This is a genomic window from Paenirhodobacter sp. (assembly GCF_050177655.1).
In the GTDB taxonomy this organism is placed as follows: domain Bacteria; phylum Pseudomonadota; class Alphaproteobacteria; order Rhodobacterales; family Rhodobacteraceae; genus Rhodobacter.
Genome location: NZ_JBFXGV010000030.1, coordinates 1 through 40,766, shown reverse-complemented (window position 1 = coordinate 40,766; position 40,766 = coordinate 1). Strand labels below are relative to the sequence as shown.

The 40,766-nt window shown below is 70.0% G+C and carries 40 protein-coding genes and 1 riboswitch; of the genes, 9 read left to right on the top strand and 31 right to left on the bottom strand.

Going from position 1 to position 40,766, the window contains the following annotated elements; translation table 11 throughout:
- The 3 genes from AB7U46_RS11650 to AB7U46_RS11640 all read right to left on the bottom strand — a co-directional run.
- On the bottom strand, positions 1–1,873 hold a 1,873-nt coding region (locus tag AB7U46_RS11650), incomplete at its 3' end, for a cobaltochelatase subunit CobN (RefSeq protein ID WP_428337144.1).
- Between the two features lie 3 nt (positions 1,874–1,876).
- Complete coding sequence (cobW, locus tag AB7U46_RS11645) at positions 1,877–2,911, bottom strand: cobalamin biosynthesis protein CobW (protein ID WP_428337143.1); 1,035 nt, start codon at positions 2,909–2,911, stop codon at positions 1,877–1,879.
- A 15-nt stretch (positions 2,912–2,926) separates the two neighbouring features.
- Positions 2,927–3,313 carry a DUF1636 family protein gene (locus tag AB7U46_RS11640; protein WP_428337142.1) on the bottom strand — a complete coding sequence of 129 codons (387 nt, stop codon included), beginning with the start codon at positions 3,311–3,313 and terminating at the stop codon, positions 2,927–2,929.
- Between the two features lie 93 nt (positions 3,314–3,406).
- Positions 3,407–3,617: riboswitch (cobalamin riboswitch) on the bottom strand.
- 42 nt (positions 3,618–3,659) lie between these two features.
- Here AB7U46_RS11640 and cobO point away from each other — a divergent pair.
- The gene (gene cobO, locus AB7U46_RS11635; RefSeq protein WP_428337141.1) at positions 3,660–4,292 is read left to right on the top strand and encodes a cob(I)yrinic acid a,c-diamide adenosyltransferase; all 633 of its coding nucleotides are present in this window, start codon (positions 3,660–3,662) and stop codon (positions 4,290–4,292) included.
- Here the strand turns inward: cobO and AB7U46_RS11630 are convergent.
- On the bottom strand, positions 4,289–5,392 hold the full coding sequence (locus AB7U46_RS11630) for a DUF4062 domain-containing protein (RefSeq protein WP_428337140.1): 1,104 nt from the start codon (positions 5,390–5,392) through the stop codon (positions 4,289–4,291). The two genes, cobO and AB7U46_RS11630, sit on opposite strands and share 4 nt — an antisense overlap.
- Positions 5,393–5,468: 76 nt before the next feature.
- On the opposite strand from AB7U46_RS11630, the gene AB7U46_RS11625 reads away from it, so the two are divergent.
- On the top strand, positions 5,469–6,917 hold the full coding sequence (locus AB7U46_RS11625; protein WP_428337139.1) for a cobyric acid synthase: 1,449 nt from the start codon (positions 5,469–5,471) through the stop codon (positions 6,915–6,917).
- Between the two features lie 18 nt (positions 6,918–6,935).
- Here AB7U46_RS11625 and AB7U46_RS11620 read toward each other — a convergent pair whose 3' ends face one another.
- The gene (locus AB7U46_RS11620; RefSeq protein WP_428337138.1) at positions 6,936–7,673 is read right to left on the bottom strand and encodes an SDR family oxidoreductase; all 738 of its coding nucleotides are present in this window, start codon (positions 7,671–7,673) and stop codon (positions 6,936–6,938) included.
- Between the two features lie 100 nt (positions 7,674–7,773).
- Between AB7U46_RS11620 and AB7U46_RS11615 the strand changes: the two genes are divergently transcribed.
- Complete coding sequence (locus AB7U46_RS11615; protein ID WP_428337137.1) at positions 7,774–8,679, top strand: LysR family transcriptional regulator; 906 nt, start codon at positions 7,774–7,776, stop codon at positions 8,677–8,679.
- Positions 8,680–8,685: 6 nt separating this feature from the next.
- Here AB7U46_RS11615 and AB7U46_RS11610 read toward each other — a convergent pair whose 3' ends face one another.
- From AB7U46_RS11610 to AB7U46_RS11545, 14 genes are all read right to left on the bottom strand, one after another.
- Positions 8,686–10,215 (bottom strand): amidase, encoded by a 1,530-nt coding sequence (locus AB7U46_RS11610; RefSeq protein WP_428337136.1) that lies wholly within the window; start codon positions 10,213–10,215, stop codon positions 8,686–8,688.
- Between the two features lie 171 nt (positions 10,216–10,386).
- Entirely contained in the window at positions 10,387–11,385 is a 999-nt protein-coding gene (locus tag AB7U46_RS11605) for an acetamidase/formamidase family protein (RefSeq protein ID WP_428337135.1), read from the bottom strand.
- Between the two features lie 49 nt (positions 11,386–11,434).
- Positions 11,435–12,148, bottom strand: a complete 714-nt coding sequence (locus tag AB7U46_RS11600; protein ID WP_428337134.1) for an ABC transporter ATP-binding protein — start codon at positions 12,146–12,148, stop codon at positions 11,435–11,437.
- Positions 12,141–12,857, bottom strand: a complete 717-nt coding sequence (locus AB7U46_RS11595; RefSeq protein WP_428337133.1) for an ABC transporter ATP-binding protein — start codon at positions 12,855–12,857, stop codon at positions 12,141–12,143. The genes AB7U46_RS11600 and AB7U46_RS11595 overlap by 8 nt, the downstream gene beginning before the upstream one ends.
- A 2-nt stretch (positions 12,858–12,859) precedes the next feature.
- On the bottom strand, positions 12,860–13,927 hold the full coding sequence (locus AB7U46_RS11590) for an ABC transporter permease subunit (RefSeq protein WP_428337132.1): 1,068 nt from the start codon (positions 13,925–13,927) through the stop codon (positions 12,860–12,862).
- A 1-nt stretch (position 13,928) separates the two neighbouring features.
- On the bottom strand, positions 13,929–14,801 hold the full coding sequence (locus AB7U46_RS11585) for an ABC transporter permease subunit (RefSeq protein ID WP_428337131.1): 873 nt from the start codon (positions 14,799–14,801) through the stop codon (positions 13,929–13,931).
- Positions 14,802–14,883: 82 nt separating this feature from the next.
- The gene (locus tag AB7U46_RS11580; RefSeq protein WP_428337130.1) at positions 14,884–16,122 is read right to left on the bottom strand and encodes an urea ABC transporter substrate-binding protein; all 1,239 of its coding nucleotides are present in this window, start codon (positions 16,120–16,122) and stop codon (positions 14,884–14,886) included.
- 37 nt (positions 16,123–16,159) lie between these two features.
- The gene (locus AB7U46_RS11575; RefSeq protein ID WP_428337129.1) at positions 16,160–16,825 is read right to left on the bottom strand and encodes an ANTAR domain-containing response regulator; all 666 of its coding nucleotides are present in this window, start codon (positions 16,823–16,825) and stop codon (positions 16,160–16,162) included.
- Entirely contained in the window at positions 16,822–17,982 is a 1,161-nt protein-coding gene (locus AB7U46_RS11570) for a transporter substrate-binding domain-containing protein (RefSeq protein WP_428337128.1), read from the bottom strand. Before AB7U46_RS11570 ends, AB7U46_RS11575 begins: the two co-directional genes overlap by 4 nt.
- Before the next feature lie 200 nt (positions 17,983–18,182).
- Positions 18,183–19,145 carry an FAD:protein FMN transferase gene (locus AB7U46_RS11565; RefSeq protein WP_428337127.1) on the bottom strand — a complete coding sequence of 321 codons (963 nt, stop codon included), beginning with the start codon at positions 19,143–19,145 and terminating at the stop codon, positions 18,183–18,185.
- Positions 19,126–21,330: a PepSY domain-containing protein gene (locus AB7U46_RS11560; protein ID WP_428337126.1), complete on the bottom strand. Its 2,205-nt coding sequence runs from the start codon at positions 21,328–21,330 to the stop codon at positions 19,126–19,128. Before AB7U46_RS11560 ends, AB7U46_RS11565 begins: the two co-directional genes overlap by 20 nt.
- Before the next feature lie 15 nt (positions 21,331–21,345).
- Entirely contained in the window at positions 21,346–21,819 is a 474-nt protein-coding gene (locus AB7U46_RS11555; RefSeq protein WP_428337125.1) for a DUF2271 domain-containing protein, read from the bottom strand.
- 21 nt (positions 21,820–21,840) lie between these two features.
- Positions 21,841–22,215: a hypothetical protein gene (locus AB7U46_RS11550; protein WP_428337124.1), complete on the bottom strand. Its 375-nt coding sequence runs from the start codon at positions 22,213–22,215 to the stop codon at positions 21,841–21,843.
- Positions 22,216–22,375: 160 nt separating this feature from the next.
- Positions 22,376–22,696, bottom strand: a complete 321-nt coding sequence (locus AB7U46_RS11545) for a PepSY domain-containing protein (RefSeq protein ID WP_428337123.1) — start codon at positions 22,694–22,696, stop codon at positions 22,376–22,378.
- A 128-nt stretch (positions 22,697–22,824) separates the two neighbouring features.
- Here AB7U46_RS11545 and AB7U46_RS11540 point away from each other — a divergent pair, with 128 nt between their 5' ends.
- From AB7U46_RS11540 to AB7U46_RS11530, 3 genes are read left to right on the top strand one after another with little or no spacing between them, the layout of a single operon-like run.
- The gene (locus tag AB7U46_RS11540; protein ID WP_428337122.1) at positions 22,825–23,484 is read left to right on the top strand and encodes a response regulator transcription factor; all 660 of its coding nucleotides are present in this window, start codon (positions 22,825–22,827) and stop codon (positions 23,482–23,484) included.
- Positions 23,481–24,818, top strand: a complete 1,338-nt coding sequence (locus AB7U46_RS11535) for an ATP-binding protein (protein ID WP_428337121.1) — start codon at positions 23,481–23,483, stop codon at positions 24,816–24,818. The genes AB7U46_RS11540 and AB7U46_RS11535 overlap by 4 nt, the downstream gene beginning before the upstream one ends.
- A 32-nt stretch (positions 24,819–24,850) precedes the next feature.
- Positions 24,851–25,561, top strand: a complete 711-nt coding sequence (locus AB7U46_RS11530) for a VIT1/CCC1 transporter family protein (RefSeq protein ID WP_428337120.1) — start codon at positions 24,851–24,853, stop codon at positions 25,559–25,561.
- Positions 25,562–25,584: 23 nt separating this feature from the next.
- Here AB7U46_RS11530 and AB7U46_RS11525 read toward each other — a convergent pair whose 3' ends face one another.
- From AB7U46_RS11525 to AB7U46_RS11485, 9 genes are all read right to left on the bottom strand, one after another.
- Positions 25,585–26,226 (bottom strand): NrsF family protein, encoded by a 642-nt coding sequence (locus AB7U46_RS11525; RefSeq protein WP_428337119.1) that lies wholly within the window; start codon positions 26,224–26,226, stop codon positions 25,585–25,587.
- A gap of 4 nt (positions 26,227–26,230) precedes the next feature.
- Positions 26,231–26,764, bottom strand: coding sequence for a sigma factor (locus AB7U46_RS11520; RefSeq protein ID WP_428337118.1), 534 nt, complete (start codon positions 26,762–26,764; stop codon positions 26,231–26,233).
- 103 nt (positions 26,765–26,867) lie between these two features.
- Positions 26,868–27,299 (bottom strand): DoxX family protein, encoded by a 432-nt coding sequence (locus tag AB7U46_RS11515; RefSeq protein ID WP_428337117.1) that lies wholly within the window; start codon positions 27,297–27,299, stop codon positions 26,868–26,870.
- On the bottom strand, positions 27,296–28,030 hold the full coding sequence (locus tag AB7U46_RS11510; RefSeq protein WP_428337116.1) for a DNA-binding domain-containing protein: 735 nt from the start codon (positions 28,028–28,030) through the stop codon (positions 27,296–27,298). Before AB7U46_RS11510 ends, AB7U46_RS11515 begins: the two co-directional genes overlap by 4 nt.
- Positions 28,014–28,862: a DUF692 domain-containing protein gene (locus AB7U46_RS11505; RefSeq protein ID WP_428337115.1), complete on the bottom strand. Its 849-nt coding sequence runs from the start codon at positions 28,860–28,862 to the stop codon at positions 28,014–28,016. Before AB7U46_RS11505 ends, AB7U46_RS11510 begins: the two co-directional genes overlap by 17 nt.
- Before the next feature lie 65 nt (positions 28,863–28,927).
- Complete coding sequence (locus AB7U46_RS11500) at positions 28,928–29,173, bottom strand: DUF2282 domain-containing protein (RefSeq protein ID WP_428337145.1); 246 nt, start codon at positions 29,171–29,173, stop codon at positions 28,928–28,930.
- A 254-nt stretch (positions 29,174–29,427) separates the two neighbouring features.
- A complete protein-coding gene (locus AB7U46_RS11495) occupies positions 29,428–32,547 on the bottom strand; it encodes an efflux RND transporter permease subunit (RefSeq protein ID WP_428337114.1) in 3,120 nt (1,039 codons plus the stop codon).
- Between the two features lies 1 nt (position 32,548).
- Positions 32,549–33,709 (bottom strand): efflux RND transporter periplasmic adaptor subunit, encoded by a 1,161-nt coding sequence (locus AB7U46_RS11490; protein WP_428337113.1) that lies wholly within the window; start codon positions 33,707–33,709, stop codon positions 32,549–32,551.
- A 35-nt stretch (positions 33,710–33,744) separates the two neighbouring features.
- The gene (locus tag AB7U46_RS11485) at positions 33,745–35,139 is read right to left on the bottom strand and encodes an efflux transporter outer membrane subunit (RefSeq protein ID WP_428337112.1); all 1,395 of its coding nucleotides are present in this window, start codon (positions 35,137–35,139) and stop codon (positions 33,745–33,747) included.
- Positions 35,140–35,363: 224 nt separating this feature from the next.
- On the opposite strand from AB7U46_RS11485, the gene AB7U46_RS11480 reads away from it, so the two are divergent.
- On the top strand, positions 35,364–35,978 hold the full coding sequence (locus AB7U46_RS11480) for a TetR family transcriptional regulator (RefSeq protein WP_428337111.1): 615 nt from the start codon (positions 35,364–35,366) through the stop codon (positions 35,976–35,978).
- A gap of 80 nt (positions 35,979–36,058) precedes the next feature.
- Here the strand turns inward: AB7U46_RS11480 and AB7U46_RS11475 are convergent, their stop codons facing one another.
- Positions 36,059–37,639, bottom strand: coding sequence for an alpha/beta fold hydrolase (locus tag AB7U46_RS11475; RefSeq protein WP_428337110.1), 1,581 nt, complete (start codon positions 37,637–37,639; stop codon positions 36,059–36,061).
- A gap of 296 nt (positions 37,640–37,935) precedes the next feature.
- On the opposite strand from AB7U46_RS11475, the gene AB7U46_RS11470 reads away from it, so the two are divergent.
- A complete protein-coding gene (locus AB7U46_RS11470) occupies positions 37,936–38,460 on the top strand; it encodes a LuxR C-terminal-related transcriptional regulator (protein WP_428337109.1) in 525 nt (174 codons plus the stop codon).
- 77 nt (positions 38,461–38,537) lie between these two features.
- Here the strand turns inward: AB7U46_RS11470 and AB7U46_RS11465 are convergent, their stop codons facing one another.
- Positions 38,538–39,374, bottom strand: coding sequence for an alpha/beta fold hydrolase (locus AB7U46_RS11465; protein WP_428337108.1), 837 nt, complete (start codon positions 39,372–39,374; stop codon positions 38,538–38,540).
- A gap of 202 nt (positions 39,375–39,576) precedes the next feature.
- Between AB7U46_RS11465 and AB7U46_RS11460 the strand changes: the two genes are divergently transcribed.
- Positions 39,577–40,557, top strand: a complete 981-nt coding sequence (locus AB7U46_RS11460) for a GlxA family transcriptional regulator (protein ID WP_428337107.1) — start codon at positions 39,577–39,579, stop codon at positions 40,555–40,557.
- A gap of 25 nt (positions 40,558–40,582) precedes the next feature.
- Here the strand turns inward: AB7U46_RS11460 and AB7U46_RS11455 are convergent.
- Positions 40,583–40,766: hypothetical protein (locus AB7U46_RS11455; protein ID WP_428337106.1), on the bottom strand; the 184-nt coding region annotated here is incomplete at its 5' end.

Here is a 40,766-nt window from a genome sequence, read left to right as displayed (position 1 = left end):
CGCGCCGCGCCGGGTCAAGCCCCTCGGCGCCGGAATATTCGTCGAGCAGCTGCTCGAGCGGGCGCAACTCCTCGGGCAGGTCGCTTTGCGCAAGCGGCGGCGGCAGATGGCCAAGCGTCACCGCGCCGATCCGCCGCTTTGCCTGCGCGGCCTCGCCCGGGTCGTTCACCACGAAAGGATAGATCACCGGCAGCGCGCCGATCAGCGCCTCGGGCCAGCAGGCATCGGAGAGCGCGACGGCCTTGCCCGGCAGCCATTCGAGCGTGCCATGCGCGCCGACATGGACGAGCGCATCGGCCTGCCCGCGCAGCCAGAGGTAAAAGGCGACATAGCCGTGACGCGGGGTGCGCGAGAGGTCGTGATAGCTGTCCTCGCGACCGGCGCGATCGCCCCGCTCGGGCTGCAGCGCGACGAGCGCCGCGCCCGCGCGCAGCGCGCGGAAGGCAAAGGCGCCGTCCTGCACCGCGGGGTCGTCCTCGGGCGCGCCCCAGGCCGCGGCGAGATCGTCGCGCAGGGCTTGCGGCAGTCGCGCGAGGGCCGCGCGATACGCGGCGAGCGGCCAGCGGATCGTCGCGGCCAGAAGCCGCGGGGCGAGCCCGGTCAGCGCTTCGACCGCATGGCCGCGCTGCGCGAGATCGGCGAGCATCGCCTCGGTCGAGGCGAGCGCATCGAGCCCCACCGCATGGGCGGCGAGGTCGTCGCGGCCGGGATAGGTCGAGAGCACGAAGGCCGGCTGCAGCGCCTCGGCCGGGATCGCGGCGAGCCGGTGCCAGGCCGCGACGCGATCGGCGATCGCGGCGATGCGCGCGGGATCGGGCGCATGCACGAGGCGGGAAAATTGCAGATCGGGGTCGCGCGGCGCGGCCTGCTTGAAGCTCGCCACGCCCGCGAAGATCCGCCCGTCGACCTCGGGGAGCACGACATGCATCGCGAGATCGGCGGGCGAGAGGCCCCGCGTGCCCACCTCCCAGGCGGCGCGCGGCGCGGTGGCGAGCGCGACCTGGAACACCGGGCAGCCCGCCGCCTCGAGCGGGCCGGGCGCGCCATCGGCGCCGCGGGCGGAAAAGGCGGTGGCGTTGACGATCGCCGCCGGGCGCAGCCGTGCGATCCGGGCGCCGAGCCAGCTTGCGACGCCGGGCGCCTTCAGCGAGGGGGCGAAAACGCCGAACGCGGCGAAGCCCTGATCCTCGAGCGCGGCGATCAGCGCATCGACCGGGGCGAGATCGGCCGCCGCGAGATAGGCGCGGTAGAAGGTGACGAGCACGAGCGGGCGTTCGGGCGCGGCCTCGGGCGGGGGCACCACCCCGGCGCCCGGGCGGTAGAAGCCCGCCTCGGGCAGGGTCTTTTCCCCGGCGACCGGCGCGGCGTAAAGCCCGGCGGCCAGCGCGAGCTGCGCCAGCGCCGCCTGCGCCGCGACCGCGCCCCCCGCATCGCACAGCGCCTGCAACCGGCGCAGCGTCGAGACCGGCAGCGTCGAGGCGGCATCGAGGCGCGGATCCGCGCGCCCGTCGGCGGGCAGCACGGCGAGCGCGATGCCGCGCCGGCGCGCCAGATCCTGCAGGCTCGCCAGCCCATAGGGCCAGTAGCTCTCGCCGCCGATCAGCCGCACGAGGATGCCCTTCGCCTGTGCCGCCACCGTCTCGAGATAGACATCGACCGAAAGCGGATGGCGCAGCGCCGCGAGATTGGCGAGCCGCAGCGCAGGCAGCGCGCCCCCCGCTCCGGCGTCCTGCGCGCGATGCCAGCCCGCCGCGAAAGCGCCGAGATCGCTGTCGGAAAAGGACAGCGCCACGAGATCCGCGGGCGTCTGCCCGAGATCCTGCGGCACGTCGCTCTCCTCGAGCCCGTGGCCTTCGCGGAAGACGAGATGCACCGCTCAGACCCCGAGCACGGTGCGGATCGCCGCGGCGTCGACGTCGCCCTTTTCGGCGATCGCGACGAGCGCGCCCTGCCGCGGCCCCACGCCCCAGGGGCGGTCGTATTGCATCCGCACCCGCGCCCCGACCGCCTGCACCAGAAGCCGCATCGGCTTGCCGCGCACCGCGACATGGCCCTTCACCCGCAGGATGCCGAGATCGCGCGCGAGCCGTTCGACCGCCGCACCGAGCGCCGCGGGATCGTCGATCTCGGGCAGCGCGATCGCCACCGAGTCGAAATCGTCGTGGTCGTGATCGCCCGCCCCGTCGTGATGCGAGGGCCGCGCCGAAAGATCGTCCTCCGCCGCCGCCGAAAGCCCGAGCACGACGCGCGGATCGACCGCGCCCTCGGTCACCGCAAGCACCGGCACGCCGCGCGGGTTCTCCGCGCCGATCACCGCGCGCGCCGCGGCCAGCCCCTCCGCCCCGGCGAGATCGGCCTTGGTCAGAAGCACGATGTCGGCACAGGCGATCTGATCCTCGAAAACCTCGGACAGCGGGGTCTCGTGCTCGACCGCCGCATCGCCCGCCTGCTCGGCCGCCACCGCCGCGGGATCGGGCGCGAAAAGCCCCGCCGCCACCGCCTCGGCATCGGCGAGCGCGATCACCCCGTCGACCGTCACCCGCGAGCGGATCGGCGGCCAGTCGAAGGCCTTGAGCAGCGGCTTCGGCAGCGCGAGGCCCGAGGTCTCGATCAGGATGTGATCGGGGGCGTGGGGCAGCGCGAGCAGCCGCTCGATCGCCGGGATGAACTCGTCGGCGACGGTGCAGCACAGGCAGCCATTCGCCAGCTCGAGGATGCTCTCGGCCGGGCAGTTCGCATCGGCGCAGCCCTTCAGGATCGCGCCATCGACCCCGGCGGTGCCGAATTCGTTGACGAGGATCGCCAGCCGGCGCCCCTCGGGATGGGCCATCAGATGGCGGATCAGCGTGGTCTTGCCGGCGCCGAGAAAGCCGGTGATGACGGTGACGGGGATCTTCTTGAGGTCGGACATCGGGAGCTCCTTCGATCAGTCCTGCTGCGGCGGCAGCCGCGCGACACATTGCTTGCGAAAGATCGCGGGGCGGGCGCGCCAGGGGATCAGCCCGTCGGGCGTGGCGGCATAAAGCGCCGCCCCCTCGAGCAGCGCGGCGAGATCGCGCGCGGGGTCGAGATCGCCGTAGACATAGGCCCAGCGCTCCGGCCCGCCGCTCAGCGCCGCGGTGCAGCCGCGCGCACAGGCCGAGAGGCATTCGACCGCGCGCAGCCGCACCCCCGCGGGCAGATCGCGCGCGGCCAGCGCCGCATGCAGCGCGGCGCCGGGGCGCGGCGCGTCACCGGGCTCCTCCGACGCATCGGGGACAGCGCCGCCGCGGGCGCGGCAGGTCGTGCAGATTGTCAGGGTCACCCCGCCCATCCTTGCTCTCCTTCTCGGAGCGGCGGGGGGGATCGGGCAAGCGCAGCCGTCGACGACAGGCTGCTCAAGCCGGCCGCGAGACACCCCGTTCGCCCGTAACACATCGTGCTGGCAGGTCTCCCGGCTTGCGGATCCCGGGGCCCGGGGGCCCCTGCGCTCCGCCCGCCTTCCCGGCCTTTTGGGGCCAGTGGCGATGGGCGAAACTCTCCGGTCACGGTCGCGGGGGCGGCTGCGCTTGGGCCAAAGGCCTGTCGCATTCCCTCTTCGCCTGTCATAGACAGGAACCAGCGCCGCCCACCTGAGGCAAAGCGCCCCCCCTTGTCAAGACGTCACGACCGAGGTTCCGATGCCCGCCCCGCCGCCTGCCCCGCCGCCCTCCGAAGCCGACCGCCACGCCGCGAAAATGGCGAAGATCAAGGCCGCGCGCGACAAGATGATGGCGACGAAGACCGGGGAGAAGGGGCTGATCGTCGTCCATACCGGAGCGGGAAAGGGCAAGAGCTCGGCCGGGTTCGGGATGATTCTGCGCGCGATCGCACACCGCATGCCCTGCGCCGTGGTGCAGTTCGGCAAGGGCGCGATGGAGAGCGGCGAGCGCGCGCTGATCGAGACGCATTTCGCCGATCTGTGCCAGTTCCACACGATGGGCGAGGGCTTCACCTGGGAAACCCAGGACCGCGACCGCGACATCGCGGCGGCCCGGCGCGGCTGGGAAAAGGCGCAGGCGCTGATCCGCGATCCGGCGATCCGGATGGTGCTGCTCGACGAAATCAACATCGCGCTGCGCTACGAGCATCTCGATCTGGCGGAGGTGCTCGCCTTCCTGCGCGACGAGAAGCCGCCGATGACCCATGTCGTGCTGACCGGCCGCAATGCGAAGCCCGAGCTGATCGAGCTGGCCGATCTGGTGACCGAGATGACACTGGTGAAACACCCGTTCCGCGCGGGGGTGAAGGCCCAGCCGGGGGTGGAGTTCTAGCGCCCCTGCGTCATCTGCAGATACCAGCCGCTCGCCGAGACCGCGGCCGCCTCGGTCAGCGACCAGGTGGTGCGTTTGGAGAAGGTCGGACCGCTGGAGCCGAAACGTGCCAACATGCCCACCGCGGAATGCGTCGAAGGGGCCGGCCGCTCGGTGAACCCCGCGACGACCTCGGGCTCGGCGACGCGCCGCTCACGCAAATAGGCGAAGGCCCGCAGGAACCCCATCTGTTCGTCGTCGATGTAGATAGATTCACGCGGCCACGAACCCGTTTCCCGGGCGATGAGAACCTCGAGCGCGCCGATGACGATCTCGTTGTCGATGAAGCTGGTCGTCATCGCCGTCGCCAGCGCCCAGCACAGATCCTTCGTCGGGAAAAACACGGTCGTGAGATCGCCGTCGGTTTCCGTCCGGAACGCCGAGACCCCGGAAGGCGCATCATAACCAAACTCGACCGCCGTTTCCTCCGCGATATCGGCGAAGACCTCTACCACGTCGATCGCCGTCTCCGGCAGCTGCGCATTCCGCAGTTCCAGCTCGGCCACCTTCTGGCTCAGCCGGGCGATCTGCAGCTCCGCCTCCTCGCGCGCGATCCCGTCGCTGCGCACCCAGCCGATCGCCGGGAAGCGGCGCTGGACGTCCTGCAGCGCGAACACCGTTTCCGCCATCAGCTCCTTCGGATCGGTCCAGTAGCGCACCAGCCGCGACGCCGTCATCTTGTCGCGAAACGCCCGCAGCTTCGCGCGGCCCGCATCGCTGGCTTCGATGTACTCGCCCTGCAATTTGTTGAACGGATCGCGATGCAAAAGCCGGATCACCGGCTTTCTCCGTTCGACGGCATAGTCGTATTCCATCTCGGTATAGCTCAGCCCGGTCTCGGGATGGATCGAGCCATAGCGCCCCGCCGAGATCAGGATGTAATAATCGGAGGCGTCGATCACCGTCTTGATGAGCTCGAGCTGCTCCGCGTCGGTCGCCGGGAAGAGTTCCATTCCCGCCGGGAAGCAATCCGCGCGCAAAAGCGCCTGCGAGACTTCCTGCCGCGCGTTCTGCAGATCCTGGAAGGTGGAGGAAATGAAAACCTGATACCGCTTTTCCATCTGGTCGCGCCGGGCCCCGTGACTTAGGTCTGGGCAAACACTACGGAGAAGCGCGAATGAGCGTCAAGCGAGCCCGATGACCCGGGCGCTGATGATCCAGGGCACCGGCTCGAATGTCGGCAAGTCGCTCCTTGTCGCGGGGCTGTGCCGGGCGGCGCGGCGGCGGGGCATCGACGTTGCGTCCTTCAAGCCGCAGAACATGTCGAACAATGCCGCGGTCACCGCCGACGGCGGCGAGATCGGGCGCGCGCAGGCGCTGCAGGCGCTGGCCTGCGGGCTCGAACCGGTGAGCGACATGAACCCGGTGCTGCTCAAGCCGGAAACCGACACCGGCGCGCAGGTGGTGGTGCAGGGCCGGCGCCGCACCACCACGCGCGCGCGCGACTACTGGGATCTCAAGCCGCAGCTGATGGGCGCGGTGCTCGAAAGTTTCGGGCGGCTGCGCGCCGCGCATGAGTTGGTGATCGTCGAGGGCGCGGGCAGCCCCGCCGAGGTCAACCTGCGCCGCGGCGACATCGCCAACATGGGCTTCGCGCGCGCGGCCGATGTGCCCGTGGTGCTTGCCGGCGACATCGACCGCGGCGGCGTGATCGCGCAGATCATCGGCACCCAGGCGGTGCTCGACCCGGCCGATGCGGCGATGGTTTCCGGCTTTCTGATCAACAAGTTCCGCGGTGATCCGAGCCTTTTCGACGAGGGCTACGCGCTGATCGCGGACCGCACGGGCTGGCGCGGTTTCGGCGTGCTGCCCTATTTCCCCGAGGCCGCGAAACTGCCCGCGGAAGACGCGCTCGACCTGCCCCGCCACGCGCGCGGCACCGGGCTGCGCGTGGTCTGCCTCGCGCTCTCGCGGATCGCGAATTTCGACGATCTCGACCCGCTCGCGCAGGAGCCGGGCGTCGATCTGACCCTGCTTGCCCCGGGCGAGCCGATCCCGGGAGACACCGATCTGGTGATCGTGCCGGGCACGAAATCGACGCGCGGCGATCTCGCCTTCCTGCGCGCGCAGGGCTGGGACATCGACCTCGCCGCGCATCTGCGCCGCGGCGGCCATGTGCTTGGCATCTGCGGCGGCTACCAGATGCTCGGCACCGTAATCCGCGACCCCGAGGGGCTCGAGGGTGCGCCGGGGGCGGAGCCGGGCCTTGGCCTCCTTGCCATCGAGACCGAGATGGTCGCCGACAAGCGCCTGACCCGGGTCAGCGCGACCGATGCGGTGACGGGCGCGGCGCTTTCGGGCTACGAGATCCACATCGGGCGCAGCGACGGGCCCGACCGCGCCCGCCCCTTCGCACGGATCGCGGGCACGCCCGAGGGCGCGCGCTCCGCCGACGGGCGGGTGGTCGGCAGCTACCTGCACGGGATGTTCGCCGAGGACGGCTTCCGCCGCGCCTGGCTTGCGGGCTTCGGGCAGGCGCCGGGGGCCTTGAGTTACGGCGCCGAGGTCGAGGCGGTGCTCGACCGGCTCGCCGATCACCTCGAGGCGCATCTCGACGTCACCGGGCTGCTCGCGCTCGCGCGCTGAGCCCGGCCCCTGCCCCGCTCAGGCCATGCCGCCATTCGCGCGGATCACCTGACCGTTGATCCAGCCGCCCTGCGGCCCGGCGAGGAAGGCCACCACATCGGCGATGTCCTCGGGCGCGCCGAGCCGGCCGAGCGGGTTCGCCTGCGCGAGTTTCTCGATCAGTTCAGGCGGCTTGCCGGCAAGGAACAGATCGGTGCCGGTCGGCCCCGGCGCCACGCTGTTCACGGTGATCGCGCGGCCGCGCAGCTCGCGCGCGAGGATCGGGGTGAGCGCCTCCACCGCGGCCTTGGTGGCGGTGTAGACGCCGTAGCTCTCGAAATGCGTCGCGACCACGGTCGAGGACAGGGTGACGATCCGCCCGCCGTCGCGCAGCCGCCGCGCCGCCTCGCGCAGGCACAGGATCGTGCCGGTCAGGTTCACCGCGATCTGCCGCGCGATCATCGCGTCGTCCGAGGCGGCGAGCGGCGCAAGCTCCATCACCCCGGCGCTGGTCACCACCAGATCGAGCCCGCCGAAGGCCGCCTCGGCCGCCGCGAAGAGCGCCGGCACCGCCGCCGGATCGGCGAGATCGGCCTGCAGCGCCTGCGCCCGGCCGCCCGCCGCGACGATCGCCGCCACCACCTCCTGCGCCGCGGCTGCGCTGCCCGCGTAAACCACCCCCACCGCATATCCCTCCGCCCCGAGCCGCCGCGCGATCGCCGCCCCGATCCCGCGCGAGCCCCCGGTGACGAGGGCGGTCTTGCCAGTGCCGGTCATCTCTCTCTCCTGTCCGATTGCCGAAAGAGGGATACACCCGCAGGTATTTCCGTATAATCCGCGATAATCCGGCATCACAATTCGGCAAGGACGAACAATCATGGACAGGCTCGATGCGATGCAGCTTTTCGTGCGGATCGTCGAGCGGCACAGTTTCAGCCGCGCGGCCGAGGATCTCGGCCTGCCGCGGGCGACCGCGACCGATGCGATGAAGCGGCTCGAGGCGCGGCTCGGCGTCACGCTGCTCGCGCGCAGCACGCGCCGGGTGCAGCCGACGCTCGACGGCGCCGCCTATTATGAGCGCTGCCGCGCGATCCTCGCCGAGGTGGCGGCGGCGGAGGAGGCCTTTGCCGGGGCCGCGCCGCGCGGCGTGCTGCAGGTCGAGGCGCACGGCACGCTCGCGCGGCATTTCCTGATGCCCGAGCTGCCGCGCTTTCTCGCCGCGCATCCCGGGATCGCGCTGCGGCTGAGCGAGGGCGACCGGCTTGTCGATCCGCTGCGCGAAGGGGTCGATTGCCTGCTGCGCGCGGGCACGCCGGCCGACAGCGCGCTGGTGATGCGGCGGGTCGCGCTGCTGCCCGAGGTGACGGTGGCCGCGCCCGACTATCTCGCGCGGCACGGTCGGCCGGAGCGGCTCGACGCGCTCGAGGGGCACCGGATGGTCGGTTTTCGTTCGAGCGCGACCGGCGCGGTGATGCCGCTCGACTTTGCCGAGGGCGCGGGGCGGCGCGCGGTGAGCCTGCCGGTGACGCTGACCGTCGAGGGGGCGGAAAGCTATCACGCCGCGGCGCTGGCGGGGCTCGGGCTGATCCAGCTGCCGCGCTATCACGCCGAGGCCGATCTCGCGGCGGGGCGGCTCGTCGAGATCCTGCCCGCGCATCCGCCCGCGCCGATGCCGGTCGCGGCCTATTACCCGCAAAGCCGCCAGCTCTCGCCGCGGGTGCGGGTGTTCATCGACTGGGTGGTGCAGGTCTTCGCCCGCGCAGAGACCCGCGCGGGCGGCTGAGCGGGATCAGACCGCGGGCTTGCGGTGCTGCGTGCCCTGCTCATAGGCATAGGCGCAGGCGAGCAGCTCCGGCTCGCTCCATTGCCGGCCGAGGAAGATCAGCTCGAAGGGCGCGCCCGAGGCATAATACCCCGCGGGCATGGTGACGCCGGGGATGCCGGCGATGTTCAGCTCGCCCACCGTGGTTTCGAGGATCGCATCGCCCGAATGCAGCCCGGGCAGCTCCTGCAGCATCTGCGGATAGACCAGCGCGTCGAGCCGGTGGCGCGCGAAGACCTCCTCGATCAGCCGCAGATATTTGCGCTTCAGCGCGGTGAATTCGGGCAGCGCCGGCGGCGTCGCCGGGGATTTCTCCGCCTCGAGGAAATCGGGGAGTTCCTTGAGATAGCCGAGGATCGCGCCCGGCGCGAGCGGGTCTTCGGCGGCGGTGGCGGCGACGAAATCTTCCCATGTTTTCAAGGCCGCATCCGGGCCGAGCCGGCGCAGATACAGCGTCATGTCATAGGGGATCGACTCGAGCCCGCGGCCGTCGAAGAAGGGCGTGCCCGGGGTGATTTGGCGCAGCGTAGCGAAATCGGTGCCGGCGAACGGGTCTTCGACGAGCACCGCGCCAAGCGCCTCGAGCTCGGATTTCGCGCGGGCGTAAAGCGCCGCCGCCTCGGGCGAAAGCGCATCCTTGCGCCAGCCCGGGCCGTAAAGGCCCAGCCGCTTGCCCTTCAGCGCGTCGGTCGAAAGCCCCGCCGCATAGCCGCCCTCGGGGATCTTGTCGACCGAGGCGAGGGTCTTCGGATCCTCGGTGGTGAAGCCCGCGAGCACGTCGAGGCAAAGCGCCGCATCCTCGACCCTGCGCGCGATCGGCCCGACCACGTCGCGGTTGCCCGAAAGCGGCACGACGCCGGCGTTGGGGACAAGGCCGATCGTCGGCTTGATGCCGACGAGCCCCTGCGCCGAGGCCGGATTCTGGATCGAGCCGCCGGTCTCCTCGGCGAGGCCGACGACCGCCATATGGGTGGCGACCGCCGCCGCGGTGCCCGCGCTCGAGCCGCCCGGGGCGCGATCCTCGATCGCCGGGTTGATCGTCGGGCCGGCCCAGCTGTCATTCGCGTGCGTGCCGGTCCAGCTCAGGATCGGCACATTGGTCTTGCCGAGGATGACGGCATCGGCGGCGCGCATCCGCGCCACGACGGGGCTGTCGCGCTCGGGCATCAGATCGACGCCGCCGGTGCCGGAGTAAAGCAGCCGCCAGCCCGCGGTGGAGGGAAAGCCCGCCATGTCCATCGGATCCTTCACCACCACGGGCACGCCGGCGAGCGGGCCGAGCGCCTCGCCCGCGGCGCGCTTGCGGTCGATCTCGCGCGCGGTGTCGAGCGCGGCTTCGTTCTCGAAGATGATCGCGTTGTATTTGCCGTTGAGCGCGCGGACCTGCGCGAGGCAGGCCTCGGTCAGCGCCTCAGCGGTGAAGGCGCCGGAGGCGAGCCCGTCGCGCACGGCGCGGATGCTCAGCGCTCCGAGATCAATGTCGGGGGAAGTGGTCATGGCAGGCTCCTTTCGGGCGGCAAAGCGCGCGCCGCCAGGCCCCGGGCGCGGCCCGGGGGCGATGGGGAATGGGACGGGATCCCGGGGGCAGGTCTCGCGGGGCCGGAGCCCGCCCCCGGGGGCCCGGGCGTCGCCGCCCGGGATCGGTTCCGGGGCGTTACACCCCGGCCCTCATTTCGCGATGCCGACGATCGACTTCAGCACCGAGGCGCCGATCGAATATTTCGGGTCGACCATATTGCCGAGCCGCACCCGGCCGCATTGCGTGAGCAGCATATAGGCGTCGATCTCGTCGAAGCCGAAATCGGCGGCGAGCCAGCGGATCAGCTCGCGATAGGCGCCGCGGGCGGCGTCTTCCATCGGCCGGGCGGTGCCGATCGTCATGTAGAACTTCTCGTTCTCCAGCCGCGGGCTGCGGATCGACCAATTCTTGATCAGGTCGATGCGCACCGTCGTCACCGTCGGATGCTCCACCGCGACGCCGCAAAGCTCGCCGTCGCCCTGCGCCGCGTGGCAGTCGCCGAGGAAGAGATAGCCGCCCTCGGTCTGCACCGGCAGGTAGACCACCGCGCCGGGCGCGACATCGGGCATGTCCATGTTGCCGCCGTAATAGTCCGGCACCAGCGAGGAGATCGCCTCCGCCGCGGGCGCGACGCCGAGCGTGCCGATGAAGGGCTCATAGGGCAGGCTGATCTTGTCGTTCCATTTCGTGCCGCCCTCGACGGTGATCTCGAGCTTGCGCACCACCTCGGGCAGCGCCGCGGTGAGCAGCGCGGTATCGGCCGTGGGCACGAGCCCGCCGAATTCGGGCATGATGACGGTGGTGCCCCGCGGCTGCGGCCCGCGCGGCACGATGCTTTCGATATAGACGGCGAGGGTGTCGCCCTTCTCGGCGCCATTGACCCAGATCGGCCCGTTCTGCGGGTTCAGATAGGGGAAATTGAGGATCTCGGTCGGGCGATCGGTCTCGTGCTTGATCGCGCCCTCGAAGGCGTCATGGGTCTCGGCGGCGACGACGGTGCCGGGATCGACGCGCAGCACCGGCTCGAGCTGGGCGGTGTAGATATAGGGGTAGCTGCCCTGCTCCGCCTCGGTGATCGTGCGGCTCTCGAGCGCCTTGCCCTTCGCCACCCCCTTGCGCGCCATGATCGTTTCGTCAAACCAGCTCATCGGTCATCCTTTCCGGTTTGTTTTCAATTGGTTGAATTCCCCTCCCGGCCTAGACCGAGAGGTAGCGGCGGATCGTGTCGCGGTCTTGCAACTGGGCGCGGTCGAGCTCGGCGACGATGCGGCCCTTGTCCATGACGTAGCAGCGCTGCGCCATCGCGCGGATCATGTCGATGTTCTGCTCGACGAGGACGACGGTGACGCCGGTCTCGCGGTTGAGTTCGACCATGATGCGCGCGATCTCCTGCACGATATTGGGCTGGATCCCCTCGGAGGGTTCGTCGAGCAGGATCAGCTCGGGCGCGCCCATCAGCACCCGCCCGATCGCGAGCTGCTGCTGCTGGCCGCCCGACATCGTGCCCGCGCGCTGGTCGGCGCGCTCCTCTAGGATCGGGAAATAGCGGTAGATCTCGGCCAGCTTGCCGGCGACCGGATGCCCCGAGATGCTCTCGCCCACGCGCAGGTTCTCGAGCACGCTCATCCGCGGGAAGACGTCGCGCCCCTGCGGAACGTAGCCGATGCCCTGGCGCGCGCGGTTATGCGCCGACATCTGGTCGAGCGCCGCGCCGCGCAGGTTGATCGAGCCGGCATCGGTCGGCAACAGGCCGATCAGCGTCTTCATCAGCGTCGACTTGCCGACGCCGTTGCGCCCGATCACCGCGACGATCTCGCCCTCGCGGATCTGGAAATCGACGCCCTGGAGCACCGGCTTGCCGCCGTAGCCCGCCCGCAGGTCGATCACATCGAGAAGCACGTCCTTACGCATCGGTTTCTCCCAGATAGATGGCGGCGACGCGCTCGTCGGCGACAATCTCGTCGATCGTGCCCTGGGCGAAGATCTTGCCGAAATGCAGCACCGTGACCTGGTGCGCGATCTGCCGCACGAAGGCCATGTCGTGCTCGACGGCGAGCAGCGTCATCCCCTCGCGGTTGAGATCCTGCAGCATCTCGCCGGTGGCGAAGGTCTCGTCCGGGGTCATCCCGGCGGTGGGTTCGTCGAGCAGCAGCAGCTTCGGGCGCAGCGCGATCGCCATCCCGATCTCGAGCCATTGCTTCTGCCCGTGGCTGAGATTGCCGGCGAGCTGGTCGCGGTCGGCCGTCAGCTTGAGGAATTCGAGCAGTCGGTCGATCTCGCCCGCAAGCTCGCGCGGGGCGATGTGGTGCTGCAGCGCGATCGTCAGGTTCTGCCGCACGCTCAGCTCCTTGAAGATGCCGGGCACCTGGAACTTGACCGAGATGCCGCGGCGGATCCGCTCGAAGGATTTCGCCCGGGTGATGTCGGCGCCGTCGTAAAGGATGGTGCCGCTGTCGGGCAGATGCTCGCCCAGGATCAGCCGGAAGAAGGTGCTCTTGCCCGCGCCGTTCGGCCCGATCAGGCAGTGCATCTCGCCGGGCTGGAGCGCGAAATCGACATTGCCGGTGACATGCAGCCCGCCGAAATGCTTGTTGAGCTGGCGTGTTTCGAGAAGCGCCATCGTCAGTTTCCTTCCGTTCGGGATTTGCGCCGGGCGACGAGGTCTACGAGCCCGGCGACGAGGCCGCGCGGCGCGATCAGCACGGTCACGACGAGCAGCGCCCCCATCACGATCAGCGCGTATTGGCTGCCATGCACTGTGAGCGCCTGGAACACCACGAGCACGCCGAGCGCCCCGACGAGCGTCGTCGTCAGATCGGAGCGCCCGCCGACGGCGACCCAGACGATCGGCAGCGAGGCCGCGGTCATCCCCATCGAGGAGGGCGTGATGTAATTGCCCCAGGAGGTGTAGAGCACCCCCGAAAGCCCGGCGAGCGCGGAGCCGATGACGAAGGCGGCAAGCTGATACTTGCGCACGTCATAGCCGAGCATCTCGGCGCGCTGCGGGTTCTCGCGGATCGCCACGAGCACATTGCCGAAGCGCGAGTTCACCAGGATCCGCAGCCCGAGATAGACGAGGAGCAGGAGCCCGAGCGTGACATAGTAGAGCGGCAGGTCGGGATAGAGCACCACCGCCCCGCCCGGCCAGGGGATCGTGAGCGAGGGCATCGCGCCCATGCCGTTGAAGCCATTGAGCCGCGCCGCGCCGATCGCCCATTCCGGCCCCGCGGTCTGCGCCATGAAGCGCTCGAGCACCAGCGTCACGGAAAGCGTGACGATGCCGAGAAACACCCCGCTGATCCGCCCGAAGAAGAGGAAATAGCCAAGCACCGCGGCGAAAAGCGCGCTCAGCCCCACCGCGAGCAGGAGCGAGATCAGCGTCAGCCCATAGGCGTCGCCGAGGTTGATGGTGAGCACGCCATAGGCATAGGCCGCGACCCCGAAGAAGGCGGTCTGCCCGAAGCTCAGCGCGCCGCCATAGCCCCAGATCAGGCTCAGCCCCATCGCCATGAAGAGCCAGTTGAAGAAATAGACGTTGTTGCCGACGTCATAGCTGTCCGCGAACATCGGATAGACGCAGGCGGCGACGAGCACGACAAGGAAGCCCGACCAGAACTTCGGCCCGCGGCCGAGCGTCTGCGGCCCCTCGACGAGCCTGAGGAAGGCGGAGAAACGGGATGCGCTGGACACGTCAGGCCCTTTCTTTCAGGATTTTGCCGCTGATCCCGCGCGGCAGGATGCGGATCACGATGATGACGGCGACGAGCATGCCGATCTGCCCGGCGAGCTGGCCCTGCCAGGAGGTCAGCGCGGCCTTGATGAAGCCGAGCACGACGGCGGCGGGCGCGGTGCCAAGGAAGATATCGGCGCCGCCCACGACGACGGTGACGAAGGCCTCGACCATGAAGGCCGCGCCCATCGTCGGCACGAGCGTCATCGTCGGCGCGTAAAGCCCGCCCGCAAGCCCCGCGAGCGCGGCGCCAAGGCCGAAGGTCAGGCTGTAGACGAGGTTGGTGTTGACCCCCAGCGCCTCGGCCACATGCGGCACCTGGATCGTGGCGCGCGCGAGGATGCCGAAGCGGGTGCGGGTGAACATCAGCCAGAGCCCGGCGAGGGTGGCGAGCGCAGCAAGCATCAGCACCACGCGATAGACGGAATAGCTGTAGCCGCCGACGGCAAAGCTGCCGAAGGGCGTGCCGCTGCCCGGCATCGTGGTGCCGAGCACGATCAGCGTGCCCTGGGTGACGATCATCGAGATCCCCCAGGTCGCCACGATCGTGTCGAGCGGGCGCTTGTAGAGCGGGCGGATCACCAGCGCCTCGACGATCATCCCGGCGAGGCCCGCGGCGAGCGATCCGGCGAGGATCGCAAGCGGCAGCGGCACGCCCATATGGGTGACCGAGGTCGAGACATAGGCGCCGCAAAGGATGAACTCGCCATGGGCGAGGTTGATCACCCCCATCATGCCGAAGATCACCGCGAGACCGCAGGCGCTCAGCACGAGAAAGGCGAAGGCATCGCCGAACTGGTAGAAGAAGCTGAAAATTGAAGCGAGGAACTCCATGGGACCGTCCCTTTCGTGCAGGCCATCGTCTCGGGAAGAGGGAGCGCGGGGCCGCACGCGGCGGCCCCGCTTCGGTGCCGGATTATTGCTTCGGCGGCAGGTTCGAGGGCGTGTATTGCGCGCTCGGGTCCGACTTCGTCAGATCGCAGCCGACATCGCCCAGCCAGTAGGGCTTGATGTCGTCCCATTTCTTCGGGAATTCGATCGAGTGATCGGCGTTGACATGGGCGAGGTAGATCGTGTGCGAGGTGTGCTGGCTCTTCGGGTCGATGCACATCTTGCCCTCGGGCGCGTCATAGCAGAGGTTGCCGTCGGCGAGCGTCGCGCGCACATCGGCGAGCTTGGTCGAACCGCCCGCCTTCTCCACCATCTCCTTGTAAAGATAGACGGCGGCATAGGAGTTCTCGGCCTCCTGGTTGATATAGGGCTCGTCGGGGAACATCGCGTGGAACTTCTCGACGAAGGCCTTGCTTTCGGGCGTGTCGACTTCCTCGACGTAGTTCACCGTCGCATACATGTCCTTCAGGCTCGGCGGCGTGAAGCGCTTGTGCTCATAGCCCTGGCCGACGTTGACCGAGGAGGCCATCGGCAGCCCGAGGTTCGCGGCCCCCGCCTGCTCGTAATAGGACGACTGCGCCGTGCCGACGAGCAGCGTCACCACGAAATCGGGCTTCGCCTTCTGGATGTTCTGGATCGTCTGCGAGAACTGCGACACGCCAAGCGGGATGAACTCCTCGCCCGCCATCGTGCCGCCGTTTTCCTTGACGATGTTGCGCACCCATTCGGCAGAGATCTGGCCGAAGTTGTAGTCGGCGGCGATCGTGTAGACGTTCTTGCCGTATTTCTCCATCATATAGGGCAGAAGCGTCGAGAACTGCTGTTCGGGCACCGCACCGGTGACGATCATGTTCGCGTCGCAGACGCCGCCCTCATACTGGTTGTTGTAGAAGGCGAGCCCGTCGAACTGGTTCACGATCGGGCGATAGGCCTCGCGCGAGGCCGAGGAGAAGCCGGCGAAGACCACGTCGACCTTGTCGCGCTGCAGCACGCGGCGCATGAATTCCTGGTAGCGCGTGTTGTCCGACTGGGTGTCGTAGGTCACGAGCTCGATCGGGCGCCCGGCGATGCCGCCGGCGGCGTTGATCTCCTTGGTGGCGAGCTCGATGCCATGCACCTTGCCGATCGTGGCGAGCGCGAAATCGCCCGACTGATCTTCGAGCACACCGATCTTGATCGGCGCCTTGTCTTCGGCCGAGACCGGGCCGGCGACAGCCAATAGGGTAGCGAGCACCGAAACGGTGCTGATGAGTTTCCCGTTCATTTTCAACTCCTTGTTGGTGAGGTTGGGGTGCTTTCCGCTAGCGCGCCTCGCACCTCTTGTTGGTCGTCGTGCGATCGAGATCGCCGGTCGTCAGGGTCTGCATCAGGATCTCGCAGTGATCCTCGACGCTGACGCGCGCGCGCATGGCCTCCTTGCGCAGGAGGTCATAGGCGGCATTCTCGTCGAGCCCGGTGGCGCGCATCAGCGCCACCACGGCCCGGATGACATGCATGCGCTTGTGCCGCCGCGCGATCAGCTCGGCCTGGCCCGCATGCAGCTGGCTGGTGCGGTTGAACTCGTTCACCGCCAGATAAAGCGCCGAATAGACCGAGCCGCCATGCACCGGCTTCGACAGGAAGGCGAGCGCGCCGAGCTGCATCAGCGCGCGCAGCCGGCTTGGCGCCTCGGAACCGACGAGGCCGATCGTCGGACAGGGCGCGGGCGCCGCCGCCCCTTCCGCCGCGGCCTCGGCCCCGGGCCAGGCGGCGGGCAGGATCAGGTCGCCGTCGAGGATCGCGACATGCCGCTCGGGCGAGAGGTCGGCGGGCAGTTCGAGCGCCTGCCCCGCGGCGATCGGGCGGATTTCCGGCTCGAGGCCAAGCCGGCGCAGCACCGTCTCGAGCACCTCGAGCGAGCCGCCGGCGGCGGAGAAGATGACGGCCCTGCGGCCCTTGAAATTCTGCGCGATCCGGGCTGCTCTCATGACACCACCCGCATCTGCGCGCGCCGCTGCGCCGGTTCGAAAACGGTGGTCGAGCCGATCATATAGGGATCGGGGGCGACCGGGGCGCCGGCCTCGAGCACCACGTCGAATTCGTAATCCGCCCGCGAGATGCCGATGCGCGGGGTGAGTGCCGCGTGGAAAGTGTCGGGGTCGATCGTCACCCGGCCCTGCGGCGCGTCGATCCCCTGCCCCGCCACCGCGCGGCGCACCGGGCCGGTCTCGACGGTGCCTGCGCGGGCGACGGATTTCGCCAGAAGATGCACCGCGACATAGGCCGCCTCGGCCTCGGCCGAGACCACCGGCCCCGCCGGAAAGGCCGCGTCATAGGCCGCGACGAAGGCGGCGTTGCGCGCCCCGGGCAGCGAGGAGAAATAGACGCTCGAGCTGATCTGACCGTCGGCGCCCTCGGGGCCGATCGCGCGCAGCTCGGGCTCGGAGAGGTTGCAGCTGGCCACCGGAAAGCGCGCGACCTGGTCGATGCCGCGGGCGATGCAGGCCTGGCGGAAGGCGCGAAAGAAGGCGTAGGAGGACTGCCCGATCAGCGCGTTGAAAACGAAATCCGGTTTCGTTTCAAGGATTTCCGCGACGATCGCCGCCATCTCCGTCTCGCCCACCGGCAGATAGCGCTCGGCCACCACCTCGCCCTGCCGCTTGAGCAGCCCCTCGCGCATCACCCGGTTGCTTTCCCAGCCCCAGATGTAATTCGAGCCGATGCAATAGCCCCGCCGCCCGTAGCGCGCGCAGAGAAAGTCGATCAGCGGCGAGATGTGGTGGTTCGGCGCGGCACCGGTGTAGATCACGTTGGTCGAGCCCTCGAACCCCTCGTAATGGGTCGGATACCAGAGCAGCGCGTCGTGTTTCTCGAAAAGCGGGATCACCTCCTTGCGGCTCGAGGAGGTATAGCAGCCGCAGACGTGGCGGATGCCCTGATCGAACATCTCGCGTACCGCGGGGGCGTAGTTCTGCAGCGCGCAGCCGGGGTCGAGATGCACCGGATGCAGCGTCACCCCGGCCTGCGGGTCGGCGTTGATCTCCTCGCAGGCGAGGCGCGCGCCGTTGAGCAGCGTATGCGCCACGGTCCCATAGGAGCCGGTGACAGAGAAGAGCAATCCGAGGGGCAGGTCGATACGTTCCATGGTGCCTTCCAAACGACGAAAAAGCCCCTGAAGCGGGAACCGCTTCGGGGGCTTACTTGCCGGCTTATCTTGAGATTCGGTTGCGCCGTCAGGAGCACATTTGCTCAGCGCATGTCTCACCATCGGGAATCAGCGGGGCAGATGTCAAGACCCTGTTACGATCGGGGCCGGGCACCCCCTGATCCGCCCGGATCTGCCCATCACCGCTGCACCGCAGAAAGGGTTTGCCCGGAAATTGGGCGCTCTCCGGATGCCACCCCCTCCGGCGCGGCAAGAAACAGCAGCTCGACGCCGAGCCGTTCGGCAAGCGGCCGCCCCGCCTCGCCCAGCACCATGAAGGCGGAGGCCAGCGCATCGGCGCGCATGCAGCTTTCGGTCAGCACCGTGACCGAGGCCGGCCCGTCGAGGAGCGGCGCGCCGCGGCGCGGGTCCATCGTGTGCGACAGCGTGCGGCCGCCGAGGGTGATCTGGTGGCGGTAGTCGCCCGAGGTGGCGATCGCGAGGTCGCGCAGCTCGAAAACGGATTGCACCGCGCGCAGCTCCGGGTCTGGGCGCTCGACCGCCACCGCCCAGCCGCGCCCGTCGGGCTGGGCGCCAAGCGCGCGCAGCTCGCCGTCGATCGCGGCGAGCGCATGGGCGATGCCGTGCTCCTGCGCCACCTCGATGAGCCGGTCCACGCCATAGCCCTTGGCGATACCGCTCAGATCGAGCGCCATCGGCGCGTGCTTGCGCGCGCGGCCCCCGGCGAGGTCGAGCTCGAGCGTCTCGTAACTCGGCCGGCGCGGACGGGCGAGCGCGGCGCGGATCGCCTCCGGATCGGGCGGCGTCGCACCAAAGCCCCAGGCCGCCACCGCATCGCCCATCGCGATCTCGAAGGCCCCGCCCGAGAGCCGCCCGATCTCGAGCGCGCAATCGAGCACGGTGAGCAACCGCGCCGGCAGCGCCGTCCAGACCCCTTCGGGCGCGGCGTTGAAGCGCATCAGATCGCTCTCGGCCCGCCAGGTCGACATCTGCGCGTCGACCTCCTCGACCGCCGCCTGCAGCGCGCGGTCGAGCGGCGCGAGATCGGCGACCTCCGGCGCGTAAAGCACCACCGACCAGCGCGTGCCCATCGTCGGACCGCTGAGCGCGCGGCGTTTCAGATCAGAAGATGTCTTCGGCATAGCGTCCCTCCGCCTTCAGCGCCTCGAGGCTTTGCCCGCGCGCGGCGAGCAGATCGTTCAGCACGGCGCGCACGCCCTCGGCCATCTCGCGCCCGCCGCAGACCATCACCTGCGCCCCGGCAGCGAGCAGCCGCGCGACGGTGCCGCCCTCGCGGCGCAGCCGGTCCTGCACATGCTCGCGCCGCCCCGCGCGGGAGAAGGCCGGCGACAGCGTCGCGAGCTGGCCGCGCTCGGCCCAGCCGGTGAGCTCGGTCTCATAGAGGAAGTCGCTTTCCGGCGTGCGCGCGCCGAACCACAGATGCACGGGGCGGCGGCGGTTGGCGCGGATGAAGCCCGCGAGCGGCGCGATCCCGGCGCCCGCGCCGATCAGGATCAGCGGCGTGCGGGCGGGGGCGACGTGGAAGCCCGCATTGCGGCGCAGGAAGGCGGTGATCGTGTCGCCGACCGCCAGATCGGTGAGCTGGCCCGAGCAGAGCCCGCCCGGCTGACGGCGCACGCAGATCTCGACAAAGCCGTCGCGCGCCCCGGAGGCGAGCGAATAGAACCGCGGCAGGTCCGAGCCCGCGGGCAGCACGCCCAGAAGATCGCCCGCCTCGAAGCGCGCGAAGCCCTGCCCGGTGAGCCGCTGCCAGAGGCTTTGCGCCGGCAGCGCGAAGCGCAGGATCGCGGCGGGGGCCTGCACCTCGGCGCCATAGTCGCGCCGCGCAATCAGCCGCAGCGCCTCGCCCGCGGGCAGTTCGGGCAGATGGGTCAGTTCGAGATCGAGGCCCAGCGCGGCGCCCAGATCCTGCCCCCAGCGCGCGAAATCCTGCGGCGACTGGCGGTTCACGGTGCCAAGCGGCATCAGCTCGGCCCAGCCGATCGCCTGCGCCGCCTGCGCGAGATCGCCGGCATAGGCGCAGAATTCGGGAAAGGCCCGGTCGCCAAAGCCGAGCACCGCGACCGGCGCGGCGGGCGGCGCCTTCAGCGCGCGGATCCGCGCCAGCACACCGCGCGCGGCGGCGGGGGATTCGCCCTCGCCATAGGTCGCGGCGAGGATCAGGAAGCGCTTCGCATGGCCGTAACGCGCCGGATCGAACTGGCTGAGCGGCGCGGCATGCACGCTTTGCCCCTGCGCCGCGAGCGCATCGCGCAGGGTGCGGGCAAAGCCCCAGGTGGTGCCCCCCTCGGAGGCGACGAGCAGGATCGTCTCGGCCGCGCCGGCGGCGGCATTGCCCTTCAGCCGCATGCCCGAGTGCCGCGTGCGCAGCCATTGCACCACGCCGGTCACCGTGAGCACCGGCACGGTCAGCGCCATCAGCCCGAGGATCAGGCCGAGCACCGCGGCCCCCTGCCCGGTGTGCAGCATCATCACGATCGCGCTCGCCCGTTCCCAGGGCGTCGGCGCGGCGGAGGAGAGCACCGCGCCGGTGCCAGGATCAATGAGCGCGGTGCCGCCGGTGGTGGTGAGGGTGAAGACGTCGCTCGGATCCTGAGTCGAGGGGAAGGAGAGCGCGCGCAGCGTGCTCACCGGGGTCTCGGCGAAAAGCGGGATCTGCGCCGGGTCGAGCCGGGCGAGCCCCTGCGTTGCCGTCGCGGGCGCAGGGTCGGTGCCCTCGTCGGGCAGGAGCGAGAAGGTCGAGGCGGTCATCCAGAGCGCGGTGAGTGACGACAGCAGCAAGCCCCCCACGGCGAAGCGCGCAAGCTCGACATGCACGCGCCCGGGCCATGGCCCGCGCGTGCGCCCGAACCAGCGCCGCCAGCCGCCCATCCGCCGCGCGACCATCGCCGCGCCCGACAGCGTGAGCAGCGCCATGCCGGCCGCCCCCGCCGCCATCACCCACCGCCCGGTGTCGTCGAGAAAGAGCGAGCGGTGCAGATTGACGAGCCAGCGCTCGCCCGGCATCGGATCGGCCGAGCCCGCATCCGCGCCGGTCGCCGGGTCGATCACCGCGCTGCCGGGCGCGCCGCCGTCGAACCACCAGGCGGTGATCCGCCCCGAAGGCGCGCGGCGGATCTGTTCGAGCCCGGGATGGGTGGCCCCCGCCCGCGCGGCCAGCTCCGCCACCGTCAGCCCGGCCTCTGCCTGCGGCGCCCCCATGCGCTCGAGCGCGGGGTAGACCGAGAGCATCGCGCCGCTCGAGGCCAGCACGACAAGAAGCACGGCGAGGACGAGCCCCGGCCAACGGTGAAGCGAACGCAGCATGGGCGGGTCTCCGGATCAGAAGCTGACGGTCAGCGTGTCGATATAGCCGCGCCCCTGCACCGGCTTGCCCGCAGCGTCCGAGGTCAGCGGCAGCACGATCTCGTTCGGGCTGTCGCGCATGTCCTCGACCGCCGCATCGACATGGAGCACATAGCCGGCGTCAAACAGCGCATCCTGCAGATCGAGCGTGATCTTGAGCGAGCGCCCCGAGCCGACCGAGGCGCCGGTGATGCCGTCGACCTGCGCGGTATCGCCGCCGGTCGCGGCCTGCCAGCCGCTCAGATGCTTGTAATATTTCGCCTTGCCGCCCGCCATCCAGAGACTGCCGACATAGGCGCCCTGCGCATCGGTGACGTAATAGGCGAGATAGGCGCCATTGCCGCCGTAGCTCTGCATCTGGGTGGTGAAGGTGACGGGCTTCGCCTGGGCGAGCACCGGCACGGCGGTCAGCGCGGTCGTGAGCGCCAGCGCAGTGAGAAGATGTTTCATCGGATGTCTCCTTCGATCGGATCAGTTGACCTGCACCGCGGGCTTTGCGCCCGGGGCGAAAAGGCCGTTCGCGGGCGGCGCGACCGTACCGGCGGGCGCCGGGGCCATCCCCGTGGCACAGCCCGGCTGACCCGGCGCGCAGCCGCGGCCCTCGTCATCGTCGTCGTCCTCGTCGTCGTCGCTTTCGTGGCGCTCGCCCTTGCGGCCGAACCAGCCGCCGTCATCGTCGTCATTCTCGGCGAGGCGGAGCTGCATCGGCGCCGGGGCCGTTCCCGTCGCGGCGGGGCGGGCGGAGAACAGCGCCGCCGGCGCGGCGATCGGCGCGGCGGTGAGCACGCCCGCGACGCTCGTCGCGATCGCGGTGGAAAGGGCCAGAAGGGCAAGTGCGGATTTCATCGGAGTTCCTTTGGATGGGTTGATCTGGGGCCGGTTTCGCCCGCCAAGCTGAGCGCGGGCTGAAGCCGGGGCGTTTTTCGCTTCAGCTTCCTGTCAGCTGGGGCGCACCGGTCCGACCAAGGAAACCTCCGGCGCGCCCCACCCGGGCCGAGGCCCGGGATCAGTGCTCGGGGCGGCGGTCGCGGTCGTGATCGCCCTCGAATTCGCTTTGCACGACGGCGAGCGTCGCCGGATCGAGCTTCAACTCGACCTCGCGGCCCTGCGCGTCGCGGGCGTGGACCTCGTAGCAGCCATCGTCGATCTTGATCCGGCGCACGGTCAGCCCCTGCGCCTCGACCAGCGCCTGCACCGCCGCGCGCGGCTGCCACTCGGCCATCGGCACGCGGCAATGATCCTCGCCGGCGAGCGCCGCACCGGCAACAAGGCACGGCCCGAGCGCGGCGAAGGCGAGGCGGGCAAGGGGGCGGCGGAAATTCGGCATCGGATCCTCCGTGATCGGTTGCCCCCTTCTGCCGCGCGAAACTGACACCAGCCTGAAGCGGCCCCGGCGTGCGGTTCAGCTTGCCGTCAGCTTCGCGCGCAATAAGCTGGCGCAGTTCCGGAGGAGCCATGCGCATTCTGCTGATCGAAGATGACGAGGTGCTCGGCTCGGCCGTGCGCGACCAGATCGCCGCCGACGGCTATCCGGTCGACTGGGTCACGCGGCTCGACGGCGCGCGCGATGCGATGGCGGTGGCGGGATACGACCTGATCCTGCTCGACCTGATGCTGCCCGACGGGCTGGGGCTTGGCTTCCTGCGCGCGCTGCGCACGCGCGGCGACGTCACCCCCGTCATCATCCTCACCGCGCTCGATCAGGTGTCGGACCGGATCGACGGGCTCAATGCCGGGGCGGATGACTACCTCGTGAAACCCTTTGATCTGGCCGAGCTTTCCGCCCGCATCGGCGCGGTGGCGCGGCGCTACTCGGGCAATCCGAACCCGATCGTGACGCTCGGCCCCCTCGCCGTCGATCTCGCCGCGCGCTCGGTGCGGCGCGAGGGCAAGCCGGTCGTGCTCACCGCGCGCGAATGGGCGCTTTTCGAGGCGTTTCTCAGCCGCCCCGGGCAGCTTCTGTCGAAACAGGCGCTCGAGGAGCGGCTTTATTCCTTCGACGACGAGGTCGGCTCGAACACCGTCGAGGTGCATGTGAGCCGGCTGCGCAAGAAGCTCGGCGCCGGGGTGATCGAGACCGAGCGCGGGCTCGGCTACCGGCTGGGGCGCGGATGAGGGCGCCGCATTCCCTTCAGCTGCGGCTTGGCCTTACGGTGGGCGGCGCGGTGATCGCGCTTTGGGCGACGGGGGCGCTCGCCACCGCGCAGCTTGCGCGTTCCGAGCTGAACGAGGTCTTCGATTCCGCGCTCGAGGAGACCGCGCAGCGCGTGCTGCCGCTCGCGGTGAGCGAGATCCTTGGCCGCGAGGGGGCGACCGGGGTGCAGACGGTGCCCGCGATCCGCAGCCACGAGGAGCATTTCACCTATGTCGTGCGCGACGGCGCGGGGGCGGTGCTCCTGCAATCGCATCGCGCCGATCCGGCGGTGTTCCCCCCCTACACCGGCCCCGGGTTCTCGCAGACCGCCGCGCTGCGGCTTTACTCCGACGAGGCGCTGCGCGGCTCGATCACCATCACCGTGGCCGAGCCGCTCGCCCATCGCGCCACCGTCGCGCGCGAGCTGCAGATCGGCCTGCTCGCGCCGCTCGCGCTGATCGTGCCGCTCTCGCTTGCCGCGATCGCGCTGATCCTGCGCTTCGGTTTCGCACCGCTGCGCCGGTTCCGGCTGCGGCTCGCCCAGCGCGGCGCGGCCGATCTCTCCGCGGTCGAGGCGGGCGATCTGCCCGCCGAGGTGCTCCCGCTTGCGCAGACGATGAACGCGTTGCTTGCCCGGCTCGACGCCGCGTTTCAGGCCGAGCGCAGCTTTGCCGCCAATGCCGCGCATGAGCTGCGCACGCCCCTCGCCGGCGCGATCGCCCAGGCGCAGCGGCTGCGGGCGGAGACGAAAGACCCCGCCGCCGCCGCCCGCGCCGGTGAGATCGAGGCCGGGCTGAAACGGCTCACCCGCCTCTCCGAGGGGCTGATGCAGCTCGCCCGCGCCGAGGGCGGCAAGCTGCGCACCGACACGCTGCGCGATCTGCGCCCGGTGGCGCGGATCATGGTCGAGGACACCGCGCGGCTTGCGGGCGCGGCGCCGGCGACGCTCGATCTGCCGCAGGCGCCGCTGCTCTCCGACCTCGACCCCGATCTTTTCGGCATCCTCTGCCGCAACCTCGTCGACAATGCTTTGCGCCACGGCACGCCGGGCGCGCCGGTCGCCGTGCGGCTGACCACCGGGGGGCGGCTCACCGTGGAGAACGACTGCGCCCCCCTGCCCGCCGAAACCCTCGCGCGCCTCGGCACGCGGTTCGAGCGCGCGCCGGGCGCGGGCAAGGGCAGCGGGCTCGGCCTTGCGATCGTGCATGCGATCGTCGCGCGCGCGGGCGGGCGGCTTGCGCTCGCCTCGCCGATTGCCGGCCAGGCGCGCGGCTTTGCCGTCACCGTCGATCTGCCCCTGACACATGAACCCTGACCCTTCCCACCCAGCGAAACCGCGAGGCAAAGATGTCCCCCCTTCCCTACCAGTCGGCCCATGAGGAGCTGCATTTCATCAACCGCTCCGGCTGGCTGCGCGCCGCGGTGCTCGGCGCGAATGACGGCATCGTCTCCGTCGCCTCGCTGATCGTCGGCGTCGCCGCGGCCGACCCCTCGCCCACGGCAGTGCTGATCGCGGGCGGCGCGGGCCTCGCCGCGGGCGCGATGTCGATGGCGGCGGGCGAATATGTCTCGGTCTCCTCGCAATCCGACATCGAGCGCGCCGATATCGCGCGCGAAACCGCCGCGCTGCGCGACACGCCCGAGGAGGAGGAGCGCGAGCTCGCCTCGATCTTCGAGAGCCGCGGACTGAGCCAGGCCACCGCCGCGCTGGTCGCGCGCGAGCTGACCGAAAAGGACGCGCTCGGCGCCCATGTGCGCGAGGAGCTGGGGCTGAGCGAAGTGCATGCCGCCAATCCGCTGCAGGCGGCGCTCGCCTCCGGGCTAACCTTCTCGGTCGCCGCGGCGATGCCGTTGATTGCCGCGGTGCTTGCCCCGGCGGGACAGGTGATTCCGACCGTCGTCGGCGCGACGATGGTCTGCCTCGCCGCGCTGGGTGCGCTGGGCGCACGCGCGGGCGGCGCACCGATGGGGCCCGCGACGCTGCGCGTGCTCTTCTGGGGCGCGGCGGCGATGGCGATCACCGCGGGCGTCGGCCGGCTCTTCGGCGTCAGCGTCTGAGGCCCGGGCGCCGGCGGCACCGCTCACCAGCGCAGCAGCCGGCGCCCGACAACCGCGCCCAGCGCGGCGCTGATCCCCATGCCGAGCCCGTACCAGGTGACGTAGAACATCGGCGAATCCTCGGGGCAGTGCAGCGTGTAACCGACCACCGCGAAACCGCCGACGGCGAGCCCGTAAAGCCCGCCGGTCAGCGCCGGGCGGGTGCTTGCGCCGCGGCGCAGGGCGGCGAGGCCCAGGCCGAGCGGCAGCGCCGAGACGAGCGTGATCGAGAGCAGGCACGCCGCGGCGGTCTGGCCCATCAGCTCGGCCAGCTCGCCCCCGGGCGGGGTTTCAAGGGCGCGCGCGGCGAAAAGTGCCACCGCCACGGCAAGCGGCGCAAGCAGCGGCCAGAGCGGCACGCGCCGCCCCGGATGGGTGCTCGCCAAAGCGGCGGCCAGCGCGAGCAGCCCGATCGCAAGCGGCAACAGCATTTTCGCCGCGACCACCGGCTGCGCGATCGCGGCGAACCAGTCGGCGCGCAGGCCAAGCACGGCCAGCAAGCCGCACAGGCTTGCCGCCAGCCCGGCGCCGGCCAGGGCCAGCATCCGCCCCGGGGCGAGCGGCGCGGGCGCCGGCGCCGCGGCAAGCCGCGCGATGAGGGCTTCGGTCTGGTCTGGGGTGCTCACGACCTCATCCTTTCGCAATCTGGGCCAGGCGTTTCAACGCGCGATGCAGCGCCACCCGCGCCGCCCCGGCGGAAAGGCCAAGCGCGCCGCCCGCCTCGGCCGCGGTTTCCTCCTCGAGCGCGACGGCCCGCACCAGCGCCGCCGAACGCGGGTCGATCTGGGCAAGCAGATGCTCGGCGTCGCGCCCGGCGAGCGGTGTCGCCTGATGCGGATCGGCGAGCATCTCGGCGAAGGGCTCGATCGGCAGATGGATCGCCGCACCGCGCCGCCGGCAGGCGTCGATCAGCTTGTAGCGCGCGATCGCATGGACCCAGGGCCGCACCGGCGCGCCGGGGGTCCAGCTCTGCCGCTTCAGATGGATCGCGAGCAGCACCTCCTGCAGCACGTCCTCGTGCTGATCGGGCGGCAGCGCCCCGCCGCGCGCGCGCAGGATGGTGCGGATCGACGGGCTCACCGCGCGCAGAAACCGCGCGAGCGCCTGCCCGTCACCGGCATTCGCGCGGGTCAGCAACTGCTCCCAGCTTTCGTCCTCGGCCAAGGTGCCCTCCGCCCGTGCAGCGCCCCTGCGCGCCAGTCTAGCCCCGCCGCCTGCCCCGCGGCAATCCATCGCCGCAGCCGGCAAAAGGCAGGCCCCCGCCACCTCAGCGCCCCGGCTCGAGGCCGAAGGCGCGGTCGAGCGAGAACCGCCCCGGCCCGAGCACGACGAGCGCGAAAAGCGCCGAGGCCCAGAGCCCGTGGGTGATCCAGGCCCCGGGGTAGACGAAGATCTCGATCACCGCGGTCATCCCGATCAGCCCGAGCGCGGCGAAGCGCGTGAAGAGGCCGGCGATCATCAGCGCGGGCAGCAGATGCTCGGCCGTCGTCGCCATCACCGCGGCGATCTCGGGCGGGATCAGCGGCAGGGCGTATTCGTTCTCGAAAAGGTAATAGGTCGCGGGCTTGATCGTGAAGCCCTCGACCTTGGTGCGCCCCGATTGCAGGAAGACGAGCGCGGGAAAGATCCGCAGCGCAAGCGAAACCGCGTCGGGCGGCACCCGGCCGAGCGCGCGGTTGAGGGCGGGGATCGGGGTCATGCGGGGCCTCCTTCGCAAAGCGCGCCCGCGCGCATCAGCGCGACGAGGAGCGGTGTGGGATCAGGCGCGGCGGCCTGCGTCGCCGCCTGCGCCAGCGTCTCGCCCCGGTCGAGCGCGGCGATCAGCGCGGCCTCGGCGGGCGTGATCGCGCGCACCGGCACTTCGAAGGCGCGGTCGCGCAGGATCAGCGCGATCTCCGCGCCGGCGGGCAGATCGGCGGGCCCGGGCGTGGCGCCCGGCTGATTGCGCGCCCAGACCGTGACCGCGGGGGTCTCGAGCCGCAGCACGATCACCGACGGGTGCAGCGCGAGGCGCAGCCGCGCCGGATCGGCACCGGCCAGCCGCGCGGGATCGAGCGGCGCGGCATTGGCGGCGTGAAAGGCCTGCCCGCGCGCCAGTTCGATCCGCGCGACATCGGCCATATAGGGATAGGGCACGAGCGGCGCGCAGGCGGCGAGGAAAGCGGGGAATTCCGCCCCCCATTCGTGCAGCACCGGGCTTTGCGGCGGATGCGCGGCGATGAAATCGCGACCGAGCGCGGCGAAGAATTCCGCACCGGTGAGGCGGCGGATCACCGGAAAGCGGCGCGCGAGCGCGGCGCCAAGGCTGACGGCGACGTTGTTGCGATAGACCGCGAAGCGGCGCGGGGCCTCGGCGCCAAGCCCGGGCGGCAGCGCCGCGCCGCCCAGCGCCGCGCCGAAGGCGGCCTCGGTCTCACGATGCAAGCGCATGGCGCCCCTCCCCGCGCAGGATCGCCGAAACGCGGTCGGCCTCGGCGGCGAGCACCGGCCAGTCGGGGACATCGTTGTCCCATTCGACCAGCGTCGGCAGCGGCCCGGCCAGCGCGATCACCTCGGCGTAAAGCGCCCAGACCGGGTCGGCGACCGGCGTGCCATGGGCGTCGATCAGCAGCGGACCGGAGGGCAGCTCCTCGCGCGCATGGCCGCCGAGATGGATCTCCCCCACCGCGGCAAGCGGAAAGGCGGCGAGCATCGCGCGCGGGTCGCGGCGGTGATTGGTGCAGGAGACGAAGAGGTTGTTGACGTCGAGGAGCAGCCCGCAGCCGGTGCGCGCGGCGATCTCGCGCAGGAATTCGGTCTCGGGGATCGTCGTCTCGGCGAAGGTCACATAGGTCGCCGGGTTCTCGAGCAGCATCCGCCGGCCCAGCGCGGCCTGCACCTCGTCGACATGGGCGCAGACGGTGGCAAGCGTCTCCTCGGTATAGGGCAGCGGCAGCAGGTCGTTCAGATAGGCGCCGTCGTGGCTCGACCAGGCGAGATGTTCGGAGAAACTTTCCGGCGCGTAGCGGTCGCAAAGCGCGCGCAGCCGGCGCAGATGCGCGCGGTCGAGCCCGCCGGCGCCGCCGATCGAGAGCCCCACCCCATGCACCGAGAGCGCGTGATCGGCGCGCAGCGCGGCCAGCTGCGCATGCGGCAGGCCCCCCGCGCCCATGTAATTCTCGGCGTGGATCTCGAAGAAGGCGACGCGGGCGCGATCGGCGCGGATCGCGGGGAAATGCTGCGGCTTGAAGCCGAGGCCGGCGGCGGCGGGCAGATCGGGCATGGCGGTTCCTCCGGAGGGGCAAGGGGGCGCGGACGGGCCGCGCGCCCCGGATCGGTGCGGCGGCGTTACTTCGCCATGTCGCGCTCGAGCGGCGTGAGCGAGCCGTGCCGCGCCATGCCGTCCATGCCCGCGGGCAGCATCATCTCGGTGCAGGTGCCGGCGGGGACGAGCTTCCAGGAATTGCCCTGGTAGTCGACCTTCGAGGTGCCGGCGCAGGTGGTGCCGGGGCCGGCGGCGCAGTCGTTCTGCCCGGCAAGCGCGATGCCGTAGCATTTCTCCATGTCGGCGGCCTGCGCGGGCACGGCGGCCATCGCGCCGAGCGCGCAGAGCAGCGTGGCGCCCAGCGTGAGCTGCGGGGCGAGGCGGGGGGTCGGTGCGGTCATCAGAGGTCTCCCTTGTTGCTGAGGAAGGGCGGCTCTCCCGTCCCTTCCCCAAGCAATTCGCACCGCCCCGGCCGATCGTTACGCCGCTCACGCAGGCGTGATCGCGCCCTGTGCCGCCCCCCGAAAGGAACGGGCCGCCCCGAAGGACGGCCCGGAAGATCCTGCGCTGGCGTTCGGGCCCCTCAGGCCGCCTTCTTGCGGCGCCCGAAGAGCAGGTTCGTCAGCACGAAGAAGAGCGGCACGAAGAAGATCGCGAGCGCCGTGCCCGAGAGCGTGCCGAAGAAGGTGGCATAGCCGATCGCCTCGCGCGCGCCGGCCCCGGCGCCGGTCGAGAGGATCAGCGGCACCACGCCCAGCGAGAAGGCCATCGAGGTCATCAGGATCGGACGGAAGCGCAGCCGCGCCGCCGCCACCACCGCTTCACGCGCGGTTTCGCCCATGTGCCGCATTCGGTCGCGGGCGAATTCGACGATCATGATGCCGTTCTTGCCGGTCAGCCCGACCACGGTGAGCAGACCCACCTGGAAATAGACGCCGTTCGACTGCCCGCCGATCCAGGCGCCGATCAGGGTGCCGAGGATGCCCACCGGCATCGCCAGGATCACCGCGATCGGGATCACCCAGCTTTCGTAAAGCGCGGCGAGGCAGAGGAACACCACCGCAAGCGAGAGCGCATAGAGCATCATCGCGCCATTGCCGGCCTGCTTCTCCTCGAGCGAGAGGCCCGACCATTGCAGCGAGAAGCCGGGCGGCAGCTGGCTGGCCAGACGCTCCATCTCGCTCAGCGCCTCGCCCGAGGAAACCCCCGGCTTCGACGAGCCCTGCACCTCCATCGCGGGCAGCGCGTCATAGCGCACCACCTGCTGCGGGCCATAGACCCATTCCTGCGTCGCGAAGGTCGAGAGCGAGACGAAATCGCCATTCGCGTTCGGCACCCGCCAGAGGTCGAAGTCCGAGGGCGTCGCGCGCGCCCAGGGCTCGCCCTGAACGTAAACGCGCTTCACCCGGCCGTCATAGAGGAAGTCGTTGACATAGGTCGACGACCAGACGGTGTTGAGGAAATCGCCGACCTCGGCCGCGGTGAGCCCCACCGCGCCGGCCTTCGGCCAGTCGATGTTGAGCTTGAACTGCGCGGCATCCTCGACGCCGTTCGGGCGCACCGCCATCAGCTTGTCGCTTTGCGAGGCCATGCCGAGAAGCATGTTGCGCGCGGCCAGAAGCTCATCGTGGGTCTGCCCGGTGCGGGCCTGCAGGAAGGCGGTGAAGCCGTTCGAATTGCCCAGTTCGAGCACCGGCGGCGGCACGATCGGGATCACCATCGCCTCGTTGATGCCGCCCATCAGCGGCCCGAAGGCACGCCCCGCGATCGCCTCGGCGCCGTTTTGCGGCCCCACGCGCTCTTCCCAGTCCTTCAGCTTGACGAACATCATCGCCATGTTCTGGCCCTGGCCCGCGAAGGAGAAGCCCACCACCGAGAACACCGAGGCGACATTGTCCTTCTCGGCGTTGAGGTAATATTGCTCGGCCTTCTCGACGACCTTCTTGGTCTGCTCGGCGGTGGTGCCCGAGGGCGCCTGGATGATCGTCATCAGCACGCCCTGATCCTCGTTCGGCAGGAAGGAGGTCGGCGTGCGCATGTAAAGCGCGCCCATCGCCGCGACGATAAGCGCATAGACGACGACGCCCTTGAACGGGTTCGCCACCACCCATTTCACGATCCCGCCATAGCCGCCGGTGATCCGGGTGAAGCGGTTCTCGAAGCCGTTTGAGAAGCGCGCCGCGATCCCCGCCTTCGCCCCCGAATGCGGTTTCAGCATCGTCGCGCAAAGCGCCGGGGTGAAGACGATCGCCACGATCACGGAAAGCACCATCGCCGAGACGATGGTGACCGAGAACTGCTTGTAGATCTCGCCGGTGGAGCCGCCGAAGAAGGCCATCGGCACGAAGACCGCCGAAAGCACCATGGCGATGCCGACGAGCGCGCCGGTGATCTCGCCCATCGACTTCTTCGTCGCCTCCTTCGGCGAGATATGCTCCTCCGCCATGATCCGCTCGACGTTCTCGACCACGACGATCGCGTCGTCGACCAGAAGCCCGATCGCCAGCACCATCGCGAGCATCGTGAGCGTGTTGATCGAGAAGCCGAAGGCCGCCATCACCCCGAAGGTGCCAAGCAGAACCACCGGAACCGCGAGCGTGGGGATCAGCGTGGCGCGGAAATTGTGCAGGAAAAGCAGCATCACGAGGAAGACGAGCGCGATCGCCTCGAGCAGCGTATGCACCACCGCCTCGATCGAGAGGGTGACGAAGGGGGTGGTGTCATAGGGGATCACATAGCTCATCCCCGAGGGGAAATAGGGCGCGATCTCCTCCAGCCGCGCCTTCACGAGCTTTGCCGTATCGAGCGCATTCGCCCCCGAGGCGAGCTGGATCGCCATGCCCGCCGAGGGCGCGCCGTCGTAATAGGCCTGGATCTCGTAATTCTCGGCGCCGAGCTCGACCCGCGCGACGTCGCGCAGCAGAACCATGCCGCCGTCGGTATCGGCGCGCAGCACGATGCGCTCGAAATCCTGCGGCGTCTTGAGCAGCGACTGCGCGGTGATCGTGGCGTTCAGGAGCTGCCCCTCGGGCGCGGGCTGCGCGCCGAAGGCACCCGCCGAGATCTGCGCGTTCTGCCCCTGCACCGCGGCGATCACCGTCGCCGGCGCCATGTCATAGGCCTTGAGCTTCTGCGGATCGAGCCAGATCCGCATCGCATATTCCGAACCGAAGACCTGCACCGAGCCCACCCCCGGCAGGCGCGAGAAATTCTCGACCATCGAGGAGTTCATGTAGTCGGACAGCTCGACCTGATTGCGCGACTTGTCGGGCGAGATCAGCGAGACGACCATCAGGAAGCCGGTGGTCGACTTCTTCACCGTCACGCCCTGGCGCGTCACCGATTGCGGCAGCGCGGCCTCGGCCTGGCTGAGCTTGTTCTGCACCTGCACCTGCGCGATGTCGGGGTTGGTGCCGAGCTTGAAGGTCAGGGTGATCGTCGCGCGCCCGGTCGAGGTGGTGGAGGAGTTGATGTAGCGCAGCCCGTCGAGGCCGGTCATCTGCTTTTCGATCACCTGCACGACGGTATCGGCCACGGTTTCCGCCGAGGCGCCGGGATAGGTTGCCGAGATCACCACCGAGGGCGAGGCGATCGAGGGATATTGCGAGACCGGCAGATTGAGGATCGAGAGCGCGCCGAGCCCCATGATGACGATCGCGATCACCCAGGCGAAGATCGGGCGGTCGATGAAGAAACGCGCCATCTCAGTTGCCCTCGCCCGCCGCTGCATCCGGGGCGGCAGCCGGCGCGGGGGCTTCGCCCTCGGCCGGGATGATCTCGACCGGGGCGCCGACCCCGGTCTTCTGGAAGCCCGAGGCGATCACCTGATCGCCGTCGCGCACGCCGTCGGTCACGATCCAGTCGGAGCCCGAGGAGGTCGCGACATGCACCGGACGCTGCGCCACGGTCCCCTGATCGACGACCCAGACGAAGGGATTGCCGCCGCGATCGCGCATCACCGTGCTTTGCGGCAGCGCGACGGCGCCGCGCGCCATCGCCTGCGGCAGGTCGACCTCGACATACATCCCCGGAAGCAGCAGGTGATCGGGGTTCTGGAAGGTCATGCGCAGGGTGATCATGCCGGTCGTCGGTTCGACATTGGGTTCGGCCGCGGCGAGGTGGCCGGTCTCGTGATAGATCGAGCCATCGGCGAGGATCAGCTTCGCCGCGCCGGTCGCGCGCATCTCGCGGCCCTCGGCGGTCGAGGTCAGGCGCAGGATGTCGGTCGCCGACTGGGTGACGTCGACATAGACGGTGTCGAGCGCGCGGATCGTGGCGAGCGCGGTCGTCTGCTGTGCCGCGACCAGCGCGCCGGTCGTCGTCTGCGAGAGGCCGATGACGCCCGCGATCGGGGCGCGGATCGTGGTGCGGTCGAGGTCGATCTCGGCGCTCATCAGCTGCGCCTGCGCCGCCTGCAGCCCGGCATCCGCCGCCTGCCGCGCGGCCACGGCGGAATCGCGTTTCTGCGCCGAACCGGCGTTATTGCCGAAAAGCTCGATCGCGCGTTTCTCCTCGAGCACGGCAAGGTCGCGGTTCGCCTTCGCCTGCGCCACGGCCGCCTTCGCCGCCGCGACCGCGGCCTGATAGCTCTCGTCCTCGATCTTGTAGAGCGGCGCGTCCTTCGCGACCGAGGCGCCCTCGGTGAAGAGCCGCTCGCGGATGATGCCCGAGACCTGCGGGCGCACCTCGGCCACGGTCGAGGCCTTGATCCGCCCGGGCAGCCGCGCGGTGAGCGGGAAATCGGCGGCATGGGCGGTGACGGTGGTGACGCGGGCGGGGCCCTGCGCCTGCTGCGCTGCGAGCGGGGTGGCGGCGAGGGTCAGCGCCAGAAGCGGCAAGACCCTGAGCGGGGGGAGGACGGGCATGAGGGATACCTTCGGATCTGGGGAGGAGAGAGGGATCAGCGCGCGCCGCCGGCAGCGGCGACGGCAAGGGTGATGAAGTCGGAGGCGCGCTGGCGTTCGGCCGCCGCAAGGCCTTCCTGCGCGGAAAGATAGCTGCGCTCGGCATCGAGGACGGACATGAAATTGCCTTGCCCGTAGCTGAAATTGGTGCGCGAAAGATCGACCGCCTCGGCGCTCGTGCTCACCAGCCGGCTTTGCGCGGCGATCGCGCGGCCGTCGCGGTTATAGGCGGCAAGCCCGCTCTCGACCTCCTCGATCGCGGTGAGCACCGCCGCCTCCCAGGCGAGTTTCGCCTGCAGCGCGCGCGCCTCGGCGCCCTTCAGATTGGCGGTGTTGGCGCCGCCGGTGAAGATCGGCAGGTCGATCTGCGGGCCCACCGCCCAATAGCTGATCGAGCCGGCATGGCGGATATTCGTCGGCGTGATCGAGCCCGAAAGCGAGATCGAGGGGTAGAAAGCGGCCTTCGCCACGCCGACCTGATAGGCCGCGGCGGCGTAATTGCGCTCGGCCATGCGCACGTCGGGGCGCGCCGCGATCACCTGCGCGGGCACGCCGACGCTCGCCTTGAACCGCGGCTTCGGCTGCGGCGCGCCGCGTTGCAGCCGCGGGCGCAGCGTCGCGCTGCGCTCGGCGGTCAGCGTCGCGAGCGCGGCCAGCGCCTGGTCGAAACCGGTCTCGAAGGCGGGGAGTTGCGCCTCGCCCTCGGCCACCAGCTGCTCGGCCTGGATCTGGTCGAGCCGCGCGGCATCGCCCGCCTCGACCTGCGCCTTCGTCAGCTCGAGGCTGCGCTTGCGGCTCTCGATCGAGCGCTTCGTCAGCGCGATGCTTTCCTGGTTGTAGCGCAGCGTGACATAGGCCTGCGCGATCGCGCTTTCCATCACCAGCCGCGCGACATCGGCCGAGAGATAGGCCGCGTCGAGCTGCGCCGCGGCGGCCTTGCGGCTCATCCGGTTCGCCCCGAAAATGTCGAGCAGCCAGCTCACGCCGAGCCCCGCCGAGGTGGTGGAGCGGGTGCCGGTGCCCTGGGTGTCGCCGCGCGTCGCGGCGGCCGAGCCCGAGACCTGCGGCAGATCGGCCGCCCCGGTCGCCGCGGCCGTGGCGCGCGCCTCCTCGATCGCGGCAAGCGCCTGTTGCACCGAAAGGTTGCGCGCCTGCCCTGCCTCGATCAGCCGGTTCAGCTCCGCGTCGCGGAAGGAAAGCCACCAGTCGCGGCTTTCGGCCGCGCTCCCGCGCGCAGGCGCCGCGCCGTCGAAGCGATCGGCCACCGCGGCCTCGGGCGCCTGATAGTCGACATCCGCGCAGGCGGCGAGCGCCAGGCAGGAGGCCGCCCCCCAGAGGAAAGACCGGCGCGACGGCGCGCGCCCCGAAGGTTCAGTGAGTTGCAATGCCATGTCCCGTTCCTGTTGCCGGGCACGTTCACGCACCGCGTCGGATGCCCCGCGCCCCTGTTCGCTCGATGACTGCGGAATTACATACATTCATGTATGGATGTAAATAACGAATTGCGTCATAAGGCGGCCTTGACGCACAGACTGTGTGAGGAGAGGAACAACAGGACCGGCACGCGCCCCCGGGGGAGGCCGCGCGCCGGGGCCGCAGGGCAGGAGGAAACCGGGTGAGACGATGCAAGGCGGACGCGGAACAGACGCGGCTGAAGATCCTGGACGCGGCCGAGCTTTTGTTCAGTGAGCGCGGAATCGCGCTCACCACGCTCGAGCAGATCGCCCGGGCCGCCGGCGTCACGCGCGGCGCTTTCTACTGGCATTTCAAGGACAAGACCGCCGTCCTCACGGCGCTGCACGAGTCCATTTCCGCCCCGCAGCTCGCCCTGATCCGCGCCGCCTCCGAACAGGAGACGCTGGAAGACCCGCTCGAATTCCTCGAATCCACCGGGCGCGATTTCCTCGCCCTTTTCGCCGCCGACCCGCGCCAGCAGCGCATGCATATCATCCTTTCGAACGCGGCGCTGCCGGAGGAGACCCGCGCCTGGCTGACGGCCCTGAACGCCGAGCTCTGGCAGGTCTTCCGGCGGCTCCTCGACCGGGCGGACAGCGCCAATCTGCTGACCGACCGGCTCACGCCGGAGGAGGTGACGATCTCGCTGATGGTGATGTTCAGCGGGTTGCTGAACGAATGGCTTCGCGGCGGCAAGATGTTCGATCTGTCACGCACCGGCGGGAAACTGCTCCATCACCACATCAGCTCGCTCCGCCGCGCCGATGCGCCGTGAGCCGCCGCGGGAATGGCCCGGCACATCCCGCAGGGCAACGCCCCGTCGGCACCGCGGCCACGGCCGGAACGCCGGGGCCGTCACATCGTCGGGCGTCTGGGCAGGTTGGCCGCATGGGCCGCAAGCGCCGCGAAATGCTGGCTGACGACGAAATGCCCTGCGTTTTCAAGGCATAGAAACTCCGCCTGCGGCAGATCCTTCAGCATCGCCTCGACCCCGTCGGGCGGGCTGATCGGGTCGTCCGCGCCATGGATGAAGGACATCGGGCACTCGAGCGCCTGCAGATCGGCAAGCCAGTTGCGCTGCATGCCCTGCAGCTCATCCATCGACGAGCTGCTGGCGACCGTCGCGATCAGCTGCAACCATTCGAAGAAATGCGCCTGCCCGCAGAGCGCCTCGACCATCGCCAGATCGGGCGGCGAGTGGCGATAGAGATGCGCGAGCCCCTTTTCGGCCAGCGCGGGAACTCGGGCGAGCGCGTTGTAGATCCGCGCGAGCCCGGCGTTCACCCGCCGGTCGCGCCGCAGCCGCGCCGATATTTCCCCGTAAAGCGTGATCTTCTGCCCGGCGTCATGCTCCGGCCCGGGCGTGGGCGTCGCCGCCAGCAGAAGATGCTCGACCAGCCCGGGGTTGTGGCGCGCGAAATGCACCGCCCAGGAGACGCCGATGCTTTCCCCCAGACAGACCAGCGGCCCCTCGGTCAGATGCGAGAGGGTCTCGCCCAGCGCGCGGGTCAGATGCGCCATGCGCATATCGGCGTCGAAGGGCATGTCCTGCCCCAGGAAGTGGCGCGGCACCACGATCCAGCGCAGGTTGTGCGCGCGCAAGACCTCGGTCATGTCGTCATGGAACACCACCGGCGAAAGCATGGTGTGGAAATAGAGGACCGGCCGGCCATGGCGCGCGCCGAATTCCCAGACCGGCAGATCCCCGCCAGTGCCGACCGAGATCGTGCTGGTCACCACATCGCCGCCGAACTGCCGTTTCACCAGGGCGCATTCCGGCTTGTGCTGCGCGCTCGGCAAAAGCGCGTCGAGCAGCCTTGCGGTCAGTTCCATCGTCAGACTGCGCAGCAGCGCGGTCTGGGTTCTTGCGCCGAACTTGTCGAGCACCACGCGGATCTGCTTGCGCTTGGTGTCATAGGCGGCCCCCAGCGCCGCGGCGGCGGATTTCAGATCGAGACCGCAAAGCAGCTGCGCAAGCAGATCGTATTCGCTGGGCGCGAGCTGCAGCCCCGGCGGCGCATCGCCGGCCAGCGCGACAAGCTCCGCCGGGTCGATCCGCACCGCGACGAAGGCCAGATGGCCCGGCGCATTCCCCCAGCGATCGAGCCGGTCGTAAAGGAAATAGAGCGCCCGCTCGGCAAAGACGAAGGCGCATCCGGCCGCGGAGTTCTGCGGCATCAGCAGCTGCGTCGGAAACACCGCTTCTTCTGACAGCAAGGGTGCGATCTGCCGCGCGCCGAGGCGGTCATAAAGGTTCACCGACAGGCCGCAGCGCGCGAAGTTGCGGCGAAAGAACCGCTCGCTCGCGCTTTCATGCGTCGTGCGGGTCAGCAGTTCCTCTTCCGGGGGCAGGGTTCGGTCGGGGCCGGTCGGCAGCACCGAGACCAGCGTCTCGAGCAGTTGCGAAGGCCGCGGCTTGCGGGACGGCAAAGGCATAGGGGCAGAACCGGTTCGTCAGGAATGGGGTGAAATCCGTGTCCGACATGCGGCGCCGACGCGGGGCGAGCCCCGAAACAGTCGACCCCCCGGGCGCCCGAGGCAAGAAAAACCGTCCTTCTTCGGAAATATTCGCCCCAAAGGCACATGAATTGATCATGCCCCCCAAAAGGGGGGCGAGGCGGATCTGGCACCCCCCTAGCCTGTCCCGAGCCGTGCAGCCACCGGGGCAGACGGCAGCGGACCGGAGAAAGCCCATGCCGCATGGCACTGAAATTCATGGGGAAATCGTGGCGATGCCACGTCTGTCTGTGCCCGATCTGATCTGGCTCGACGTCGCGCCAGATGGCGAGGTTCTGGCGCAGGGCCCGGCGCCGGAGGGGGCGGGCGGCCCAGCGATGCCCCCCGGCGCGCTGCTCTCGGCGCTGCCGCGGGAGGTGCTGCGTGACGCGCTCGCCGCCGCCAACCGGCGCGACGATCCGGAGCCGACGGTGCTGCGCCCGACGAATGCGGCGGTGCGTTGGCTGCGGCAGGTCAACGTTCTGCCCTGCGTGCCGGGGCGGATTCGGATCGTGCTGTTTCTCGCGCCCAGCCCGGCGCAGACGGCCGAAGCCGAGCCGCCGCATCTGAGCCCGCGCGAGAAGGCGGTGCTCACGCTCCTTGCGGCGGGGCGGCGGCGGGACCGGATCGCCTGGGAGCTGAACATCTCCTTGCCGACCGTCGACATGCACAGCCGCAACCTGCGCCAGAAGCTGAAGGCGCAGACGCTGTCGGAAGCGGTCGCGACCGCGGCGCGCTGCGGGCTGATCCAGCCGGATTAGGCCGGGACGGGCATCGGAGCGCGCGGCGGAGGGCGGTGCCTGCCCCGGGGCGGCGCGGGCACCGCCCCGGGGGTCGATCAGGCCTGCACGAAGGCCAGAAGATCGGCGTTCAGCACCTCGGCATTGACCGTCAGCATGCCGTGCGAGAAGCCGGGATAGGTCTTCAGCGTGCCGTTTTTCAGCAGCTTGATCGCCTTCAGCGCGGCGTCATGGATCGGCACGATCTGGTCGTCCTCGCCATGCAGCACCAGCACCGGCACGCCGATCGCCTTCAGATCCGCGCTCTGATCGGTTTCCGAGAAGGCCTTGATCCCCTCGTAATGGGCCTTGGCGCTGCCCGTCATCCCCTGGCGCCACCAGTTCTGGATCACGCCCTCATGCACCGTCGTCCCCGGGCGGTTGAAGCCGTAGAACGGCCCCGCGGGCACGTCGCGGAAGAACTGCGCCCGGTTCGCGGCAAGGGCCGAACGGAAACCGTCGAAGACCTCGATCGGCAGCCCCTCGGGGTTTTCCGCGGTCTGGAGCATCAGCGGCGGCACCGCCGAAACCAGCACCGCCTTCGCAACGCGGCCCGCGGGCTCGCCATGCCGCGCGACATAGCGCGCCACCTCGCCGCCGCCGGTCGAATGCCCGACATGGACGACATTGCGCAGATCGAGCGCCTCGACCACGGCGAAGGCATCGGCGGCGTAATGGTCCATGTCATGGCCGTCCGAGACCTGGGCCGAGCGGCCATGGCCGCGGCGGTCATGCGCGACGACGCGGAACCCCTTCGACAGGAAGAACAGCATCTGCGCGTCCCAGTCGTCCGAGCTCAGCGGCCAGCCGTGGTGGAACATGATCGGCTGGGCGTCCTTCGGCCCCCAGTCCTTGTAAAAGATCTCGGTGCCATCGGTGGTGGTGACGTAACCCATTGTAAACACTCCTTCGGGTTTGGCGAGGGCAGCTTGGGACCAGCTTCCTGCAACCGCGGCCGCAGCGGCCGTGATCAGAAGCTGGCGTCGGGTAAGTGCGATCTGCATGGCCTGTCCTCTTGGTTTCGACCCGAACCGTTCTAGGTGGTGCGCTGCGCCGCGACGCGTGGCGGAACTGACAACAACCGAGGCAAAACCGACAATGCCCCCCTCCCCGACCCCGATCGCCGAGATCGGCCTGCTGATCTACCCGGACTGTCAGCTTTCGGCGGTGCACGGGCTGACCGACCTCTTCCGCATCGCGGGCGAATGGTCCGAAACACCCGAGCGGGTGATCCGCGTCTCGCACTGGCGGGCGGAGGCGGAGGGCGTGCGCCCGGTCTGGGACAGCCACCCTGCCGAGCGCCATCACCTCACCCATGTCATCGCGCCGCCAAGCATCGTGATGCCCGAACGGATGCCGCCGCAGCCCGCCAGCGCCGACTGGCTGCGCCGCCGTCACGCGGAGGGCACGACGCTCTGCTCGGTCTGCGCGGGGGCCTTCGTGCTGGCGGAGACCGGCCTTCTGGACCACCGCCGCGCGACGACGCACTGGGCCTTTGCCGATCAGCTCGCGCGGCGCTTCCCCGAGATCCACCTCGCCGAGGAGCACATGGTCCTCGACGAGGGCGACATCGTCACCGCGGGCGGTATCCTCGCCTGGACCGATCTGGGGCTGACACTGGTCGAGCGGCTGCTCGGCCCCTCGACCATGCTGGCGACGGCGCGTTTTCTCTTGATCGAGCCGCCGCGGACGAGCCAGCGCCCCTTCGCAAGCTTCATCCCGCGCTTCGATCACGGCGACGAGGCGATCCGCCGCGCGCAGCATCACCTGCATGCCCATGCGGCGGACCCCCTGCCGCAAAGCGACTTGCAGGCGATCGCGGGGCTGACCGAGCGCACCTTCCTGCGCCGCTTCACCGCCGCGACCGGGCATCGGCCCAAGACCTACCTGCAGCAGGTGCGCATCAGCAAGGCCCGCGCCGCGCTCGAGACCGGGACCGAGGCGATCGAGCAGATCGCCTGGCAGGTCGGCTATGGCGATGTGGCGGCCTTCCGCAAGAGCTTCCAGAAGCTGACCGGGATGACGCCGGCCGCCTATCGTCAGACCTTCGGCCCGGCACGTCCCCCCGCCGGGGCGTGACGGCCCCGCGCGGGAGGCAAGCCGATCATTCCCCGCCCGCGATGGTCTGCGCCGCGGCGAGCGCCGCCCGGACATGCGCGGGAACCGGGATCTTCGTCCGGCTGGCCCGCGCGACGAAGACCGAGACGAACCGCGCCTCGAAGGCCACCTGCCCGCCCTGCTCCCCGGTCACCGCCATGGTGACCGAACTCCTGCCGACCCGCTCCGGG

What these genes read in the sequence shown, in the direction of transcription:
- cobW (WP_428337143.1), bottom strand. Translation starts at nt 2,911, where the DNA reads ATGTCCGACCTCAAGAAGATCCCCGTCACCGTCATCACCGGCTTTCTC.
- AB7U46_RS11640 (WP_428337142.1), bottom strand. Translation starts at nt 3,313, where the DNA reads ATGGGCGGGGTGACCCTGACAATCTGCACGACCTGCCGCGCCCGCGGC.
- cobO (WP_428337141.1), top strand. Translation starts at nt 3,660, where the DNA reads ATGCCCGCCCCGCCGCCTGCCCCGCCGCCCTCCGAAGCCGACCGCCAC.
- AB7U46_RS11630 (WP_428337140.1), bottom strand. Translation starts at nt 5,392, where the DNA reads ATGGAAAAGCGGTATCAGGTTTTCATTTCCTCCACCTTCCAGGATCTG.
- AB7U46_RS11625 (WP_428337139.1), top strand. Translation starts at nt 5,469, where the DNA reads ATGACCCGGGCGCTGATGATCCAGGGCACCGGCTCGAATGTCGGCAAG.
- AB7U46_RS11620 (WP_428337138.1), bottom strand. Translation starts at nt 7,673, where the DNA reads ATGACCGGCACTGGCAAGACCGCCCTCGTCACCGGGGGCTCGCGCGGG.
- AB7U46_RS11615 (WP_428337137.1), top strand. Translation starts at nt 7,774, where the DNA reads ATGGACAGGCTCGATGCGATGCAGCTTTTCGTGCGGATCGTCGAGCGG.
- AB7U46_RS11610 (WP_428337136.1), bottom strand. Translation starts at nt 10,215, where the DNA reads ATGACCACTTCCCCCGACATTGATCTCGGAGCGCTGAGCATCCGCGCC.
- AB7U46_RS11605 (WP_428337135.1), bottom strand. Translation starts at nt 11,385, where the DNA reads ATGAGCTGGTTTGACGAAACGATCATGGCGCGCAAGGGGGTGGCGAAG.
- AB7U46_RS11600 (WP_428337134.1), bottom strand. Translation starts at nt 12,148, where the DNA reads ATGCGTAAGGACGTGCTTCTCGATGTGATCGACCTGCGGGCGGGCTAC.
- AB7U46_RS11595 (WP_428337133.1), bottom strand. Translation starts at nt 12,857, where the DNA reads ATGGCGCTTCTCGAAACACGCCAGCTCAACAAGCATTTCGGCGGGCTG.
- AB7U46_RS11585 (WP_428337131.1), bottom strand. Translation starts at nt 14,801, where the DNA reads ATGGAGTTCCTCGCTTCAATTTTCAGCTTCTTCTACCAGTTCGGCGAT.
- AB7U46_RS11580 (WP_428337130.1), bottom strand. Translation starts at nt 16,122, where the DNA reads ATGAACGGGAAACTCATCAGCACCGTTTCGGTGCTCGCTACCCTATTG.
- AB7U46_RS11575 (WP_428337129.1), bottom strand. Translation starts at nt 16,825, where the DNA reads ATGAGAGCAGCCCGGATCGCGCAGAATTTCAAGGGCCGCAGGGCCGTC.
- AB7U46_RS11570 (WP_428337128.1), bottom strand. Translation starts at nt 17,982, where the DNA reads ATGGAACGTATCGACCTGCCCCTCGGATTGCTCTTCTCTGTCACCGGC.
- AB7U46_RS11565 (WP_428337127.1), bottom strand. Translation starts at nt 19,145, where the DNA reads ATGCCGAAGACATCTTCTGATCTGAAACGCCGCGCGCTCAGCGGTCCG.
- AB7U46_RS11560 (WP_428337126.1), bottom strand. Translation starts at nt 21,330, where the DNA reads ATGCTGCGTTCGCTTCACCGTTGGCCGGGGCTCGTCCTCGCCGTGCTT.
- AB7U46_RS11555 (WP_428337125.1), bottom strand. Translation starts at nt 21,819, where the DNA reads ATGAAACATCTTCTCACTGCGCTGGCGCTCACGACCGCGCTGACCGCC.
- AB7U46_RS11550 (WP_428337124.1), bottom strand. Translation starts at nt 22,215, where the DNA reads ATGAAATCCGCACTTGCCCTTCTGGCCCTTTCCACCGCGATCGCGACG.
- AB7U46_RS11545 (WP_428337123.1), bottom strand. Translation starts at nt 22,696, where the DNA reads ATGCCGAATTTCCGCCGCCCCCTTGCCCGCCTCGCCTTCGCCGCGCTC.
- AB7U46_RS11540 (WP_428337122.1), top strand. Translation starts at nt 22,825, where the DNA reads ATGCGCATTCTGCTGATCGAAGATGACGAGGTGCTCGGCTCGGCCGTG.
- AB7U46_RS11535 (WP_428337121.1), top strand. Translation starts at nt 23,481, where the DNA reads ATGAGGGCGCCGCATTCCCTTCAGCTGCGGCTTGGCCTTACGGTGGGC.
- AB7U46_RS11530 (WP_428337120.1), top strand. Translation starts at nt 24,851, where the DNA reads ATGTCCCCCCTTCCCTACCAGTCGGCCCATGAGGAGCTGCATTTCATC.
- AB7U46_RS11515 (WP_428337117.1), bottom strand. Translation starts at nt 27,299, where the DNA reads ATGACCCCGATCCCCGCCCTCAACCGCGCGCTCGGCCGGGTGCCGCCC.
- AB7U46_RS11510 (WP_428337116.1), bottom strand. Translation starts at nt 28,030, where the DNA reads ATGCGCTTGCATCGTGAGACCGAGGCCGCCTTCGGCGCGGCGCTGGGC.
- AB7U46_RS11505 (WP_428337115.1), bottom strand. Translation starts at nt 28,862, where the DNA reads ATGCCCGATCTGCCCGCCGCCGCCGGCCTCGGCTTCAAGCCGCAGCAT.
- AB7U46_RS11500 (WP_428337145.1), bottom strand. Translation starts at nt 29,173, where the DNA reads ATGGCCGCCGTGCCCGCGCAGGCCGCCGACATGGAGAAATGCTACGGC.
- AB7U46_RS11495 (WP_428337114.1), bottom strand. Translation starts at nt 32,547, where the DNA reads ATGGCGCGTTTCTTCATCGACCGCCCGATCTTCGCCTGGGTGATCGCG.
- AB7U46_RS11490 (WP_428337113.1), bottom strand. Translation starts at nt 33,709, where the DNA reads ATGCCCGTCCTCCCCCCGCTCAGGGTCTTGCCGCTTCTGGCGCTGACC.
- AB7U46_RS11485 (WP_428337112.1), bottom strand. Translation starts at nt 35,139, where the DNA reads ATGGCATTGCAACTCACTGAACCTTCGGGGCGCGCGCCGTCGCGCCGG.
- AB7U46_RS11475 (WP_428337110.1), bottom strand. Translation starts at nt 37,639, where the DNA reads ATGCCTTTGCCGTCCCGCAAGCCGCGGCCTTCGCAACTGCTCGAGACG.
- AB7U46_RS11470 (WP_428337109.1), top strand. Translation starts at nt 37,936, where the DNA reads ATGCCACGTCTGTCTGTGCCCGATCTGATCTGGCTCGACGTCGCGCCA.
- AB7U46_RS11465 (WP_428337108.1), bottom strand. Translation starts at nt 39,374, where the DNA reads ATGGGTTACGTCACCACCACCGATGGCACCGAGATCTTTTACAAGGAC.
- AB7U46_RS11460 (WP_428337107.1), top strand. Translation starts at nt 39,577, where the DNA reads ATGCCCCCCTCCCCGACCCCGATCGCCGAGATCGGCCTGCTGATCTAC.